The organism is Hominilimicola sp., from assembly GCF_046972485.1.
Taxonomy (GTDB): Bacteria; Bacillota; Clostridia; order UBA1381; family UBA1381; genus Hominilimicola; species Hominilimicola fabiformis.
This window is the reverse complement of sequence record NZ_JBKVWU010000007.1, coordinates 1-49,406: the sequence shown is the minus strand read 5'-3', so window position 1 is coordinate 49,406 and position 49,406 is coordinate 1. Positions and strand designations below refer to the sequence as shown.

The 49,406-nt window shown below is 34.9% G+C and carries 42 protein-coding genes; 25 read left to right on the top strand and 17 right to left on the bottom strand.

The window, feature by feature from the left end:
- Window positions 1–262 (bottom strand): hypothetical protein (locus tag ACLTU0_RS01945; RefSeq protein WP_412321171.1); only part of this gene is annotated, 262 nt, incomplete at its 3' end.
- 193 nt (window positions 263–455) lie between these two features.
- Window positions 456–2,009 carry a lysine--tRNA ligase gene (lysS, locus tag ACLTU0_RS01940; RefSeq protein WP_412321169.1) on the bottom strand — a complete coding sequence of 518 codons (1,554 nt, stop codon included), beginning with the start codon at window positions 2,007–2,009 and terminating at the stop codon, window positions 456–458.
- Window positions 2,010–2,208: 199 nt separating this feature from the next.
- Here lysS and ACLTU0_RS01935 point away from each other — a divergent pair, with 199 nt between their 5' ends.
- Window positions 2,209–3,618 (top strand): N-acetylglucosaminidase, encoded by a 1,410-nt coding sequence (locus ACLTU0_RS01935; protein WP_147513968.1) that lies wholly within the window; start codon window positions 2,209–2,211, stop codon window positions 3,616–3,618.
- Between the two features lie 48 nt (window positions 3,619–3,666).
- Here the strand turns inward: ACLTU0_RS01935 and ACLTU0_RS01930 are convergent, their stop codons facing one another.
- Window positions 3,667–6,663: an S-layer homology domain-containing protein gene (locus ACLTU0_RS01930; RefSeq protein ID WP_412321167.1), complete on the bottom strand. Its 2,997-nt coding sequence runs from the start codon at window positions 6,661–6,663 to the stop codon at window positions 3,667–3,669.
- Window positions 6,664–6,903: 240 nt separating this feature from the next.
- Here ACLTU0_RS01930 and ftsH point away from each other — a divergent pair, with 240 nt between their 5' ends.
- The 17 genes from ftsH (at window position 6,904) to ACLTU0_RS01845 (ending at window position 22,494) form a co-directional block, all read left to right on the top strand.
- Window positions 6,904–8,898, top strand: coding sequence for an ATP-dependent zinc metalloprotease FtsH (gene ftsH, locus ACLTU0_RS01925; protein ID WP_117968313.1), 1,995 nt, complete (start codon window positions 6,904–6,906; stop codon window positions 8,896–8,898).
- A complete protein-coding gene (locus ACLTU0_RS01920; RefSeq protein ID WP_337599193.1) occupies window positions 8,873–9,238 on the top strand; it encodes a helix-turn-helix transcriptional regulator in 366 nt (121 codons plus the stop codon). Before ftsH ends, ACLTU0_RS01920 begins: the two co-directional genes overlap by 26 nt.
- 120 nt (window positions 9,239–9,358) lie before the next feature.
- Entirely contained in the window at window positions 9,359–9,661 is a 303-nt protein-coding gene (gene rpsF / locus ACLTU0_RS01915) for a 30S ribosomal protein S6 (protein WP_022229696.1), read from the top strand.
- A 26-nt stretch (window positions 9,662–9,687) separates the two neighbouring features.
- On the top strand, window positions 9,688–10,176 hold the full coding sequence (locus tag ACLTU0_RS01910; RefSeq protein ID WP_022229697.1) for a single-stranded DNA-binding protein: 489 nt from the start codon (window positions 9,688–9,690) through the stop codon (window positions 10,174–10,176).
- A gap of 36 nt (window positions 10,177–10,212) precedes the next feature.
- Entirely contained in the window at window positions 10,213–10,458 is a 246-nt protein-coding gene (rpsR, locus tag ACLTU0_RS01905; protein ID WP_022229698.1) for a 30S ribosomal protein S18, read from the top strand.
- 66 nt (window positions 10,459–10,524) lie between these two features.
- Window positions 10,525–11,016 (top strand): N-acetyltransferase family protein, encoded by a 492-nt coding sequence (locus ACLTU0_RS01900; protein ID WP_412321166.1) that lies wholly within the window; start codon window positions 10,525–10,527, stop codon window positions 11,014–11,016.
- A 69-nt stretch (window positions 11,017–11,085) separates the two neighbouring features.
- Window positions 11,086–11,577 (top strand): sigma-70 family RNA polymerase sigma factor, encoded by a 492-nt coding sequence (locus ACLTU0_RS01895; protein ID WP_412295076.1) that lies wholly within the window; start codon window positions 11,086–11,088, stop codon window positions 11,575–11,577.
- Entirely contained in the window at window positions 11,570–12,580 is a 1,011-nt protein-coding gene (locus ACLTU0_RS01890; RefSeq protein WP_147513963.1) for a hypothetical protein, read from the top strand. The genes ACLTU0_RS01895 and ACLTU0_RS01890 overlap by 8 nt, the downstream gene beginning before the upstream one ends.
- Before the next feature lie 66 nt (window positions 12,581–12,646).
- Complete coding sequence (locus tag ACLTU0_RS01885; RefSeq protein ID WP_412275454.1) at window positions 12,647–13,567, top strand: copper amine oxidase N-terminal domain-containing protein; 921 nt, start codon at window positions 12,647–12,649, stop codon at window positions 13,565–13,567.
- Between the two features lie 352 nt (window positions 13,568–13,919).
- Window positions 13,920–14,816: a DNA adenine methylase gene (locus ACLTU0_RS01880; RefSeq protein ID WP_412275509.1), complete on the top strand. Its 897-nt coding sequence runs from the start codon at window positions 13,920–13,922 to the stop codon at window positions 14,814–14,816.
- A 12-nt stretch (window positions 14,817–14,828) separates the two neighbouring features.
- A complete protein-coding gene (locus tag ACLTU0_RS01875) occupies window positions 14,829–15,773 on the top strand; it encodes a DpnII family type II restriction endonuclease (protein WP_147513960.1) in 945 nt (314 codons plus the stop codon).
- Window positions 15,774–15,777: 4 nt separating this feature from the next.
- A complete protein-coding gene (locus ACLTU0_RS01870) occupies window positions 15,778–16,524 on the top strand; it encodes a TRM11 family SAM-dependent methyltransferase (RefSeq protein ID WP_147513959.1) in 747 nt (248 codons plus the stop codon).
- A 253-nt stretch (window positions 16,525–16,777) separates the two neighbouring features.
- Complete coding sequence (locus tag ACLTU0_RS01865) at window positions 16,778–17,380, top strand: TIGR04100 family radical SAM protein (protein ID WP_412321164.1); 603 nt, start codon at window positions 16,778–16,780, stop codon at window positions 17,378–17,380.
- Window positions 17,381–17,385: 5 nt separating this feature from the next.
- A complete protein-coding gene (locus ACLTU0_RS01860) occupies window positions 17,386–17,880 on the top strand; it encodes an HD domain-containing protein (RefSeq protein ID WP_412321162.1) in 495 nt (164 codons plus the stop codon).
- Window positions 17,880–18,722 (top strand): DMT family transporter, encoded by an 843-nt coding sequence (locus ACLTU0_RS01855; protein WP_412321160.1) that lies wholly within the window; start codon window positions 17,880–17,882, stop codon window positions 18,720–18,722. The genes ACLTU0_RS01860 and ACLTU0_RS01855 overlap by 1 nt, the downstream gene beginning before the upstream one ends.
- A gap of 96 nt (window positions 18,723–18,818) precedes the next feature.
- Entirely contained in the window at window positions 18,819–20,912 is a 2,094-nt protein-coding gene (locus ACLTU0_RS01850; protein WP_412321158.1) for an EAL domain-containing protein, read from the top strand.
- Window positions 20,913–21,039: 127 nt separating this feature from the next.
- Window positions 21,040–22,494: a leucine-rich repeat domain-containing protein gene (locus tag ACLTU0_RS01845; protein WP_412295071.1), complete on the top strand. Its 1,455-nt coding sequence runs from the start codon at window positions 21,040–21,042 to the stop codon at window positions 22,492–22,494.
- Between the two features lie 233 nt (window positions 22,495–22,727).
- Here ACLTU0_RS01845 and ACLTU0_RS01840 read toward each other — a convergent pair whose 3' ends face one another.
- Window positions 22,728–22,967 carry a helix-turn-helix domain-containing protein gene (locus ACLTU0_RS01840; RefSeq protein WP_412275440.1) on the bottom strand — a complete coding sequence of 80 codons (240 nt, stop codon included), beginning with the start codon at window positions 22,965–22,967 and terminating at the stop codon, window positions 22,728–22,730.
- A gap of 596 nt (window positions 22,968–23,563) precedes the next feature.
- Entirely contained in the window at window positions 23,564–23,920 is a 357-nt protein-coding gene (locus ACLTU0_RS01835; protein WP_412321157.1) for an RNA polymerase sigma factor, read from the bottom strand.
- Between the two features lie 533 nt (window positions 23,921–24,453).
- Between ACLTU0_RS01835 and ACLTU0_RS01830 the strand changes: the two genes are divergently transcribed.
- A complete protein-coding gene (locus tag ACLTU0_RS01830; protein WP_412321155.1) occupies window positions 24,454–24,786 on the top strand; it encodes a helix-turn-helix domain-containing protein in 333 nt (110 codons plus the stop codon).
- Between the two features lie 24 nt (window positions 24,787–24,810).
- Here ACLTU0_RS01830 and ACLTU0_RS01825 read toward each other — a convergent pair whose 3' ends face one another.
- The 5 genes from ACLTU0_RS01825 to ACLTU0_RS01805 all read right to left on the bottom strand — a co-directional run bounded on the left by ACLTU0_RS01825 (window position 24,811) and on the right by ACLTU0_RS01805 (window position 27,966).
- Complete coding sequence (locus ACLTU0_RS01825; RefSeq protein WP_412275437.1) at window positions 24,811–24,963, bottom strand: cyclic lactone autoinducer peptide; 153 nt, start codon at window positions 24,961–24,963, stop codon at window positions 24,811–24,813.
- Window positions 24,960–25,538, bottom strand: coding sequence for an accessory gene regulator ArgB-like protein (locus ACLTU0_RS01820; protein ID WP_412275436.1), 579 nt, complete (start codon window positions 25,536–25,538; stop codon window positions 24,960–24,962). Before ACLTU0_RS01820 ends, ACLTU0_RS01825 begins: the two co-directional genes overlap by 4 nt.
- A 74-nt stretch (window positions 25,539–25,612) precedes the next feature.
- Window positions 25,613–26,386 (bottom strand): sensor histidine kinase, encoded by a 774-nt coding sequence (locus ACLTU0_RS01815; RefSeq protein WP_412321153.1) that lies wholly within the window; start codon window positions 26,384–26,386, stop codon window positions 25,613–25,615.
- Between the two features lie 532 nt (window positions 26,387–26,918).
- Complete coding sequence (locus ACLTU0_RS01810) at window positions 26,919–27,614, bottom strand: LytR/AlgR family response regulator transcription factor (protein WP_412275434.1); 696 nt, start codon at window positions 27,612–27,614, stop codon at window positions 26,919–26,921.
- Window positions 27,615–27,630: 16 nt separating this feature from the next.
- Window positions 27,631–27,966, bottom strand: a complete 336-nt coding sequence (locus ACLTU0_RS01805) for a helix-turn-helix domain-containing protein (RefSeq protein ID WP_412275433.1) — start codon at window positions 27,964–27,966, stop codon at window positions 27,631–27,633.
- 351 nt (window positions 27,967–28,317) lie between these two features.
- On the opposite strand from ACLTU0_RS01805, the gene ACLTU0_RS01800 reads away from it, so the two are divergent.
- The 6 genes from ACLTU0_RS01800 to ACLTU0_RS01775 all read left to right on the top strand — a co-directional run bounded on the left by ACLTU0_RS01800 (window position 28,318) and on the right by ACLTU0_RS01775 (window position 42,212).
- Window positions 28,318–31,215 (top strand): S8 family serine peptidase, encoded by a 2,898-nt coding sequence (locus ACLTU0_RS01800; protein WP_412321151.1) that lies wholly within the window; start codon window positions 28,318–28,320, stop codon window positions 31,213–31,215.
- 21 nt (window positions 31,216–31,236) lie between these two features.
- Window positions 31,237–37,674, top strand: coding sequence for an RHS repeat domain-containing protein (locus ACLTU0_RS01795; RefSeq protein WP_412321150.1), 6,438 nt, complete (start codon window positions 31,237–31,239; stop codon window positions 37,672–37,674).
- A 27-nt stretch (window positions 37,675–37,701) separates the two neighbouring features.
- On the top strand, window positions 37,702–38,952 hold the full coding sequence (locus tag ACLTU0_RS01790; RefSeq protein ID WP_412321148.1) for a WG repeat-containing protein: 1,251 nt from the start codon (window positions 37,702–37,704) through the stop codon (window positions 38,950–38,952).
- A 157-nt stretch (window positions 38,953–39,109) separates the two neighbouring features.
- On the top strand, window positions 39,110–40,600 hold the full coding sequence (locus ACLTU0_RS01785; protein WP_412321146.1) for an RHS repeat-associated core domain-containing protein: 1,491 nt from the start codon (window positions 39,110–39,112) through the stop codon (window positions 40,598–40,600).
- Between the two features lie 15 nt (window positions 40,601–40,615).
- Window positions 40,616–41,077, top strand: a complete 462-nt coding sequence (locus ACLTU0_RS01780; RefSeq protein ID WP_412275428.1) for a hypothetical protein — start codon at window positions 40,616–40,618, stop codon at window positions 41,075–41,077.
- Between the two features lie 424 nt (window positions 41,078–41,501).
- On the top strand, window positions 41,502–42,212 hold the full coding sequence (locus ACLTU0_RS01775; protein WP_412321145.1) for a hypothetical protein: 711 nt from the start codon (window positions 41,502–41,504) through the stop codon (window positions 42,210–42,212).
- Window positions 42,213–42,241: 29 nt separating this feature from the next.
- Here ACLTU0_RS01775 and ACLTU0_RS01770 read toward each other — a convergent pair whose 3' ends face one another.
- From ACLTU0_RS01770 to ACLTU0_RS01740, 7 genes are all read right to left on the bottom strand, one after another.
- The gene (locus ACLTU0_RS01770) at window positions 42,242–42,811 is read right to left on the bottom strand and encodes a hypothetical protein (protein WP_412321144.1); all 570 of its coding nucleotides are present in this window, start codon (window positions 42,809–42,811) and stop codon (window positions 42,242–42,244) included.
- 79 nt (window positions 42,812–42,890) lie between these two features.
- Window positions 42,891–45,257, bottom strand: coding sequence for an NlpC/P60 family protein (locus ACLTU0_RS01765; RefSeq protein WP_412321142.1), 2,367 nt, complete (start codon window positions 45,255–45,257; stop codon window positions 42,891–42,893).
- A 64-nt stretch (window positions 45,258–45,321) separates the two neighbouring features.
- Window positions 45,322–47,676, bottom strand: coding sequence for a VirB4-like conjugal transfer ATPase, CD1110 family (locus ACLTU0_RS01760; RefSeq protein ID WP_412321141.1), 2,355 nt, complete (start codon window positions 47,674–47,676; stop codon window positions 45,322–45,324).
- On the bottom strand, window positions 47,609–48,007 hold the full coding sequence (locus ACLTU0_RS01755; protein ID WP_117966055.1) for a PrgI family protein: 399 nt from the start codon (window positions 48,005–48,007) through the stop codon (window positions 47,609–47,611). The genes ACLTU0_RS01760 and ACLTU0_RS01755 overlap by 68 nt, the downstream gene beginning before the upstream one ends.
- 88 nt (window positions 48,008–48,095) lie before the next feature.
- Window positions 48,096–48,671: a hypothetical protein gene (locus tag ACLTU0_RS01750; protein ID WP_412321140.1), complete on the bottom strand. Its 576-nt coding sequence runs from the start codon at window positions 48,669–48,671 to the stop codon at window positions 48,096–48,098.
- 113 nt (window positions 48,672–48,784) lie between these two features.
- The gene (locus ACLTU0_RS01745) at window positions 48,785–49,120 is read right to left on the bottom strand and encodes a type II toxin-antitoxin system RelE/ParE family toxin (RefSeq protein WP_412275423.1); all 336 of its coding nucleotides are present in this window, start codon (window positions 49,118–49,120) and stop codon (window positions 48,785–48,787) included.
- Window positions 49,120–49,368 carry a type II toxin-antitoxin system Phd/YefM family antitoxin gene (locus ACLTU0_RS01740; protein WP_412321138.1) on the bottom strand — a complete coding sequence of 83 codons (249 nt, stop codon included), beginning with the start codon at window positions 49,366–49,368 and terminating at the stop codon, window positions 49,120–49,122. Before ACLTU0_RS01740 ends, ACLTU0_RS01745 begins: the two co-directional genes overlap by 1 nt.
- Between the last annotated feature and the right edge of the window lie 38 nt (window positions 49,369–49,406).

Below are 49,406 nucleotides of genomic sequence, written 5' to 3'. Positions count from 1 at the left end.
CCCAATGAGTAGGCGGTACATCGGAAAAGATTTGATCTGTGCCAACGTGGTCTATGTCGTAATTTCCCGTGGCGACAGAAACCATTTTTACTACTTCTGCTCTTGTTATGTGATCGTTAAGCCGTAAATCGTCGCTCTTTTCAACAATATGAAATTTTTCTAAATCTTCAATAACATTGTCGTCAAGCGTGCTTGCAAAAGCATTTAAGGAATTTGTTAATGTCAAAATTGACAGTGCAATAAGAAACGTTTTTTTCATCATAATCACAACCTTTTTATTATTTATTAATATACCGTACTATAAGCAAATTTTATATAGGAATATTTGTAATGTCAACATTTCCCGACTAAGTGGTAGCTTATTCCGGAAACTTGGTAGCAAATATTGGAAATGGCATATTTTAAATAAAAAAACATCATTGCCTATATTTCTATAAACAATGATGTTTTAATTTTTACTTATCCAACGGTTTCATTGTTGGGAACAGAAGAACGTCGCGGATGGCTGGGGAATCGGTAAGGAGCATACACATACGGTCGATACCGAAACCGATACCGCCTGTCGGTGGCATACCGATTTCAAGTGCGCGCATAAAGTCTTCGTCTGTTGTATTAGCCTCTTCATCGCCCTGTGCAAGAAGTTCTTCCTGTGCTTTAAAACGTTCTCTTTGGTCGATTGGGTCATTAAGCTCAGAATAAGCGTTTGCCATTTCCCAACCGTTCATAAAGAACTCAAAACGTTCAACGTAATCAGGGTTTTCAGGCTTTTTCTTTGTAAGCGGTGAAATTTCAACCGGATGATCCATAACGAAAGTCGGTTGAATAAGGTGTTCCTCTGCATATTCTTCAAAGAACAAGTTAAGAATATCGCCCTTCTTATGTCTGTCCTCATATTCAACGTGGTGCTCATCGGCAACCTTACGAGCCTCTTCAAGTGTATTAATTTCGTTAAAGTCAACGCCTGCGTACTTTTTAACCGCGTCAACCATTGTTATACGTTCAAACGGCTTACCCAAATCCATTTCTATACCGTTATACACGATTGTAGTTGTACCAAGCACTTCCTTAGCAACGTGGCGGTAAAGATTTTCTGTAAGATCCATCATACCGTGATAATCTGTGTATGCCTGATACAATTCCATAAGAGTAAATTCAGGGTTATGGCGAGTGTCAAGACCTTCGTTTCTGAAAACTCGTCCTATTTCATAAACCTTATCAAAGCCGCCCACGATAAGGCGCTTTAAGTAAAGCTCAAGTGAGATACGAAGTTTGAAATCTTCGTCCAATGCGTTAAAGTGTGTTTCAAACGGTCTTGCGGCAGCACCGCCTGCATTTGCGACAAGCATAGGTGTTTCAACTTCAAGGAAGTTTTGACCGTTAAGGTAGCTGCGGATTGACGCAATAATCTTTGAACGGTTGATGAATGTCTTTTTAACATCGGCATTCATAATAAGGTCGATATATCTTTGACGGTATCTAAGGTCTGTATCTGTCATACCGTGGAACTTTTCCGGAAGCGGAAGAAGTGATTTTGAAAGTAGAGTGATTTTTTCGGCTCTTACCGAAATTTCACCTGTCTGAGTTGTGAAAACTTCACCCTCTGCACCGATAATATCGCCTATATCAAGCTTTTTGAAACGAGCATATTCGTCCTCGCCCAAAATATCCTTTTTAACAAAAAGCTGAATTTGTCCGTCTATATCAGAAACGTGAACAAAACCGACTTTACCCATACCTCTCTTTGACATAATACGTCCTGCGATTGAAACAGTCTGACCGTCAAATTGAGATACTTGTGCCTTTATGATTTGTACTTCGTCACTGCCGCGTTTCTTTAATTCGCGTTCTTCCTCTGTATAGTTTTCTTTAAGTTGAGCAGATGTGTGTGTTCTCTCAAATTTTGTGATTTTAAATGGGTCACGTCCGTCATTTTGAAGTTCTGTAAGCTTATCTCTGCGGACTTGCAAAAGTGCCGATAATTGCTCTTGTGTTTGCTCTGTGTTTTCCATCTATTGAAAACCCTCCTTAAATCTAATTCTGAATATACTATATAATTATATACTATTTTTATTGAATTTACAATGACTTTTTGAGAAAAAAGTCATATTTTAAGCAGAAAACTGCGTATAAAATTATATTTTCCATTGACATAAGGGTGAGAATTATATAAAATACAGTTTAGAATATTACGGAACGGAGATTTTTAAAGTGAAAAATCCTACAGTAAAAAAGATATTTGCTTGCGTGGCTGTGCTTACCGTGTTGACAGGTTCGGCACAAGGTGCGTACAAAGTTGAAATAGATGACGATACATATGTGTCGGACGAAGTATATTTTGCACCTGTGTCAACTTGGGACGAAGTCAAGGCACAACGCATAAATTTAAAGCAAGGCAAGGTTTTGTTTTACGCGGGCAAAGAAAATGAGCCGTATAAAATTGCGGCGGAGGTTATGCCGCTGAACACGACAAACAAGAAAATTACATATAAATCCGAAGATATAACGATTGCGGCAGTTGACGAAAACGGTGTTGTTACACCGACTGACAAAATAGGTGATACATTCATTGATATAAGGTGCGGAAACGCATTGTCAAAGTTGAAAGTAAGCGTTGTTAAGGGAGTAGAGGGCGTTGCAATGTCGCAAAGTGAAATGACATTGTATGCGGATAAGCCTATTACCGCAAAACTTACGGCTATGGTTTCGCCGACAGACGCGACTATACAAAAAGTCAGATGGTACAGTGACGATGAGTCGATTGCAACTGTGGACAGTGAGGGACTTGTATCGCCTTGCGGTGTCGGAACAACCGACATTTACGCAAAAACGGAGGACGGCGATTATACGGCAAAATGCACAGTTACCGTTACAACGTGGGAAAAACGTAAAGAGGATATACCTGTTGTGTACACCGACTGTGATATGACGGTTGATGAAATGGTTGAAGAACAAATGACCGCAGAACCGACTGTATTTACAAACGGTGTGTTCCCGGCGAGTGAGGAAAATGTTGAACAGTATGTAAATCCGGAAAATCTTGTGTCGGGATATGAAAAGTATCAGTTTATGGATTTGAGTGTGTCAAACAATGTTGATTCCGCTACACTTGATACTTATTTAAAGGGTAAAGGCGTTTTGGATGGTCACGGCAGTGAATTCAAGAAAGCGGCTGATGATAACAACGTAAGTGAAGTATATCTTGTAATTCATTCATGCCTTGAAACAGGTAACGGTTCGTCTGAGCTTGCAAACGGTGTTGAATATAACGGTACAACGGTGTATAACTTGTTCGGTATCGGTGCGGTGGACGAATCACCGATTGACGCCGGTGCGGAATATGCGTATAAGCAAGGCTGGACGAGTGTAGAAAAGGCAATCGAGGGCGGTGCAAAGTGGATAAGCGAAAATTATATCAATAATTCTAAATACGGGCAGAATACTTTGTATAAAATGAGATGGAACCCTGAAAAACCTGCCGAACACCAATACGCAACCGATATTGCATGGGCGTCAAAACAGGCAAAGAGTATGAGCAGTATGTTCGAGGCATTCCCAACGGCAAAGTATAAATTTGAAATTCCGAGATACAGCGGACAGGAAAAATTAGAAGTTAAGTAAATAAAAAAACAAGTCACTTCAAAGTGACTTGTTTTTTGTTGTTTGTGATTAATTATAGATTACGATAAGTTTTGCAGTACCCTTTGATGAGCATACAAGAACTTTTGAACAATCTTCACCGTAGTTTTTAGCGTCTTTCAAATCGTTGATTGAAAGGTCTGTTGTTGTGTTATCGACATATCTGCTGATTTCATCTCTGTCTTCGTCCATACGAACAATCTTTGTTGACGCGTTGATTGTGATTTCTTCGTAATCGCTGTCGTCAAGAGTATATGTACCGTCAACGTTTTCAAAACCTGTCTTTGTTACATAAATCTTCTTTTCGTCAGCAAGAACTTGGCTGATGTTGTACATACAAGCTCTTGAGTAAGGAACTGTACCTGTTGATGTGCTGTTGTAAACTTCGTCTTCGCCAGTACCGTTCTTTTTAAATCTGTAATCGAATTTGTATTTTTGATAATTATTATCTTCTGTAGGGTCTTGTTCTTCTTCCCAGTTGAACTTTTTGCCGTCATATGTCTTACCATCAAGAACTTCTGCAATGTCTGCGAACTTAATGTTGTTTATACGTCCTTGTACAAGCTGATCGCTGTCATAAGCGAATTGGATAACGTCACCGACTTGCACGTCTGCAAATTCTGTACGGTCATAAGTTGTCCAGGCTTTTTCTGTGTTTGAACCTGCGAATACCTTGAATTGAAGAACTGAATCATCTTTTACTTCATTATATACGCTTTCAGGTAAAGTAGAAACGATTGAGAAGTTTGTATCTTTCTTAACTGATGTAAGTGTACCGTCATTTCCGTAAAGTACCAAAAGTCCGGCAACCTTTGATGAACTGATGTCGTATGCTTCTACATAGTATGTATCACCTGTTGTAAAAGCTGATGACGCGGTCTTTTTAGCATATTTTTCTCTTTGTGTTCTGTCTGCCGGAACATAAAGAACAACTGTTGAAGAGTTTATTGAAAATGCTGTTTTGCCGTTAAGCGAGAAACTGTTTGATGAATAAGTATACTTATCGGCAGCTTTGCACTTTGCGATTTGTTCTTTGTCGTCATTTTGAGTTTGAAGTTCATCAGATGTAAGAGCAACGATTTGTGTAACTTCACCGTTTGTTATTGTAACTCTTGCCGGTTGTGAAAAGCCTGTAAGTGTAGGAGTTTTTCCTGCGCCGTAAATCTGATCTGCCAATTCTGTATCATCGTTTGTATAATCGGCTGATGCTTTTAGTTTGTCGATTATAAGTTCACTCTTGATTGATGCACCGTTGAACTTAACTTTATCCTTTACAGGATATGACGATGCACTGCTTGCCGAAACAGTCGGTGCATATGCAGTAATGTAAATCTTACCGCCTTCGTCACGGTCGATAAATGCGTTTGTGATGTAAGCGTAAGGAATTACGGCAGTCTGTTCAAGTGTTCCGAAAACGGCTGTGTTAAATGCGTCAAGATAGAATGTACCCGAAACGCCTGTTTTAAGAGTTTTGCCGTCTTTGTCATTTATGTATGCCTCACACTTGCTGCCGATTTTATATGATTTACCGCCGATTGTCATTTTATCGCCGTTTGAACCGATTGAAGTGATTGAACCCTTAACAGGATTGTTTGTAACAAGAAGTGTGTAGTACGAACCGTCAAGGCTCTTTGTATAAAGAATTACATCGTTTGCGGAAATTGATGTAACAGGAATTTCCGAACCGTTCTTTGTGATTGTGTATGTATAATCAGACGCTTGAGGGTCAAGGATTAAGTAGTTACCTGTTACGAGCTTGTCTGTTATACGGTAATCTGTTGTTGTAGGAGTGGCATAAGCAACTATTGTGTCATAGTTGTTTATTTGGATCATATCTATTGTGCCGTCGTCACCGTTGTCTGTAAGTTTAACGTCACCGTAGATTGTGTAGTCTGTGTCAGGAGTAAGCCATTGTTCAAGTGCCTCTTCGCGTGAGAATGTTTCTTCCTGCTTTGTTGTCGGATTTGTAAGAGTTACGGTTTCGTTCTTTGCAACAAGTTTGCCGTTGTATCTTACTGTAAGTTCATCTTCTTTTAGTTTTACAGTCTTTAGCTTTGATGATGAATCATAGTATTTAAGTGAGTTGCCGGAAAAACTGTTTAAATCTTCATAATCTAATTTGATTTCAGAATTTTTTGTTGTTTCGTCGTCAATGATGATAAGCTTTCTGTCGTCCTTGTCTGTCAACTGTTCATAGTAAACTGTGATAGTATTGCCAAGATATTTGCTTATATCTGTAACGTTTGAAGTGAATTCCGAGAAGTCGATTTTTACAAGATCACTGCTGTCGTTCGGCAAGATAGCCATTTCACTTTCGTTAAGATCTTGCTTGCAGTCCTCTGTCAGGTAATCTTCAACACCTACAAGAGTACCTTTTAGCTTTTTAACTTTTAGGTAGTCCTGCATAAGAGTTTTCTCTGTTGCAACCCAGTTGTAACCGTTGTTTTCGTATATAGGTATTTCAAGTGCGTTGTAAAGTACCTGTGCAATCATACCTCTTGTTGCACCTTCACTGTAACCTGTTGAATTAACTTTCTTTGTAAGGTCAAGAGTGTTTGCCTGCTTAATGAAACCTTCCGGCCATTCGCCGAGATTTTCGGCAAACTGAACATAACCTAATGTACAAACTACCATTTTAAGAGCTTGTTCATAAGTTACAGGAGCGTCCGGAGCAAAAGTACCGTCGCCCATACCTGCGATTATGCCAAGATTGTAGGCAGTTTGAATATAGTTCTTTGCCCAGTGTGAAGCGTCAACATCAGTAAAGTCTGATGAGTCGTATGCAAGGTCTTTGTAACCAAGTATAAATACGATAAGCTTTGTGAATTCAGCTCTTGTGATTTGACCGTCAGGCTTGAAAGTACCGTCTTCGTATCCGTCAATAACTTTAAGCTTTGTTAAAGTTGTAATAGCGTCTTTGTAAGTATTATCGTCACCTACGTCGCTGAATGCAGCAAAAACCGATGTTTGACATATGACGGAAAGTGTCATAATAAGTGATGTCAGAATTGCTGTTAGTTTTTTCATGAGTTATTCATCCTTTCGTTTTGAATTTAGTGTAGTAATATTCAGATACTGATATTTTATCATTCTTTTATATATAAGTCAATTAAAATAATATATTTCCGAATTGTGAATTTTAATAAAATTGTGTAAAAAAATTTATTTAACATTGCAATAATAAGAGGAAAGTGCTACAATATCTATTGACTGACATTTTTAATATTAGTTATATATAAATATGAAGAAAAACGTGGAGGAACATTTATGGATAATAAAAAGAAAAACCGTTCGCCGCTGAAAAATCCGTTGTTGATATTTTTGGTGATTTCGGTTATTGCGACAGTTATTTTAAATATGGTAATGCTGTCGTTGCAGACACCGAAGAAACAGGAAATATCGTACAGTGAATTTTTGACTATGCTTGATGAAAATAAAGTTGACGAGGTTATTTTGCAGTCGGAGCAGATAGTCATATATGAAAAGTATGACGAATCACAGCCGATAACAACGCCTAAAACAACCGAGTTTATGAAGATGATGGGCATAGATACAGACGCGGTTATAGAACAGGCAAAGGAAAACAGCAGAAATGTGTATTATACGGGATATATTCCTGACGACAGACTTCTTGCGGATTTGGACAGTCACGGTGTGAAATATTCTACGCCGATACAACATAACAGTCCCGTGCTTGATTTCTTCCTTACATGGATATTGCCGTTGGTAGTTATTTATTTACTGTTCTTTATTTTGACACGTTCAATGTCGAAGAAAATCGGCGGTGGCGGCGGAATTATGGGAATAGGTCAGTCCAACGCAAAGATGTATAACGTAGAAAATGCGACAGGCGTAACGTTTGCGGACGTTGCCGGTCAGGAAGAGGCTAAAGAATCGCTTGATGAAATAGTCGATTATCTTCATAATCCGTCAAAATATCTTGCAATCGGTGCAAAACAGCCTAAGGGTGCACTTTTGGTCGGACCGCCGGGAACAGGTAAAACACTTCTTGCAAAGGCGGTTGCCGGTGAGGCGAAAGTGCCGTTTTTCTCGCTTTCCGGTTCGGAATTTGTGGAAATGTTTGTCGGCGTCGGTGCGTCAAGAGTTCGTGACTTGTTTAAGCAAGCGTCGGCAAAAGCACCTTGTATTATATTTATAGACGAAATTGATGCAATCGGTAAATCAAGAGATAATCAGATTAGTTCAAATGATGAACGTGAACAAACTTTAAATCAGCTGTTAAGCGAGATGGACGGATTTGATTCGTCAAAAGGACTTGTTATTTTGGCGGCAACCAACCGTCCGGAAGTGCTTGATAAGGCACTTTTAAGACCGGGTAGATTTGACAGAAGAATTATTGTTGAAAAGCCTGATTTAAAGGGCAGAGAAGATATTTTGCGTGTGCATATCAAGCACGTTAAAACAGAGCCTGACATTAATCTTCACGAAATGGCACTTGCAACAAGCGGTGCGGCAGGTGCAGACCTTGCGAATATGGTAAATGAGGCGGCTTTAAGGGCGGTAAGATGTAACAGAAAGACCGTAAGTCAAGAGGATCTTATGGAGGCTGTTGAAGTCATAATCGCGGGTAAAGAAAAGAAAGACAGAATTTTGTCCGAAAAGGAAAAGAGAATTGTTTCGTTCCACGAAGTCGGTCATGCACTTGCAACGGCGGTACAGAAACATACTCAGCCTGTTCACAAAATCACAATCGTTCCGAGAACTATGGGTTCGCTTGGTTATACAATGCAAATGCCCGAAGAGGAAGAACGTTATTTGATGTCGAAAGACGAAATAGTTGACCAGATTACAGTGTTCCTTGCAGGCCGTGCGGCGGAAGAACTTGTATTCAACGTGCAGACAACAGGTGCGTCAAACGATATTGAACGTGCAACGTCACTTGCGAGAAATATGATTACGCAGTACGGTATGTCGGAAAAATTCGGTATGGCCGGACTTGAAAGCATACAGAATAAATATCTTGACGGCAGAAATGTTTCAAACTGTTCGGAGGAAACAAAGACAGATATTGATAAGGAAGTTGTACGCGTATTGAAAGAGTGTCACGAAAAGGCATTTAATATATTGAAAGAAAATCGTGACGCACTTGATGAAATCGCAGAATTTCTTATCAATAAGGAAACTATTACGGGCGATCAGTTTATGGAGATATTCAACCGTGTAAAAAGCGGCAGAGAAAATTCTGACAGTGATGCAGAAGAAAGTGCCGCAGTTAATGAAGAAAATGATAAAGAAGAATAACGGTACGTTCAAAAAGTGCTTTGCTCAAAGGCTTAGGGAACTGAGAAAAGAAAACGGCATAACGCAGGCGGGACTTGCGGAGAGAATGAATGTTTCGAGAACGTGTATCGCAAATTGGGAAAGCGGCGAGCGTATTCCCGAAGTGGCGGCGATAACATATCTTGCCAAACTTTTTAAAGTTCCCGTTGACTACCTTTGCGGCAGAACGGACGAACGGTACAGAGTGAAATTGCTTGATAATATCGACTTCGACTTAACAAAACTAAACGGCAAAGGCATTGAAATGCTTTGCGAATATTACGATTATCTTGTCAGCAGTGAAAAATATAGAGCAAAATAGTAAAAAATGCTTGACATTTGCTGAAAAAAGATATATAATTACAAGGCTTGCGGTAAACGTAAGCAATCCTTGCCCACACGGGGTATGTGTGGGACAAAAGTCCATAAGGAGGTGCAGAAAATGGCTGAAAAAATACTAAACAGCTATGAAACAATTTTTATCATTGACGCAACACTTGATGAGGAAACGGTTACTGCTCTAAAGGATAAGTTTACAACACTTATCGAACAGAACGGTGAACTTGAATCTGTTGACGAATGGGGCAAGAGAAGACTTGCTTACGAAATTAATGATAGAACAGAAGGTTTCTACTATCTTGTAAACTTCAAGGCTGACAGCGAGTTCCCTAAAGAACTTGAAAGACAGTACAAGATTACAGAAGGTATCCTAAGAACTATTGTTATCAGAAAAGACGAAGAATAGTCTTTTGTGAAGAAAGCGGTGTAAGTATGAACAAAGTTATATTAATGGGACGTCTTACACGCGACGTCGAAATGCGTCAGACTCCGAACGGTGTTTCACTTGCGAGATTTTCAATCGCGGTAAACAGACGTTTCGCCGGTAAAGATGCTCAGCAGCAGGCTGATTTCATCAACTGCGTTGCATGGCGTCAGACAGGTGAATTTATCGCAAGATATTTCCAAAAGGGCAGTATGATTGCGGTAGTCGGAAGTATTCAATCGAGAAGTTGGGACGGTAATGACGGTAAAAAGCAGTATGCGACGGAAGTTGTTGTAGACGAGGCTTACTTTACCGGTTCAAGAGCCGAATCAGGTACTCAAGGCGGAGGAAATTATCAGAACCAAGGCTTTAATCAGGGCGGATTTAACGCTCCTCAATCGCAGCCTGCACAAGGTAGTGAACCAAACTTTGGTGATGATTTTGATATGGGCGATTTTTCGGATCTTGACGGTTCGGAAGACGATTTGCCATTCTAACATCCGCGTGATAAAAATTGATAGGAGGAAAATAACATGGCTGAAAGAAATGACAGACCACAGAGAGCAAGAAGACCTAAGAAAAAGGTTTGTATGTTCTGCGTAGATAAGGTTGAGCATATCGATTATAAGGATACAGCAAAGCTTAGAAGATACGTTACTGAAAGAGGCAAGATCGTGCCAAGACGTATCAGCGGTAACTGTGCAAAGCACCAAAGACAGCTTACAACAGCTATCAAGCGTGCAAGAATTATAGCACTATTGCCATTCGTTGCTGAATAATTGATTTTTTAAACGGAATGCACTGCATTCCGTTTTTTTATATATAATTTAACGGAAGGTGTTATAATGAACATAAAAGTAAGAGAATTTAATGAAAGCGATATACAAGCCGCAAATGAAATTTGGAACGAAGTCGTAGAGGACGGAGTGGCTTTTCCACAGGAAGAATGTCTTACAGAAAAGAGCGGATTGGAATTTTTTAAGAGTCAGTCATATACAGGCATTGCGTATGATGAAGAAACGGATGATATTGTCGGACTCTACATACTTCATCCGAACAATATCGGCAGATGCGGTCATATCTGCAATGCAAGCTATGCGGTGAAATCAACACAAAGAGGTAAGCAGATAGGTGAAATTCTTGTGACGGATTGCTTGAAAAAAGCAAAGGAAATCGGTTACGGTGTACTTCAATTTAATGCCGTTGTCGCAACTAATCAATATGCACTAAAATTGTATAAAAAACTCGACTTTGTACAACTCGGCGTAATACCTAACGGTTTTCGCATGAAAGACGGAACATACGAAGATATAATTCCGCATTATCACACTTTATAAAAATTTTTTTGAAAAAAGTGCAACCTTTTGGTGTGCTGAATTGTATTATAAGTGAAGGGAGGGGGATTAATGACAGACGAAAGGTCAAAAACAGACGTTTCATCTGACGAAGTTATACGCAAGTATTTTGATATGGTGTATAAACTTGCTTTGTCACAAACGAAAAATCAAACTTTTGCCGAAGATGTGACGCAAGACGTGTTTGTTCGATTTATACAGAATAAAGATAAATTTGAGTCGGAGGAACATATAAAGGCTTGGCTCATTCGTGTGACGATAAATTGCTCAAAAAGTGTTTTTATGTCATCGTGGTTCAAGAAAACCGTTCCGCTTGAAGAAGATTTAACCTTTGACAGTCCCGAAAAAAGTGACGTGTATTTCGCTGTACAAGACCTTCCCTTAAAATATCGTACGGTGATACATCTTTTCTATTATGAGGATATGAACGTGAGGGAAATCGCCGAAAGTATTGACGTAAAAGAATCAACTGTTAAATCGCATTTACATAGAGGCAGAATGTTGCTTAAAAATAAACTGAAAGGAGATTATGACTTTGTTTAGAAAAATTTATAAACAGGCTAATGACGATATAAAACCGAGCGAAGATATGATAAACAGAGTTATCTTGAATGCACATAAGGGTGCAGAGAAAAGACAATCTCCCCCACCGTATAGGCGATACGCAAAATATGCGGTATCGGCTGCGGCGGCAGTTGCTGTTGTGTCTGCGGCGGTTATATCTATGCCGTATTGGCAGAAAACAAGAGATGACGGCGTGATTATTGAGGAGCAAGTTTCAACACCGACACCGTCCGATATGTCGGAAAGTGTAGTTTCAAATACTGCGGATACTTCATATCCGTATCCTACCGATAGTCCCCAAACTATTCAAAATCCCTATACTCCCCCTCCCAATAACTATTCGGATAGTCAAACTAAAACGGAGAAAAAGAGCGGTGACTATAACAGTAGTGACAATGAAAAAGTTGCGGTACATAATCGGATAGCAAACGAGAACAAATCGCTTAAAATCGAGGATAAAACCAAAATCCCCAATATCGAGAGTGAACAAAACAGTGAAAATCAAGAAATAACGGAATATGTCACTGTCGAAGAAAGTGCAATCGAGGAAAACGCAATCGAATTGCCAACAATATTTTCTGCTTTTATGGCAAGTGACAGAACAGCAGAAATCAGTACAAAAAAAGAAGTGCCGACCGAAATTACAAGCGATGAAGGCAATGCCGATACGGTTATCGGCAGCGGAATGGCAATGAGTTCAGCTGTGGCTACATCAGTGCCGACACCTCAAATAGAAATAAACGCTCCGAGCGGTTTTGAAACGACCGATACATATAACGGCGGTGCGGCTTTTGAATCAGAAAACGGCGGAAGAATAGACGTAAATTATTATTACAGCGGAAATGACGATACAGAGCCGGTGTATAACGAATATGAAAATGATGTATCGGCATATTTTACCGAAGATGAAATCGATTATAATATTTACGGAACCGATACGGGCAGAGAGCCTGTGGAGGAAGTAGTCAATTCAATCAAATAAAGTATTGAATTGATTTGCAATCTGTGATATAATATAAACAATATAATAATTTCGGAGGTAATGATTGTGAATAAGAAGATAATAGCATCTGTATTGGCTGTCGCATCTGTTTTGACTGTATCGGCAGGCGCTTTGGCTGATGATAACATTACGGTTACGGTAAACGGAAATAATGTTTCTTTTGTGGAAATAACACCTTTTATTGAAAATGACCATACACTTGTTCCTATGCGTGAAATATTCGAGGCACTTGGTGCAGACGTACAGTGGGACGACGAAACAAGAACTGTTATATCATATGATTCGGTAAGTGACGTAAGCATTACAATGCAGATTGATTCTGATGTAATGTATGTAAACGGTGACGCGGTTACACTTGAAACACCCGCAAAAATCGTGGGTTCATCAACGGTTGTGCCTGTAAGAGCAATCGCTGAGGGTATGCACAGCGTTGTCGGTTGGGACGAGGCAACAAAGACAGTTACTGTTGAAAAGGAAATCAAAACAGAGCCGTCATCACAAATTCCAAACCCATGGACAGATTATAACAGTCTTGACGAACTTAATGCGGCATTGAATAATGCAGAGAGCGTAAAATATCAAGTGGCTGATTTGAATGCAAGCAGTTTTGATGAGGGTAGCAAGTGCGAGGCACAAAGCTACAGATACCTTGCCGACAGTAATTTGGCAGAAATCAACTACACTTACAATACAAATGTATTAGACATTACAGTTCGTACACAACCGGGTGACGCAGACATTTCGGGTATATCGGGCGGTACTAAGGTTGAGGACTACAAAGTAGCCGATTCGGCAGTTGAAATTTACACATACGATAAAACAACATACGCAATATGGTCATGCGAGGACGCGGGTACAGTAATGAGTCATAGCGTTGCCGTAACGGAAAATGAAACTGTTACAGACGTGAATGCTCTTGTAAAAGCACTTGTAGACGACGTTGAAACAAATCACCCAAGAGGTTAATTTGACTGAAATAAAATATAAAAAACCGCTTTAATGAGGCGTGTTGTTAAGGGTGGTAAAATGACAGATTTATCCTTGTGGTAAATCTGTCATTTTTATTACATTTCATATTTTAGTATTGCTTTTGTTCGAGTTTTAGAATATAATATTATTTATAATAAATAAGGAGCGTATTTCTATGGAAGTTATGTCTGCAAGAGAAGCTGCTGACAAATGGGGTATATCTCAAAGACGAGTGGCAGTGCTTTGTTCTGAAAATAGAATAGCAAATGTTCAGATGTTGGGTAATATGTGGCTTATACCGACAGATGCTGAAAAACCTATTGATGCGCGAAGCACAAGATATAATACTATTGATGAAAAGTGCGTAAAACCGTTTCTAAAATGGGCGGGTGGCAAAGGACAGTTATTAAAGGAGATTGAAAAATATTATCCTTTTGATAGCGGCGTTATTACAAAGTATGTTGAGCCTTTTATTGGTGGTGGTGCTGTACTTTTTGATGTTTTAAGCAAGTACAATTTAGAGGAAATATATATAAGTGATATAAATGCAGAACTTATAAACACCTATTTAATAGTCCGTGATTATATTGAGGAATTGATTAAGTTATTGAAAACTTATCAATTTGAATATGTACCGAATGAAACAGAAGATAGAAAATCGTATTATATATCAAAAAGAGAACGATTTAATGATTTGAAAATCAATGGTAATAAAACCGAAAATATTGAAAAGGCAGCATTGATGATATTTCTTAATAAAACTTGTTTTAATGGACTTTACAGAGTTAATAAAAAAGGTCTTTTTAATGTGCCAATGGGATCATATAAAAATCCTCTTATCTGTGATGAAAAAACTCTTCGTGCAGTATCAGATAAACTGCAAAATGTTAAGATTGTATGCGGAGACTATCGAAACTCTGCTGACTTTATAGACGAGCACACGTTTGTGTATTTTGATCCACCATACAGACCTTTAACAGAAACAGCAAGTTTTACAGCTTATACAGAAAATCTATTTAATGATGAAGAACAAATTGAACTTGCTGAATTTGTAGAGAATATGCACAAAAAAGGTGCAAAAGTAGTTGTGAGTAATTCAGATCCTAAAAATTCTAATATGGAAGATGATTTTTTTGATAAAATTTATTCTGCTTACAAAATTAAAAGAGTTGAAGCTACACGTATGATAAATTGCAATAGCGAAGCAAGAGGAAAAATCAAAGAGTTGCTTATTAGCAATTTTTGAGGAGGAAAGAATATGCAAATAGAAAAAGATATTAATAAACTTGCAGATTTATTTGAAAGTAATTTGCTTGATACTAATAGGGGATATAATTATTATATTGATTGGTCAAACATAGACGGATATAAAAAATATGAAATAGAAATCCATGCAATGGATGTGTTAATAAAAAAAGAAGATGATACATTCTTTGATGCTTTCAAGGAGCTTATAATCAAGCTTCCAACCATTATAGAAATTTTTCCGTATTTGTTCGCATTAGCAAAATCTGAGGCCGATAAAGTAAGAAAGAAGCATTTACTTAAAGTGATTGGTAGCAATATTGATAGCGATGATTTTCAAACTTATTCTTTTAATGCAAGAAACCTAACTACTCCATTGACGAAAGAAACTATAGAAAAGTATTATAAATTTTTTGAACAAATGGGACTGAAATATTTATTTCAAACTCTTATCGAAAAAAGCACACAAGATTACATTGTTGGTGTTTTGGTAGGAATGGATTCCAACGGAAGAAAAAACAGAGGTGGTACAGCATTTGAATTGGCTTGTCAACCTATAATTGAAAAAGCATGTGATAAACACAATATAAAATTACTCATGCAGAAAAAATTTAGTGTGCTACAAAAATTCGGATTTGATATTGATGAAGATATTGCAAACAGAAAAGCTGATTTTATATTATACAACGAGAAAAATCATAAATGTATTAATATTGAGGTGAATTTCTTTAATGGCGGTGGTTCAAAACCTGAAGAAATAATAGACTCATATATAAATCGTCAATCAGATCTTCAAAGGAACGGAATAGGCTTTGCGTTAATTACTGATGGAAACTGTTGGAAAGGAACAACAAACCAACTTGCTAAAGGTTTCAGACATTTGAATTACCTAATGAATTTTACCATTGCAAAGAATGAAATGATTGAAAAAATGATTATAGAAGAATTTGGTGAATAATTAAATGTTAAAGAAAATAAGAAAGTGGGAGCCTGATGACTTTGAGTTAGAAATGACTACGCATTGGTCATTTCCGAAGCGTGGCGATTGGGCAACTCACGATGCAAAATGGCGTGGTAATTGGTCTCCATACATACCAAGAAATATTATATTAAGGTACTCTCAAGAGGAGGATTTAATTCTTGATCAATTTGCTGGAGGTGGCACTACTCTTGTTGAGGCGAAACTTTTAAATCGAGATATAATCGGTGTAGATATAAATGATGTTGCACTTGAGCGATGCAAAGAAAAAACAGCTTTTGATATAGAAAGCGCAAAAGGGAAAGTATATATCAAAAAAGGTGATGCAAGAAATCTTGACTTTATACCTGATGATAGTATTGATTTGATATGTACACATCCCCCCTATGCTAATATTATCAAGTATAGTGATGGCATAGAAAATGACTTATCACAATTAAAAGTAAAAGATTTTCTTAAAGAAATGAAAAAGGTTGCATCAGAAAGTTATCGTGTTCTTAAAAAGGACAAATTCTGTGCTGTGCTTATGGGAGATACAAGACAAAAAGGGTATATGATACCAATGTCTTTTGAAGTAATGCGTATATTTGAAGATGCAGGCTTCAAACTCAAAGAGCTTATTATAAAAGAACAGCATAATTGTAAAGCAACGGGATATTGGAAAACAAATAGTGTGAAATATAATTTTTTGTTAATCGCGCACGAATATTTATTTGTGTTTAAAAAATGATGTCCGATACTGCAACAAACAGGTAAAATGTATCACATCTCCCTATTGCTTAGGGTATACTAAGGCTTTAGACGGGACGATATAGGCATCATCCACTACGATAAAAGGCAGAAACGAAATCAATCGTTACTGCCTTTTATATTACTGTCCTTAAGAACCTCATATAAGCGGTTTTTTTGGTGTGAAAATACAGTTGAGAAAAATGCAGTGATATGGTATAATTTAAGATATGAAAAACGAAAGAGGTATTAAAATGGTTATTTTATATGAAGTACACGATAATTTATACGTAAATATGACGAACAAATGTCCGTGCGCGTGCACATTCTGTCTAAGACAAACGAGGGATGAAATGAATCATTCGGGCAGTCTTTGGCTTGAAAGAGAACCGAGCGTTGAAGAAGTTAAAAACGAATTTTCAAAATTTGATATGAATAAGTATAAAGAGGTTGTTTTCTGCGGTTTCGGTGAGCCGACCGAAAGACTTGACGATGTGCTTGAAGTCTGTCGGTTTATAAAGGATAAGTATAACAAAACTATCCGTATAAACACAAACGGTCTTGCCGACCTTATTCACAAAAAGAACACTGCACCTATGTTTGACGGACTTATCGATATTGTTTCGATCAGCCTTAATACGCCGAACAAAGAACGTTATCTTGAACTTACACGCAGTAAATTCGGTATCGAATCGTTTGACGCAATGATTACGTTTGCCGAAAATGTAAAGCACTATGTAAAGGAAGTTGTGCTTTCGACTGTTTCGACAACGCTTACAGAGGAAGAAGAAAAGGAATGTGCCGATATTTGTAAAAAAATCGGCGTGACATACAGAATAAGACCGTTCGAGGATTGATAATTATGAATACTGTTGCAACAGAAATGATAAAGTATTATGCAGGTGACAAGAAACGCATAAACCATTTTATAAAAGTACACGGCTATGCCAAAGCGATAGGCGAAGCGGAGGGGCTTGATGAAAGGACTATGCTTATTCTTGAAACTGCCGCATATGTGCATGATATAGGAATAAAGATAAGCGAAGAAAAATATAATTCTTCTGCGGGCAAATATCAGGAAATCGAAGGTCCGCCGATTGCGGAGGAAATGCTCACGAAATTGGGATATGACAAAGACGTTATCGAACGTGTGTCATACCTTGTCGCTCATCATCACACATATTCAAATATCGACGGTATCGACTATCAAATACTTGTTGAGGCGGACTTCCTTGTCAATATAGATGAGGACGAAATGACAAAAGAAACGGCTAAAAACGTTCGTGAGAAGATATTTAAGACAAAATCCGGTACACAAATGCTGGATAATTTATTTTTAACGGAGCTGATAAAATAATGTGGATAGGACTCGTATGCCTTTACGGAGTTTTAAAGGGTGTAAGAGATATAATAAAGAAAAAGGCAATGGAGAAAAACAGTGCTATGGAGGTGCTGTTTTTCTACACGTTTATAAGCTTTTTATTTGTGACGCCGAGCATGAAAAACGCATTGTCGATAGATTTTCATTATATCGGATTTGTAATGATAAAATCAGCTATAATTTTTATAGCTTGGATATGCAGTTTTAAGGCGATAAAGAAACTGCCGATTGGATTTTACGGAATTATGGATATGTCGCGCGTAATATTTGCGACAGTACTGGGAATAACGGTGCTGGGAGAAGTTATGACGGGACATAAGATTGCAGGTATGGCACTTGTGCTTGTCGGATTGCTTTTCGTAAATGCCAAAGGCAAGGGATTGGGCGAAGAAAAAACAAAGCCGATATACATTGTACTTGTGCTTATATCGTGTCTTTGCAACGCTGTTTCGGAACTGCTTGATAAAATGCTTATGCAGAGTATGAACAGCGGTCAACTTCAATTTTGGTATATGTTTTTTATGGTAATATTGTATTTGGGCTATATGATTGTAACCAAAACAAAAATAGATTTCAGAACGATATACAAAAATTATTGGATACTTATTTTGAGCGTGTTGTTTGTAATCGGCGATAAGGCACTGTTTATCGCGTGCAGTAAGCAGGAAAGCACGGTTGTCGCAATGACTCTTATAAAACAATGTTCGGTTATGATTACGATTATAGGCGGGCGAATTGTGTTCAAAGAAAAACGCACGCTTTATAAAATGGTGTGCGCGGCGGTTATAATCGCCGGAATAGTTTTTGCCGTTATGTAAAAATTAAATTTGTTATTGCAAAAAAATGGTTGATATGATAGAATGATTTATATATAATTTATAATGGCATTAAGGGTATATGAAGGGAGTCAGATTATGCTGGATATATATAATGTATTAGATGCAATATCGGAAATTGTATATGTATCTGACGCAGAAACTCATGAGATTTTGTACATAAATGAGGCGGGAAAGAAAATTCTCGGCGATTGTTTGGGTGAAACGTGTTATAAACTTTTTCACGGCAAAAGTGCGGAATGTACGAATTGTCCTTGCTTGAACGGTGAGGGACTTTCTGAGTATATTCGTGAAAATGTAATGACGGAAAAAGCATATATTATTAAGCATAAGGATACTGTGTGGGACGGTAAAAAGGCATATTTGGATATTGCATTTGACATTACCAACACTGAAGAAATTCAGAAAAGACTTGAACAACGTCTTGATATGGAGCATATTTTGGTAAGCTGTATGGTTGAAATGCACAAGAATAAACCGTTTGAAGAAAGCTTTACAAATTTACTTGGAATAATAGGCAAGTATTTTGAAGCGGATAAAATTTTTGTGTTCAGTTATGATGAAAATAAACTGAGCAATGTATTTGAATGGAATAACAATGGTGTCAATTCGAGAGCGGAAGAACTTAAAAGCTTGGATTCAAATGTTGTTGATAAGTGGCTGCCGACCTATGACAGCAATGAAAATGTTATTTTAAATAGTGTCGAAGATTTGAAAGAAATTTCTGTTGAGGCATATCAACAGGCGGTAAAAAGCGGTGTGCAAAGGCTTGTTGCGTCACCGATTGCCGATAACGGTAAAATAATCGGTTTTATCGGCGCAAGTAATTTGCCGGAAGAAAAATTTTCTCAAATTGTGACATTCTTTGACGCACTTGATTATTTTGTTGCGTCAATGATTATTCGCGAAAAGAGTGCGCGAAAACTCAGAGAGCTGAGCTACGTCGATTCGCTTACGGGCCTATATAACAGAAATAAGTTTACAGAAGATACCGAAAGAATTATGAGAGGTCGTAATTGCGGCTTGGGCGTGCTTTATATGGACCTTAACGGTTTGAAAGAGATTAACGATAAAAGCGGTCATTGCGGCGGCGATTGTGCGCTGAAAGATATAGCGAGCGTGATTGTTGAGTCGTTCGGCAAGGAATGTTCGTACAGGGTTGGCGGTGACGAATTTGTCGTGTTGTGCTATGATACGAATGATAAGGAGTTTACAGCTAAGGTTACTGCGTTCAGAAATTTGATTTCTGAAATGAAGTATAAAGTGTCGATTGGTTTTCATTATTCTAAAGATTCGTCGGATATTGATGAAGTAATAAAGATTGCCGATGAAAAAATGTATCAGGATAAGAAATATTATTACAGAAATAACGGTCAGTCGGCAAGATACAGATTTTATAATGATACATTTGTGTCATTCTCAACACAGGAAAAGTTGAAAAAACTTATACAGGAAGAAAGATTTGTTATATGGTTCCAACCGAGATTTTCCGCAATCGACGGAGAATTTTGCGGCAGTGAGGCGCTTATCAGATATTTTGATGAGGACGATACGATTGTTTCACCTATGGATTTCATTCCCGCAATGGAATATAACGAAACGGTGCATATGATAGACCTTTATGTGTTCAGACACGTCTGTGAATATATTTCCGGCTGGATTGAGGCAGGTAAGAATATTAAGCCTGTGTCGGTTAATATATCGCATTGCACGATTGTCAGACCTAATTTCATGGAAAATCTTATGGATATTTGGTTTGATTATAATATCCCGAAAGATTCGATTGTGATTGAAGTGTCGGAAGATAAGGTTAAGGGCGGTCTTAGCGATGTGCTTGACAAAATTGTGGAACTTAAAAATAACGGTTTCCATATTGCGATTGATAATTACGGTGCGAAATATGCGGACTTGTTCTTGTTCTCGGAAGTTAAATTCGATACATTGAAACTTGACCGTGAACTTGTTCATAAGCTTGAAACAGATGAAAAGACTTGTATGATTTCAAAGTCGGTTATAGATATTTGTAAAAATTATAATATTTCCGTTGTCGCCGAGGGCGTCGAAAATGAAAAGGAATATGATATTTTGAAAGAAATGGGTTGCGATGAGGCACAGGGATATTTGTTCGATAAACCGATGTCGTGGAATAGATTTGAAGAAAAATATTTGTAATTTAAAAGGCGGTACATATGTACCGCCTTTTTACGTGGTTGGAAAATGTTGACTTTATAATTTTTTCGTACTATAATATTATTTAGAAAATTTTATGTTTTAATAAAACAAAAAGGGGAACAAGCAAATGAAAAAGAAAATTTTAAGTTTTGTACTCGTATTGTCAATGCTGTGCGCATTTATGCCGGTTATTGCCGTAGCAGAAACAAGCGGTACTTGCGGTGACAATGTGACTTGGACGCTTGACCAAAATGGTACGCTAACAATTAGCGGTGCAGGTGATATGGAGAATTCTGCATTTTATAATAATAACAATATAAAATCAGTTATAATAGAAAATGGTGTAACGAGTTTAGGTGATTCTGACTTTATGGGTTGTCAGGAGTTGACAAGTATAATAATGCCTGATAGCATAATAAGAATACCAGATAATATATTTTATGGATGCGTTAAACTGGTGAATGTGATAATTCCTAATAGTGTATCAGAGATTGGTGATTGCGCATTTTACTATTGTAGTAGTTTAACAAATATAATTATTCCTAACAATGTAACAAGTATTGGCTATTGCGCATTTTGCTATTGCGGCAAACTAACAGATATAACAATAGGAAGTAAAGTGAAACAGGTGGGAAATTCTGCATTTGGTAATTGCAAGAAGTTATCAAGCGTATATATAACAGACCTTTCGGCATATTTAAATATAAATTTTGATAATAATTATTCGAATCCGATATATTATGCTAATAAATTGTATTTGAATAAGAAAAGAGTTGTTGGCGAGGTAACAATACCAGTTGGTGTAAAACAAATACCTATATATGCTTTTGCCGGTTTGGACAGTATAACAAGCATTATAATACCAGATTGCGTAACAAGTATAGGCTATGCTGCATTTAATGGCTGTGATAGACTAGCAAACGTAACAATAGGGAGCGGAATAACAAGAATAGAAGATAATGTTTTTAAAGACTGTAATAACTTAGAAATTATAAATTATAATGCCAGTAAAGTGTTTCCTGATTTATTTAGTGGCTGTACTGTATCGTCAGTATTTTTGGGAAACTATGTAGCAAGTATAGAAGAAAATGCGTTTAATAATTGTAGCAATTTAAACAAGATATATATACCGAAAAATGTAACAGAAATAGAAAAAGGTGCATTTGCTGGTTGTGCAAATTTAACTACTGTTGAATATAGCGGTAATCAATCTGATTGGAACGAAATATATATTGGTACGGATAATGAAAATTTAACAAACGCAACTATAAATTATAATAATGCACTGACCCCGAAACCAACCCCGATACCTATTACAAAAGCAACGATTACAAAAACAGAAACAGATATTACATATGATTTTGATGTTGCGACGGAAAATACATATGAAGATTGTTATGTTTATGTGGCGGTGTATGATGAAAACGGAATATTGTGTGCGATAAATCGTGTACCACTTGAAACAACGGGTAATACAAGTGTTTCGGTTGATAAAAATGATAATGCAAAAAAAGCAAAAGTCTTTGTTTTTTCGAGTACATTGCAACCGATTATCACATCTGAGGAATTTCCTTTGATATGACGAAAAAAGAGCTTGCATATGCAAGCTCTTTTAAAATTCTCTGTTTTTGATTAACCAAAATATCTCTTTAACATACCTTCAAAGCCTTTGCCGTGTCTTGCCTCGTCTTGAACCTCTAATTTAGGAATGCCTTAGCTATGCCGTTTTTCGGCATTTTTAAACTGCTTTAATGAGGGTTTTCCCACCGATTGCCCACAAGAAAATGTTGCCCACAAAAGAGTTTGTACTTGGCTTTATTTTGTAGTTTTTACGCATAGTGCTTTATCAAAATCAAGACCGTCATACTTGTCTAAAAATTCTAACAAAGCTTTGCGTGTAACTTTTCTACAACCAAGTTTAATGGACTTTAAGTGTCCGTCATTTATTAAGGCGTACACATAATTTTTATTTACTTTGAGAATCTTGGAAACCTCACTTATAGTGTATAGTAATTCATTAGGATTGTCAATATTTTTATCAATTTTCCTGCCCATCTTTAACCTCCTAAATTTTTTTATGTTTAATATCACATATTATGAGATTGATATAACTCTAATAATATCTAACATTAAAAATACAAGCAAAAACAGACGACGGTGTGCAAAACCGCACCATAGGGATTCCACCTTCCCAGCAATACGCTCGGACTGCCATCTGACGTGCGACGCTTTTAACGCTCAAGTTCGAATTGACAGAAGTATCATTATGCCAATATTGAGTTATCGCCATTCAAACTGCAATTTGATTTAGACAATAGATATTTGTCGCTCGACAGTATGTCATATACTGATTATTGGTAGAAGTACTATACTGCGTCTTGGCGTATCTTGTCAAAAGCTCGTCAATATCGGAATGTATCCGTTTGCTATTTTATGCTGCAACAGTGTTATCTCCTGTGCTTTCTTTGTAGTAAAGTTTATATGTCAGGCATTATCCGCCTGTTAAAGTACATTTGAAAAATGTACTTTAACAGAAAGACAATATTATGCGTAGAGTGCGAAAACGGCAACACACTCTACGCAGACTGAAAATAAACAGGGGGTGTATATCAAAAATGCCGTTTTAACTTATAGGCTTGATTATGTAAAAATCAGTTTATTTTCTCCAATTCTGCTTTTAACTGTTTCAGTGCAGTGTTTTTTTGTGTATATACACTGTCCACGCTTGTATTAAGCAGATATGCAATTTCTTTTAGTTCCATTCCTTGAATAATATGGAGTGCAATTATAATGCGTTCTACTCTTGCAAGTTTTAAGATTGCATTTACATATTCCTCTTGTTCAAACATATCAATAATTATTCTTATTGATACTTTATCCAAGAATTTGCGGTATTCCTCTGTTATAGCCTTTGGGGTGATTTGTGCAATATCTGCAAAATCATCATTTGTTTGAGGATATTTCTCGAAAAGTAATTGCTTTAATAAATAGTCAAAATAGCTGAACATCTGTTTCACCTCCTGACTTTCCTTTTTGGAAAAGTCAGGAGTGAAGTATCTGTTAATATTATTAAATCATATTTTACAGTGAAATCTAAAGTTGAAATCAAAATTTTTTTATTCACATTTATTAGTCCTCCGCTCATAACTTTTAGAACAAGTTTGTTGTTTGGAGATAATTTATGGAGAACGTATATAAGGAATTTTTATAAAGAGTAATAAAAAAACATACCAACAATAATACTTTATTGTTGGTATGTTTTGCAAAATCTGTTTATTTAGATATGACGGTTCTATAATAATGCATAGTTCCGTTTTACTGAGGACTTTGTATTTTTTATTGATTTATAAAAACATAGTTTTGACATAAAAAAATACTCCTTTAATATTTGTTTGGGAGTATCATATTAATAAACACTTACCAAACAAGATATATTTGATTTGTGTTATTTATAGATTTAATAATTCTATAATATTAGATATATTAAATCCTTTAAATTTTCTTAAAAGCACTGTAAACTGTATAAGGAGGTGAACTGTCAGTGCTATATACAGCCGATAAATTAGGCGAGATCATAAAGACATCTCGCCTAAAAATGGGACTTACACGCGATCAATTATCAGAAAAAATAGGAATTAGTCCTCGATATTTAATGTCTATAGAACATGAGGGTAAAAAACCTAGTTATGATGTATTATTTCAACTTATACGCTATCTTACAATCAATGCAAATGATATATTTTTCCCAGAAAGTATTGCAGATACTAATGAGGAAAGAAAACTTTTAGATCAAATGATTAAATTATGTGACAAGTATGAAATAAATGTTATTTTAGCTACCGCTAAAGCCCTGCTATCAAAAGATAGAAAATAGAAATTGCCACAAAAAAGGCAGTTTCTATTTGCTGTTTCTATATTTTTCAAGAGTATTCGGAACCTTAGGTTGATAGAATGAACCGCCACACATCTGATCCAATGACTGAATAGCTATCATAAATGCAAAAGAACATACTACGGAACCTATCTTGAAAAATAGATTTTTGATATTCACTGTACTACACCTCCTTTTATTTTTTCAAATAATAAAGATATACTCACTTGAAAAAAACCTAAAGATAAGACCAGGGAGAGAGTATATTGCTTTATTAAAACAAAAATAATAACAGTACACATAATAAATATTGATATAATGATGCTATACTGTCTGTGACGATATAAATCGCTTTCTCTAACGGGATTGTTTTCATGTACTATAGGTGATAGTTTCCAAATTACAATAAATGATGGTATTAATAATCCCAATATGATTATTGATGGCTTAATTGTAACAATGTTTACAATAATAAGTATTAATATATATATACTTGTTGTCAGTATAAAACATCGTTCAGGTGTCTTGGCATGGTATCCTCCAGTATGATGTCTTAGAACAAATGTAGAAGTAATATATAATATTGTTTCTTTAATCTTACCGCTATATATCATTATTAAAGAAATAGTACTCAAATTCAATAGTATACTCAACAGGAGCTGAAACCCATATATGTATGAATCAATATCATCATTTGATATTATACTATTTTTAGCAAAAAATAAAGCTATACTTTTAGACAAGCGATTAATCATAAAAATCATCCCTTCGCCAAAAGTATAGCAAATAAAACAAGAAAAGACAATAAAAAAGAGTGAATATATTATATTTAAGAGTGAATTTGCTTTTGAGGATTATCCATTAAAATAATTAAAGTTGTAATTCCATTTTTATATGAAATACTCAGATGACCGTTATATTTCTTTATAGCCAGTTTAATACTTTTTAAACCTAAACCATGAAATGTAGCATTCTTTTTTGTTGTTAAAATTATATTATTTTTAGTTTTTATTGGTAAAGAAGAGTTTTCAATTTGTATCTTGATATGCTGTTTATCTGAAGCTATATCAATTATAATGAATTTTTCTCTCACTTTGCAGCATGCTTCTATAGCATTATCAATTGCGTTGCATAAAATTGTACTTTTATCTGCGGCTAGAATATTTAATGGTTCAACAATACGATTTACTTTAACAGTATATTTTATATTGGCAGCTACAGCTTTTTTACACTTAATATTTAGAATAGAATCGAAAGTTATATCATTTGTATAAGTAATTCCAAGAGGAAGTGCAGATAAACTTTTCAGACTTTGTATAAATTCTTGAGGTTCGGATATATAGTGATTATCAATCATATTCTGCATTATAGTCATATGCTTATTTATATTATGATTTAATGTGCGTAACATTGTTTCGTTATTTGCTAATAATTTATAGTTTTCTTCCTGTTTTGCAATAAGTTCCTCTGCCGCTTTTAATTGCAATTTTGAAGAATAACTATCTATAAATTCAAATACTACAGTGTTAAAATACAATAATCCGAAAATTATAATGACAAGTAAAGATATGTATTTAATATCATGTATATTTGCTAATACCATAAGGATATCTGTACTAATAATAATAAAAAGACTGAATATTGGAAATAGTAATAGCATTATCCAATATTTAGGCGGCATTGATGCTTGTTTGCGACTGATAAATAACGAGACAGAATACATCATAACAAAATTTAATAATAAATTTATAGCCATGCCTAAATATCGTTGTAATCCTATTGTACTTAAAGTATTATATTGAACATTCAAAACGGATGCAGTAATGAATCTTGTCAATATGTCACATATAATAAAAATTACAAAATATATTGATATCATGATAATTTTGCGTATATGTGACCCGTCAAATAATAATATTAGAAAAATACTCCAGAGCACAAATGTTATACCAAGATTTATGTAAGTAGGAATGTACGCAAATGAACGCACTATATGTATTATAGAAACTATTATGATAGCAGAATACTTTACCAGTGGTTTCTGTGTCTTGAGTGATAAAGTTTGCTTAAAAAAGAATAATACAATAAAAATTTCGAATATAGAATTTATAATTTCTATACAAATACTCATAGATTCACTCTCCTAATGAAGTCTCTTTTAAATAACAGTCTTCCGCTATATATTTATAGCGAATGCCGATGGGAATAGTTGTATGTTTTTGATCATCTAATACAAAAAAACCATCACTTCGCATAACATGTACATGTTGAAAATTAACCATATAGCTTCGATGACAACGTAGAAATCCGCAATCACTCAGTTCATCACATAAATCTTTCATTTGTTTATAAAGTTCAAAATCGCCTTTTGTTGTATGTAAAGTAACAACATGATTGGAGATGCTTATATAATAAATATCACTTAAAGAGGTTCGAAATGAATATCCATTATATGTGCCAGATATTATTTTTTGATTTCTGTGATACTCGGTAAACACTTCATCTATGCGTTGCCTAATCAGTTTCTCTGGCTCTGTTTTTAAAATATATCTAAATGGTTGATATTCATAACCTTTGATAGCATATTTGTTGTAGTTAGTAAAAAAAGAAATAATACATTTTTTGTTATTATTTCTTAAAGCTTTGACGATTTGAAAACCGCTTATATTATTATCAAGTTCAATGTCTAAAAAAGCGATATCAAAACATATTGAAGAAGATAGTAATTTTTCTGCTGAACTAAAAGAAAATATGCTACAATTATATTGCGATAATTTGTTCTTTAAATTTTCCAAGAAAATAATATCATCATCACATAATGCTACATTCATAATTCAATTTACCTTTCTATAAATTCCTTTGTATGGAAATTATCATGTCCAAAACAAGCTTTTTATGGTTTTCAGGAAAAAGCTTTAAATTGTTAATAATCTGATATTCAACAGAGTCAAAATCTTTTATTAAAGATTTATCGGTTTTAATATCAAAAATATAATCTAAAGAAATTCCTAAAATTTTAGAAATACTCACAAACGTTTTAATTCCAGCCTTTCTAGTACCAGACTCAATTTGTGAGAAAAAACTTGGAGTTATACCAATCTTTTCAGATACCACTTCCTGTGTCAATCCCAGGATTTTTCTTTGAGTTTGTATTCTGTATCCTGCTTCTTTATAATTAATCATTATATTCCCCTTGTTTCAAAGATGGCTTTGCTTTTCGTATATATTTTATATCAAAATTTGTCGAATTATAATAAAATATTAGCCATATAATATTTGCTATAAGTCTATATGTGTTTATTAAATTCAACAGTATACGTTCAGATATGACATATATACTCTAAAACCTTTACATTTTAGGGTAATTAATGATAAAAATAATTATGATATGATGTGATATTATACAAAATATATTGGGGGGATTAATTATGACTTAGAATTTAAAGTTATTGTTTTATTTGTAAATAAGTTTGTTATGTGTAATATTGCATCAATAAAATATACCACTTAGAAAGGAAAAGGATAGGTGTTTAAATGAGTAAATTACTAAAAATTAATGTACTATGTATTGTTATTTCTATGTTGATAAATATTTTCCCTGATATAGTTGGAGCAGAGGATTATTTATGGGGAAATAGGAACAGTTCAGAAATGTTTAATGTCGATGATTATATTACATCAGCAGAAGAAATAGACAATGATAATGAAAATGACTATGTTGAGCCATATAAGCAGTTTCTCATTAAATATATTGATAGTAATGGTGAAAAGTTGGAAATTGAAAAAACTTACATAAATCCGTATTTTGACATGATACAACTTTCTTCTGAAATTGATACAGAGCAATATATTAAAAATCTTAAAGAAAATAACGAAAATATTGCTTATATTCAACAAGACTACAAACTGATTTTATCCACTTCGGATACTGAAACAGAAACTGTACCAGAAACAAATATAGAGGAGAATAATCCTTTCGGATTGAAAACGATATATCCTAAAGAACTATTTCCTACAAATCAATCACAAGAAACAAATATTGTGGATTCAGTCATTGACACAAATAATGTTATTGTTGCCGTTATTGATTCTGGTATTGATATTGAACACGATGCTCTTAAAGACAATATATTTGTAAATAGCGCTGAGATAGCAAACAATAGTGATTCTGATAATAATGGATATATTGATGATATTTCAGGATGGGATTTTGTTAATAATACTTCTTTATCTTATGAGCATAATCAAATAGTAGAATATAGCCATGGAACTCATGTTGCAGGTATTATTGCTGGCAATTCTGATGAAATTCAAGGTGTACATTCTAAAGCTCAAATATTACCACTAAAAGCTTTTGAAAGTGGTAGTGGATATACAAGCGATATTATTAAATCTATAGATTATGCTGAAAAAATGGGTGCCAGTATTGTCAATTGTAGTTTTGGTTCAGATGATAAAAATAGAGCTTTGCAAGATGTGATAGCAGCTTCCCATATGTTATTTGTATGTGCAGCAGGTAATTCCGCAAGGGATTTGAATGATTATCCTGTATATCCTGCGTCTTATGATTTGGAAAATGTTATTTCAGTAGCAGCTATTGACAATGGCGGCAGTATAGCATATTTTTCGAATTATGGTGATGCTATTGACATTGCAGCAAATGGTGTAAGTATAAAATCATCGATTCCCGAAAACGAATACGGCAATAGTTCGGGAACTTCTTCTGCAGCTGCATATATAACTGGCATTGCTGCCGATATAATATCTGAAACAGACATATCCTCATTTAATCAAATAAAAGAAAAACTTTGGAATACTGCCAATTATGCTGATACATTAGATAATGCAAAATATAATATAAAGGCAATAAATATTGCATCTGAAACATGCACATTAAATGAAAAATCAAACGATATTGGGAATTCTTCCATAAAAAGTTTTGATGAGCAAAATGATTCTTCTAGCACCGGATTAAAAGTTACTCAAATTTCTGCTGGAGGTTATCATTCTGCTGTAATGGTTGATGAGGATGCCTATCTTTTTGGTAACTTAGGTGCGATCGATGGAAATTATTATTGGGGTGAAGATGACGTAAGTGCTCCTGGATATAAAATGTTTGGGGTATCTCCGCCGTATGGTTCTTCTGAATCATTTGTGGTTAGAAAAATAAGTACGCGAGGTGATCACAATCTAATATTATTAAGTGATGGTACTGTACGTTCTATCGGTAAAAATAACTATGGTCAATTAGGTGTTGGATATGTTGATGGTTATATTGGTGATGGGTATGAATCCACATGGCAGGTGTTAGGATTAACAAATATTGTAGATATTGCAGCAGGACACCAATTTTCAATGGCATTAGATTCTAGTGGAAGAGTTTATGCTTGGGGTAATAATAAAGATGGTCAGATAGGAAACGGTAATAGTTATCCTTTCTTTACAACACCACAACTCGTTACTGATATAAATAATATTAGTAGCATAAGTGCTGGTCATTATCATGCTTTGGCTCAAAAAGAAGATGGGACAGTATATGGATGGGGTCGTGCAATTAATAATGCGTTAGGAAATCAAAAAAATGAAAAATGCTACTCTCCTGTAGTTTTGGATATTACAAATGTAGATAAAATAGTTGCTGGATTAGATAATAGTTTTTTTATCAAATCCGATAATACAGTATATGCCTGTGGCAATAATGCTTATGGTCAATTGGGCAACGGAACTTTAAACAGTAGTCCGGATATTGCTCAGTTAAGCATTGATAATGTTGTTGATATTTCCTCAAATCTATCTACAATATTTTTAAAAAGGGACGGTACAGCATATGGCTGTGGTTCAAATGCGTATGGGCAACTAGGTATAGGTAGCATTGCAACTGTAGTGAGAAATATCGTTCAGATACCCGGAACATATGTTGCGATTTCAACAGGTGGAAACCATACTCTTTTCCTAAAAAGCGATGGATTATATTCAGCAGGTCGTAATCAAAAAAAGCAATGTGGTTTTGAGAATATTACTAACAATTATCTTATACCTACATTAATTCCGGAATTTGCACAAAATCAAGATTCTTCAGATAGCAATACTGAATTAATCGAGGAAAAAGAAATCAATATAACCACTGAAGAACCTTATACTATTGCTATATCTGTGACAAACATAGAGAACATAAAAAATAAAATATTTGTTGTAGATTATGATAATTTAAAACTTAGTTTAAATGATGTGTGTGCACAAACATGGAAAAAGGATTTGTCAACAGGTACAATAGCTGATACTGACATAACTTTAATTTCCGCAAGTGATTCGCAAATCAGATTCAAAGTAGATAAGCCTCAAGAATTTTTGTCTGGAACTATTAATTTAATTAAATTTGATGCTTTATCAAACTGTACAACAAAAATAAAAGTTACTGCACTAACACAATAATTTATAGAGAGGAATGTGATTATGAAAAAGCAAAAAAGATTAACAGCTGCAATATTAACAATATCAATGTTGCTATCGAATGTTGCATATGCTGAAGAATTAATAGATACAAAAGCAGTATTGGATAAAATCCATTCTACGATATCATATAGCTCAGATAAAATAAAGAATATAGCAAGTAATATATTTAATATTAATTCTGAATCAGGGTTTAGTTTTGAAAATGTAGAAAAAGATTTTATAGATCCTGGCGTGGAGCTTGATATAAGAGATATGCAGGCATTGTATGATATGGGATATGAACCGTCAGATATTGAAATGGCAGTAGAATTAGCTCCAATATATAATAAAACCCCTTATGAATTACTTAAATTAAAAGGTCAAAAAAAATATATACCCAATGAAGTAATTCGCCCACAATCAGCTGATAATATAGTTGATTCAGATATTATTGAAAATGATTCAATAGAAAGTAAAGATTATAATTTTACGGTTGAAGAATCTTCTTGGGATAATATATTAATGGGTCTAAACAAAGATAATACAACGATCAACGAAAATCAGTGGGAATTTATTAAACTATCTGGTATAGATCAATTAATTGATGAAGAGATGTTATCCGAAGAAGATAAATTGGAATTAGAAGACACAACAATAAACACTTTATCCACATATACCCAATCTTCCTCAATAAGTACGATTGATATGTATAATAATTATATATTTCCCAAAAGTGTTTTTGAACAGATTAATCAAGGCGGATATAACAATTCCGATGATATTTCTGTGAACGAATTAACAGGTAATAATTTTATTAAAGCCACCGATATAAATTTACCAGGAAGGAATGGGTTGGATTTAAATTTAACCAGATACTATTCAGTTGCAAATGCCAACAATTATGATGCAACTGTATCTAAAGATGCCAGTGGATCTAATATAGAAACAAAAAATTATTATGCTGTGTGCGGAAATCCAAAAGTAACAATCTACTATAATGAACCGCTTTCTGATGGAAGTACTCAAACTACTTCTATAATAAATGGTGTATATATTGCACCAGGACGTACAAACTATAACAAAAAACCTAATTACACATATGGAATGTTTGTAAGTGCTGATGCATATGATGAGGATTTTGAAAAATTAAAATCTGGTATTGAGCCGTCTTATATGTTCAGTAATGAATCAACAGCAAAGCAGTGCATATCATATGCAGAAAATGGATATTTTAATTATACTATAAATTTTAATACGGGTGGTAAAAGTAAAATTAGGAAAATAGAATATGATGCAACCGATTCTGGATCATTTAATGTTATTAATGTTGGTAGATATACAGTGACTTCGGATACTTCTACCTATAGCAACGATATAGATGACTCATCTTTTTCAAAATATTTTGATATTGGAACGGGTTGGGCTTTTGATTTCCCATATATAGAAAAACGATATGATGCTAATGCCAAAGAAATATATGAATATCTCCATATGGGCTCAAATGGTGTTTGGCAAATAGAAGATAATAGTTTAGTGGATTATTATTTAAAAGACATTCAATTATCAAGCGGTAATGGAAAATTCAACGAAGAATATATTGACTATATATTAACAGAGAAAAGTGGGAAAAAATACTACTTTGGTTCTGTTGGTCAATTGTTGGGAATAGAAGATAGATATAAAAACAAAATTTTATTTAGTTATGATAAAATACGCGATGGAAAACTGTATTACCCTAAATTAAAACAAATAACTGATAGTGTTGGACGAATAATAGATATTAAATATCAAAGTTCACAAGTAATAATAACTGTAACAGATAAAAATGACCCTTCTCAGAATCGTACAATTGAATATAATAAGACGGGTATAGGTCAAAATAATATGGTATTATCATCAGTAAAAAATGCTGAAGGTTATATCACGAAATATGATTATACTGATCAACAATGCAAGGTATCTATGGTAAGTAAGGATATTGATAAAACACCTTCTAATATTAATTACAAGTTACTTACCACTATATCATATCCTACGGGTATGAAAACTGATTTGAAATATAATACCATGAAAAAAAATTGTGGTCTTGGCGGTGTAATGGAAGTACCTGTATTCACTAGCAAGCAAATTTACAGTGGTGAAGAAAATGTAGCATCTACTAGGAAAAGCACAGAAGCATATGGTCGCGATCAAGGAAATAATAATTATTCTTCTGTTTATGATGGTTATCCAACATTCCGAAATATTAAGGAAGTTCCTGATGAATATAGGGTATACTCTTATACTAGAAAAAAATTATATAAACATGCACACGAAGAAAGAACACATTCGATATACAAAAAATCTTATAACGGAAACTGGTTAAAAGAATCTGTTTATGATGAATATGATGATACACCTTCTGAATCCGAACCAGGGCATACCTATGATACATTCACTGATTATGAATATAATAATCAAGAACTTCTTACGAAGGAAACAACAAAAATATATAATGATTTTAAGAATGATAATAAGAAATATGTTGAAACGTCAAAAGAATACACATATGATAATGGTAAATATGGAGATGTTCTAAGTGAACGAATCAATAACGACTCAAATTATACTACATATTACACATATGATTCTACATTCCATATTCCAATAAAAATATCAAAGAAAAAAGATAGCAGTACGACGATTATTACAAATTATACGTTAACATCTGATAAATCATCAATAGAAACCATGACAGTCACCGAAAATAATAGCACAAAAAAGAAACGTGCATATGTTTATGATGATTATGGAAATATTATTACTGAGAAAAGATATATAGGAAATAATAATTGGAGTGATTTTGTTGAAGTATCATATGATTATAACGATTTGCGTTCAGTAACAAATAAACTTGATGGAGTATATTTAAATAAAATATCAGTATCAGGAATTAAAGATATTGATGGTAACCTTGTTTCAGGCTCTACGGCAGGTACTGTATCAAAATCATACCAATATGATTGGTACGGTAATATAATATCAGAAACTGATGCTAACGGTCAGACATATCAATATACATATGACAGTCTGAATCGTGTTACTAAAGTAACTAACCCTAATTCTTCTACCACAGAATATACCTTCACTGTTGATGATAACACAAATGATGTTATGGTTAAAGATGCTAACGGAAATGTAATTAAGTATTCATACGATAATTTTGGAGAAGAAAAATCAATAACAGATGTGACAAATAACATACTACTATCTGACGTCAAAGAAAATTACGAAGCTGGAAACTATTATCAAGTATATGAAAGTACTCAATATAGTACTCAAAATGGCTGTATAAAAACACAAGTAGGCTATAATGGACTTGGTGAAATTATTGACAAAAAGATATTAGATGCCGATAATAAGATTTTACGTCATGAAAGTATATGGACGGAACATGCAGTTGATGACATGCTTACAAAAACCACAACACTTGTATATGGTGATACAGATGCTGAAAATGTCAAAAATATAAAGTATACTGATATTTATGGCAATATAGTCAAAGAAGAAACAGTATATAATGAAAATGATACCGAAAAAGCTGCTACAACCACATACACATATGATTATCTCGGAAACATAAAAACGATTCGTGAGCCGCGTGCAGCAGATGAGAATTGGTCATCAAATCAATATACAACACAATATGATTATGATGTTGATGGAAATGTAATAAAAGAAACAGATATTAATGGTAAGAGTATAACAAATACATATGACGGATTAGGTAATCTTATTTCTGTAAAAGATAAAAACGGTAATATAACAACGAATACATATGACAATCTTGGTAGATTACTTCAAGAACAAATTCCATTCCAAAAGAACGGTACAAGCACAGTATATTCAACTAACAAATATTATTACGATTCAAATGGTAACTTAACAAAATCGCAAACAGCGAATAATGCTGTAGGTGAATCGGTATCATATACTACAACTGAATATCAGTATAACTGGCAGAATCAGCCTACAAAAGTAAGAGGTTTTGATGGGAATAATGTAGAAAGCTGCGTACAGTATTATTATGACAGTGTCGGAAATATATTAAGAATGTACACGGGAGATGTGGACAATCTTGTTATTAGTGGACTTGATAAGGTCAGTGGTTCAAATGATTATGCCGTTACAAAGTATGAATATGACAATATGAATAGATGTACAACGCAAACTGATGCATTAGGTCAAAAAGTAAATAACACTTATGATATTAATGGAAATCTAATAGAAACGGTTGACAGAAACGGCAATATTTTAAGTTATACTTATGATGAATTAAATCAGCTTACACGAAAAAGTTCAAGTAAAACGACTAATGACACGTATACTTATGCTTATAATAAAAAAGGGCTTCGTACCTCTATGATAGGTAGTGACGTAAATACTACATACGTTTACAATAACCTTGGACAATTAGCAAAGGAAGACTTGACAGATGGCACAGTCAAGGAGTATAATTATGATATGAATGGAAACCGCAAGAGTTTCACACTCACAAAAGATGATATTGTTCAATATACACTTACCTATGACTATGATAAGCTTAATCAACTTACAACCGTATATGAAAATGGTGATGTGAAGGCAGAGTATACATACAATCCTGATGGAACATTAAAAAAATCATCATATGGAAATCAAACAACTGATTATTCTTATAATCTTGCAAATATGCTTACTGAGGTAAACAACGCAAACGGAAGTACACAGATTTCCAAATACACTTATACATACTATGTAGACGGAAACCAAAAGAGTAAGACAGAAAGCGTTGCGGGAACTAACAAGGGTACAACAAACTACACTTATGATGGATTAAACAGACTTGTCAGCGAGCAAGCACCCGATAAGACCTACAGCTATCAGTATGACAGCTACGGAAACAGAAGCCAGTTAAGCGTTACGGGCGATGAAACATACACCACAAGCTACACATACGATAAGAATAACCGTATGCGCAATCAGACCAAGACAGCAGGAACGGCAAAAGAAATAACAGACTTCTGGTATGACCCCAACGGTAATCAGATTTCAAGCATGACGGTATCAACAGGCGGTACAGGCACGGCAGGAGTAGGCATTGCACTTGTTGGGGCTGATAATACCAACAGTTACAGCGAGTACAACAGTTGGAATCAGCTTACAAGGACTATGCAGAACGGCAAAACCTCAAGCTATACCTACAATGGTGACGGACTGCGAATGAGCAAGACCATAAACGGTGTTAAGACGAGCCATATCTGGGACGGAACAAACATTGCAGCTGATGTATCCGGCTCAACGGTGACAAAGTACATAAGAGGTTTACAGCTTATCTCCTCAAAGAAGGGCAGCAACGAGAACTTCTACACCTATAACGGACATGGTGATGTTGTTCAGCTTACAAACGGCACAGGAGCAATAACAAAGCAGTACAGCTATGATGCGTTTGGCGTGGAAACAGATAAAGCTGATAATGATACTAACCCATTCAGATATTGCGGAGAGTATTATGATACCGAAACAGACAGCATATACCTAAGAGCAAGATATTACAGACCAACAGCAGGACGGTTTATCACCGAAGACCCGATAAGAGATGGATTGAATTGGTATAGCTATTGTAGAAACAACCCTATTATATTTATTGATCCGTTGGGGTTGGTTTCTGTAGGATTACGAGATTATGCCGGAACTTATTCGGGTTCAAGTGTTGAGTGGGATGAATCTACACGAACCGCAACAGTTAGTTGGAATGATAAGTCGTTTAGTGTCTTATCTGATTCGAAAAATAATGTAGACGGTAGAATACAAGTTGATGATTCTCTATTCATTCAAGAGTTTGGAATAGGAGATGAACAAATGGTAGTCTATACGGATTCTGTTACGGGCAATTCATCTATACGCGTTAATTTTAATATTACTGATAATACCAATACAACCATTAACAATATGACATATGCAGATGCATTTCTTAATGGTGTAAGTAATGATTGGAGCAGTACTACTGTTGCATGTCATACTGGACAACATGCAAATGGCATTGTTGTTAACATCAACAATGTAACTACAGCGAATGATTACTCTCGGTCATATCTTGGAGGACCGATAAACATGTTTGTAGGAGATGGAAGAACAGGATATACATATTCATTGGCAGATTTTATGTCTACCTCTGCTCATGAATTTGGTCATGCAGGTTTTCATGTATATGATATTTACCACTATACAGATCCTAATACGGGATCGACAAAAAGAACAGATCCTAATATTAGCGTACCATTTAAAAGTATTATGAATTATCAATTTGGGCTTGGTGGAGCGCAACCAGTTGACTATGACATAATTTTTACGAATAAAACATGGACTCTTAATAGTTGGTTCTATTATAGTAGTGATAGTAATACATTAGATAAACATATTGGTGCTGGGAATTGGTAATAAATATTTAGAAAGAGGGTTATTTCTATGAAAAAAGTATTAATTTTAATATGTATTTTACTTATAATACCATCGGTTTATGTATTTGCACAAAATTTTAACCAATGTATTGCAGAAATTGTTACACATAAAATTATATTTAACAATAAAGAAGTAAGTTTGTCCAATCCAATTGTAAGTATTAACAATAGAGTATATGTATCAATCAGAGACCTATCTGAAACTTTAGGATATAATGTTGAATGGCAAGACAGTAATCATTCAATAAATATTAACTTGGTCGAGAAAGATGATAACGAAAATTTAATTATTTTTAAGCAAAATCAAAAAATGGGATTCATGGATAGAACAGGTAAAATTCAAATTGCTGCACAGTTTGATGTCGTGCATGAATTTCATGAAGGCATTGCTGTAGTTGGCAATCACATAAGTACTTGGGAAAAACTTCCATCTGACGTCAACAATATGATTTGGGGATTCATTGATGAATATGGTGAACTGATCACACCAATTAAATATTCATATGCAGGTGATTTTAACGAGGGGTTGGCATTAGTAGAATATAATAACGAAAGTTATTATATAAACAAATTAGGTGAAAAATCTTCTCAGACAGTTATTGCTTCTAAATATTTTACTCATGGCATTGCACCTAAATTGATTAAAGGTACTTCATTCCCTACACCTAATTCGCCATCTGAAATCTGGACATATATTGATAGCGCAGGAGAACTTGTTACGGATAAAACATATGAATATGCAGGAGAATTTGAAGATGGTATGGCAATTGTTAAGCAAAACGGCAAATATGGTGTTATTAATAATAATTTCAATATAGTCATTGATTGTCAGTATAACAATTTAAAAAAGATTAGTAATAATCTATATGCCGCCTGTAATGGTAATGGTTCTAATTGGGGTATAATTGATTTATCAAACAATGTTATAGCGGACTTTATATATTTTGATATAGGATGTTTTTCTAATGGTCTTGCACCTGTACGAATGGATTTATATAATGGTGCGTATATAAACGAAAGCGGAAAAATTGTATTTTGTTCACAATTTAGTATGGTTTATGATTTTTCAGATGGAGTTGCATGTGTCGTGGATAAAGTGAACGGAAAAGCAGGTGTCATTGATATGCAAGGGAAATATATTATAGAACCTAAATATAATTCTTTAAGACCTTGTAAAGGTGGATTATTCGAAACAAAAGATGATAATCAGAATTTCTTCTATATTAATAAAAATGGCGAAAAAATTTTACCACATTAAGAATGCTTATGACAATTCTATCGAAGTGTCATAAACCTATATAATCATAAACGAAATGGTTCTGTAGGATACAAAGAGAATGCTGTGATAAAATTTATACCGGGTATTGAAAAATAATAAATAATCATCTTATGACTAGGGGACGGTTCTCCTGACAATGTCTCACCCCGACGGAACGCTGAAAAAGTCATCATATGGCAGTCAGACAACCAACTACACCTATGACGGGTTGAACAGACTTGTCAGCGAACAAGCTCCCAATAAGACATACACCTATCAGTATGACAGCTACGGAAACAGAAGCCAGTTAAGCGTTACGGGCGATGAAACATACACCACAAGCTACACATACGATAAGAATAACCGTATGCGCAATCAGACCAAGACAGCAGGAACGGCAAAAGAAATAACAGACTTCTGGTATGACCCCAACGGTAATCAGATTTCAAGCATGACGGTATCAACAGGCGGTACAGGCACGGCAGGAGTAGGCATTGCACTTGTTGGGGCTGATAATACCAACAGTTACAGCGAGTACAACAGTTGGAATCAGCTTACAAAGACAATGCAGAATGGCAAAACAGCAAGTTATACTTATAACGGTGATGGACTGCGCATGAGTAAGACCGTTGACGGAAAGACAACAAAACATATATGGGATGGTACAGATATAGTAGGAGATGTGACAGACGGAACTGTAACGAAGTATATTCGTGGTCTACAGCTTATTTCATCAAAGAATGGCAGCAATGAAAACTTCTATACATATAACGGACACGGTGATGTTGTTCAACTTACAAACAGTACAGGTGCTATAACAAAGCAGTATAATTATGATGCGTTTGGTGTGGAAACAAACAAAATGAATAATGATACGAACCCATTCAGATATTGTGGTGAGTATTATGATATAGAAACCGACAGTGTATATCTAAGGGCAAGATATTACCGACCAACCACAGGACGATTTATAACAGAAGATTCGTATTGGAATGTAGATAATATGATTTATGGAAATAGTAATGATAAAAAACCCAATATTAATGCAATTATACAAAGTGGCTCATTGTATATTTATTGTAACAGCAATCCTGTGCGGATGATTGATCCAGATGGTAAATATATTGTAGATAGTGCGGCTAGAAATATATGGCGACTTGGAGCGGAATATTATTTAAGAAATAGAAAAGGATGGTATTTAACAGCGACATTATTAGAATTATCAACATATGGCTCTGGACAACACTTTGAAGCTCACAATGGAGAGTATGCTGCTGATTTAATAAAATATAATAGTGGTTTTAGAAAACAAGTAAATGACTATTTATGGTCAAATGGCACACAGTATGATTCCTCATATGCATTCTTTACATTTACATATGCGTTTGATGTTTCAGGAGGAGATTTAGGGGCAGCATTACATAATGTTTCTGTAGTAGTTACAGCAGAAAGAAATAGTGATGCCTCATGGAATACTTTTATACAAGTATATGATACATTTGACTTTACTGAATTCAGAAATCCATTTTTAGAAGATGATTTGAAAAGTATGTTTTTATGGACGATGAATGACTTAGCATATCTGGATCAAGCCATGAATGTAATTGAACCAGTAGAGGTGTATATAGATTTTTATGATACATATTAAGAAAGGTAATATATAATGAAGAAAATAATTAAAACACTAATTTTTTGTGTGATAATATCTATCGTTGTATTTGTTGTTATATGTAGACTTATATCTCAAAACTATGAATATAGTATTGGTCGCGATACTCATAAAACTTTTGGAAATAGAGAATATCAAATTCTAACTTATACATCTATGAATAGAGAAAAAAAATACTGTTTATACAATTTTAAATATAATGAAACAGTTATTAATGACTTAAATTCATATAAATCTTATGGTAAATATATGTATTTTTGTGGCGATGATGGCTTAGTATATATAAGGTTGGACACACATAACAATAAAATTTTATACTATCGAGCAATAGGATGTAATTTAATAAATGTAGAGGAAATGAAAAAAAAGGGTGACATTGAAGTTATTACTTCTCTTGAAGAAGTTTCGGAAAAAGATAGGTCGCGATTTGACAAATTACTAACCAAAATTCGCTAACAAAAGTGGAGATATCTTCTGGCACAAATGTTACGGATACGATTAATGGAACATGAACGTCAAGGGGCGGTTCTCTTTCCACTTCTCGCTGACGGAATTCTGAAAAATCGTTGTACAGAAATCAGACAATTAATTATGCATATAGTATGGATAACTGCATAATTAAAATATTTGTTCATGAAAATAGAGGGGACTGCATAATAAGATGTAGTCCTCTTGTTTTTGTCGAAAAATCTGTTTTTACGTTGATATTTGCATAATTCACTCTATTTTATTGTAAGCTGTTTTATACTGTGATATATATTATATAATTGCAATAGATAGTGAAAAATTTTTGAGTAACTAATCTTGAAATTGCAATTTAATAAAATAGAAGTGAGCTTGAGTATAAACTCAACAATGGTCTGTGTAAGGAGGTTTTATTATGACAGCATCATGGGTATTATTAATTAGTATTTTTGTATTAATTGTTATTTGTATAGTATTATTGTTTATTAAGAAAATACGAGATAATAGAATAGTTTTATATATAGTAATCCCATTATTAATAGGAATTGTATTATTGTTGGGGCAATGGTGTTTTAGATATAACTTTGAAAATCCAATAAATGTTATAGATAATACATTGATTGATTGGGGATTAGCAGAGCCTGAACCTACATCTACACCGACTCCCATTCCAACTCCAACTGTGTATGTGGAACCAACATTTGAGAAACGTACATCTGAAACGTTTAACTATACGATAGATTGCCCTTCTAATTTTGAATTAGAAGGCAGTTTGCAACAAGATACTGAAAATGATTTTAATTTAACGTCAGAAGATCGAAGGGCGACGCTTAATTTTATAGCAAGATATGTTGATGATGAACTACCGGATTTGTTTGTTATTGATACATTCAGAAGGACTTACGGCGGAACAGAATTATATCGTGATGACCAACTTGAAAATGATGGTTGGTATGTGATTTCAAGCAAAACAGCTGATGGATATTTTCATTATAGAAAATGTATATTCACTAATGGTATTGCAAGAATGTACACATTTTCATTTCCTACAGACCAAGAGGATATTTATTTGAAAAATTATGATTATGTTACACATATAGAAAATTCGTTTAGAAAACTTAAATAAAATAAGGGAGTTGCGATTCAGTAGCTCCCTTATTTTATTTTTGCAGAATTAAGCAATTTTCTTGCCACTGTAAACATTTCCATTCCAACAGCAGGAATGTCGCGATAACAGGTGTCAAGTGAAAATTGTTCATCATAGTTAAATGATATATTTACGGATTGATAGATTTTTTCATAAGCCGCTTTGATGGCGGTATCCATATCCATTCCGTTCTCAACCTCGGTGATGATGTCAGCAAGTGATACTTTTAACTGTTGTTCCGCTTGGGTGTAGGCGTCAGGTCGTAACTGTCTATCACACATAACACGGATTGCGTTCTGTGCTATCGGTGATAATATCCCATATCCGTATCCATTTGTTTCGCCTGTAATTACCGCATTGCGTATTTTAGTGTTTGCATAGCCTGCGGCTAATGTGTAACCGAGATTTCCCGTCTGTACATCATCAAGAATATCACCGATTAAATTCTCAACAATTTGTGTCTGTTCCTCTGTTGCATTTAATGGTGTACTTTCTCGCGGGATTTCAGCCGCAAAAGTTGTGGTGCTCATCGTGGTCAATGCCACCGTGATTATTAGTGTGAATATTTTCTTTTTCATAATGAAATACCTCCTGTTTATTTGATATATTTATCATAACAGAAAATATCTCTATCGGCAAAAAAATTCGATTAAATATTTAATAGCAATTTGGTCTGCGGAAAACTGTAAATCCAACACTTGACGCGGTGGATATTACTACATTATTTGCACTGGAAGAACAGTGAATAACAAGAATATTACCATTTGTATCTTTACCGACAACTATTCCAACGTGGCTATAACTCAGCAAGAAACATAAATCACCTGCTTGCACTGTTGACGCTGTTACTTGAATACTGGCGTCACGCTGTCCGTATGTTCCGTGTCCGACAGCATATCCCATACCACTGTTATTAAATACCCAAGTGACAAATCCCGAACAGTCCAATCCATATGCTCTTAGTGTTCCTGATGATGGACTTCCTGCGGCAGTTACTCTCTGCATAGTACCCCAAGCACTGTCCCAACCGATTGCACTTGATTTACCACCCCAAAAATAATTTACTTTACCAACAAGTGAGCCTGCATTTTTGACGACATCCTTGCGTTTCTGCGGAAGCGATGACGGCAATCCATTTATAATGCTTTGAACATCTGCATTTGTAATTGCCAAACTATGGCTTGATGAGGTCAAAACATCGCCGTGTTCAAGTAAGGTTTCCACTGCCTCACGTTGCTTTGCGGTTAATTCATATAAATCCATCAACTCATCTTTTGTTTTGCCATTTATCGTGACGGTGAGTTTATTTTTTGTTTCTGTATCTGATACCGCAATTTCTTCGACCGTATGATTTACGGTGTTAGCGGCTCGGAAATATGTTTTTAGTTTTTCGGCTTTAATATCATCAAATATGACAACATCTTCAGCAGTGTTGTCATCAGTTCCTGCTGTTTTTGCTGCAAATACCGCAATCACGACATTTCTGTCAGTCTGATTATCTATAACATCAACCTCTGTATGGTCTATGGATAATTCAATATCTTCGACTTCTTGTGTCAATTCAACATTGTATTCCGCTATAATCTGCGATAATGGAATTGTTCCTGTATCCGTTACTTCCTCAGAAATAAAAATACCAAACGGACTTGCCGCAATAGCTGCTATAATAATGACAACAATCAATATAACCACTACAACTGCCACGGCACCGCCGGACGCAATTGCCGTTGAAATAGCCTTGACTGCCTTGGCAACTGCTTGTGCAACTTTGACTGCAACTTTAGTTGCTACACGCACCGCAGATTTTGCAATCTTCGCACTTCTTTGTGCAGCCTCTTTTGACAATTTTGCGGTCTGTTTTGCAGTTTGCTTTGCGACCTGTTTTTGTGTTTTAACAGTGGCTTTGTGAGTTTTTGATACTTTTTTCTTTGCAATTCGGCTCGCCTTAAACATATTCTTGCCGTTTTTTACAGTCTTAGATGTTATTTGTTCTTTACTATGTACCGCTTTTGATGTTGTAGTTTGCATTTGACGGGGAACAATACTTGTTTTCTGCTTAGGTGTATTGTATGCCGTTTTTATAGGCTCTACTTTTCCGTTCCGTAAAGACTGCATATAGTTTTCTTTTGTTTTTATATTCGGTTTATCAACTGAGGGAGCATTGGAGATAATATCCGCATTTGGAGTATTCGGCATATTAGCGTCTTTATTTTGTGATTGCATTTGTTCCGTCAATTTTGATTTCAACTTATTCTTGACATATTCGTGTCTTGCATTGTCAGGGCTTTTTATATCTGTATCCGTAATATGAGATTTGATATAATTTTCTTTTGTCTTAATATCTGATTTTTGTTTCGCAGTTGATTTCTGTACTGATTTTTGTATTGATTTTTGTTTCACTTCGGGAACGGCAAAAGAAGTTTCGGACTGTGCGGCGGTATATTCTTCTTTTGTTTTAGGCGTAAACATTTTTGTTTCGGGATTATTTTTTTGCTCTGATTTAATTATGTTCGATTTGGACATAATTTTTTTATCTTCTGCAATTTTTGGAGTTCTGCTTACGGTTTTAGGTATATTCCTGATTTCACTCGAATTAGTTGGAATTTTTCCGTCTGTTAATTGCAAGTTTTTCGGCTGATTATTTGCTAACTTAGGTATATTATTTGTAGTAGGTTTAACGGAAACATTAGGAATTGTATAATTTTCTTTAGTCTTGATTTTGTGTGTTTTGTGTGATTTTATTCTATTATCCGCAATAATACGCATAGTTCGATAGACTTTTGACGTTGTACTGTATGCTGCAAATTCTATTGTATCTGTTGCATAATTTTCGGGAGTCTGTTCGTCATTGTCATTCAACTGTTTTTCTGAGTTCCGCTTTATAAGTTGCTCTTTCATAACAGATGGAGCGTTGCTGAGAACATTATACGGAATAGATTTCACATCTTTTGGTGCGTTTTTAACAATGTGTTTTGCCGCATGTGGTTTTTCTTTGGTTTTAGGTTTTGTCTTTAACTCGCTCAATTACTATCACCTCAATTCTTATATAAAAAAATAAGGCGGCGATTTTCACCGCCGCCTGTGTAATTTATTTTTCACCCGGTTTTGTACTCATCAATTTATAGAGTTCTGTATCAGTAGGGAAGTCATTTGTAAACGGTACTATCGAGCCGCCGACTTTAATCAGTCCGCGTCCTGCCGACGAATTTGTTATATATCCCATTTGTGCGGGAGATATATTAAGCATTGAAGCAAGTTCGGCTCTGTCCGAAGGTGATTGATTAAATATAAGCAAAAACTCACAATTCGAAATCATCCACCTTGCAGTATCATTTTTCAGACATTCCTCAACATTTTGGGTTATTCCAGTTAAAAGTCCTCCGTATTTTCTGAAACGTCGCCACGCCTTCAATAGAAATTCAGCACTGTATGGGTTTTTGAAAAACAAATGTGATTCGTCTATGTATACTCGTGTATATATACCGCGTTTCCTGTTTTCCATAACTCTGTTCATAATGTTATCCAACATTATAAGCAATCCGACCGATTTCATTTGTTCGCCTAATTCCAAGATGTCATAGCAAATAATTCTCCTGTCAACATCTACATTACCTTGATGTGCAAAGGAATCCAAACTGCCCGTAGCGAACAATTCCAATGACAGTGCGAGGTCTTTTGCTTCTTGTTCGGGTTGATGTAATAATTCCTCTCTGAAATCTGCAAGCGTGGGCATAGTCTGATTAGTATTGCTGAAATACTGTTCATATACATTTATAGTACAGCGGTCAATAATAGACCGTTCTTTTGCTCCAACACCGCCACTATTTCTTGCATCACCAGTTTTCAATAATTGGTCAAATAGCGATATTAAAAATTCAGATTTAATTGATATAGGATTATCTTCGTTGTTGAAATCGTTATTTATATCCATAGCATTTATATGATTATTTGATGACGCTGATAGTGTAATTGATTCACCGCCAAGATTTGAAATTAACGGAGCATACTCTCTTTCAGGGTCTACAATAATAATGTCATCGTTTGTAAACAATGCCGACATAGCAATTTCCATCTTTGACGCAAATGATTTACCGCTACCAGAAACACCGAGAACAAATCCGTTTCCGTTAAGTAACAATTTGCGGTTGCACATTAAGAGATTATGTGATATTGCATTGATACCGTAATAGATACCGTCATTGTCGATTATTTCTTGAGTTTTATACGGCATTAGTACCGCAGTGCTTTCCGTCGTCAGTGTACGTATAGCTCTAATATTCATCAATCCGTATGGCAGTACGGTTTTCATTCCGTCCTCTTGTTGATATTTGAGAACAGCGAAATTACAAAGGTGTTTGCGACCTATTGACAGAATAGTTTCGGTATCATTGTTAAGTGCGTCAAGACTATCCGCAATATGTAAAATTGTTACGGTAACAAACATCATTCTTTGGTCACGAGTGGTAAGGTCATCAAGAAATTCCTTAATTTCTTTTCGCATTTGCTCTAATTCGTATGGTACGGTTGCAGAAAAGTTATTGTTCATATTCTGCTTTTGCTGCCATTTTGTAATATCAGTTTCAACCGCTAATAATTTTTTTTGCACTTCTTTTACCGCGTCGTCGGTAGGGATAGGCTTAATATCCACCGACAACATCATACTGCGAGAAAAGTCTGTCAGTTCAGATATCATACTGTCCTTTAAAAATGACGGGTATTCTTTCAAAAAGATAACTCTTGCGAATCTATCACCGACTTTTATGTAATCGCTTTTAAATTCCATACTGTCAGGGCATATATAATCTTTAAAGTCCGCACCTACTGCCATAGCTTTTTTGAGGTCAAAATTGAATATTCCACCATCGTTGCCACGAAAAAAGTCATAAAAAATACGGAGCCTTTCTTTGTAGTTAAGCTCCGTAATATGTGATGATATTTTACCGAAATCGACGGTTAAGTCGTTACCGACACGAGCGAAGAATGTGCGTGCCTCCTCAATGTTTTTCTTTTCACTTGATATAGTAATATATTTTTCGTGGACGATATTATTACTGTCTGCCATCTTATCACTCAACAATGCTTTAAGTTCTTTCGCATATGTTATACTGTTTTTGTCGGCTTTATCAGTTGGTGTTATAAACTGTTCAAATACGTTTCTGTTCAGTTGCTTATTGTATATAGTAATCTTTGCAAATGCGTCAGTCGGCAGTCCATTTAGGATTGCCGAGTGTGCAAGAAACATCTCTAATTGGTCATCATCTGACGCAACCGCATAATTTATATCTGAAAAACGCCACGTTTTAGAAAAATATTGACCGCACTGCATAATACCATCTCTATAAATACGCTTTATAGGGATAGACTGTTGAACACTTTTAGGAATTATTCTTTTTTCCTTTTTTCCAAAAAGCTGTGTGGGTGTTCTTTTTTGATTTTTTAACATCTGCCAAAACCTCCTTATATATATTGTACAAAATGTTTTCAGATTTGAATGTACGCACACCTGCATATATAAATTCGCTCCGAATAAATGCAATTATAAATTCCTCTAATTGCATACCGTTATATTTAAAAAAGCCTGCGGCTGCTAAAGGCAACGCACACACTATACATAACCACGAAACTATTTCTTTTCCTACAATATCTTTGAGTCCGAAATATACGCCAACAGCCGCACCAACCGCGGCAACCGAGCATATAAACTGACGTGCGGACAATCCGAAAAACAGGCTTTCGTGGTAGTTCTTAATTTCCTTATTGATTCGTATTTCCATAAATACCTCCAAACTTAACGCTCATCTTCGTCCTTATGCTTTTTATGATATTTTTTAGCTATTATTATTCTCCATATCTTGAGTAACCTTATCTTTCGGGTGCGTTGCGATGTGTCATTTTTGGTTGCAAGTCCATAGGTGTTTTACCGTCAAGCGGTTTTATAAAATCAATACGGTTTGCCGTAGCCATAATTTTATAATCTAACGGACGTTGCCACGCGGTTGCTTTTGGGGCAAATTTAAAACCGTTTTGCTTTAATATTGCTCTCTGCTCCGATGTTGGTTTTTCCTCAAATATAAGCTGCAAGCGGTTATTTGCAAGATTTATAATAGCTTCGCCACCTACAAACTGCCAACCATTAAACATTGTTTTAGGTCTGTTTTCCAAACGGTCAATGTTCGATTTTATTCTGCCGATTTTCTCATAATTTTCTTTAAAAAATCTTCCTGGATATGGGGCTGATTGATAACCGTTTACTCGCTCGTCGAGTCTTACTGCCTCTGCATAGTCAATGCCCTCAAAGTTTACCATTGTACCGTTTGCTTTGTAATAGTCATTAACTGCCTGCATATATGCAATATTGTTTTCAAAATGTGCTAAATTCTCCTTTAACATATTTATTGCCATAGGGTCGTTTGCACGGATTAGATTGTTATATGCCATTATATTTCCCTCCTTAATTTGTTTGCAATAACCGGCAAACAAGTTGTCTACATTGAAAATTTTTGCATAAAAAAATTGCCACTATTTAAAATAGTGGCAACTTCATAATTTGATTAAAGTTCGCTATTGTCTGTTATTTCGTCATTAAAGAGAATACGGATATAATCTCTTGCACCATAAAGTATGCGTGATATATATACATATTCTGTGTCCGTTTTGTAAAACACTATGTATTTTCCGCTGACTAAATAACGATAATCGGTCGTTATATTTATTTTAGCGGAAAGAGATATACCCATTTCGGGTGAAGTTTCAAGTAATGTGTAATCATCTATTATCTGATTTATTACTCGGTTGGCGGCGATAGGATTGCTTAAATCATCACTGATATATGACTTTATTTCTTGTAAATCGCTTATTGCCAATGGGGATAATTTTATTTTTGCCATTATTCAACCCCCAATATTTTCTTTACATCATCAGCGTCAATCCAGCCGTCTTTTTTTGCGGCTTGTTCTGCGTCTGCTAATTTCGACATAATTTTAATTTTTGCTTGTGTTCTTTCGTACTCGTCTATATCAATAATTGCGTATCTTCCTCTGCCGTTCTTTGTTAAAAAAACAGGCGAATCAATACTAATATCTTTTAAAACATCGGTATAATTCCTTAAATCTGAAACAGGTCTGATATTTGGCATAATAACTCCTCCTCACATTAATTTGCTGTAATTATTAT

Excerpts from the sequence above, each read along its gene's own strand:
- lysS (WP_412321169.1), bottom strand. The coding sequence starts at position 2,009 with ATGGAAAACACAGAGCAAACACAAGAGCAATTATCGGCACTTTTGCAA.
- ACLTU0_RS01930 (WP_412321167.1), bottom strand. The coding sequence starts at position 6,663 with ATGAAAAAACTAACAGCAATTCTGACATCACTTATTATGACACTTTCC.
- ftsH (WP_117968313.1), top strand. The coding sequence starts at position 6,904 with ATGGATAATAAAAAGAAAAACCGTTCGCCGCTGAAAAATCCGTTGTTG.
- ACLTU0_RS01920 (WP_337599193.1), top strand. The coding sequence starts at position 8,873 with ATGAAGAAAATGATAAAGAAGAATAACGGTACGTTCAAAAAGTGCTTT.
- rpsF (WP_022229696.1), top strand. The coding sequence starts at position 9,359 with ATGGCTGAAAAAATACTAAACAGCTATGAAACAATTTTTATCATTGAC.
- ACLTU0_RS01910 (WP_022229697.1), top strand. The coding sequence starts at position 9,688 with ATGAACAAAGTTATATTAATGGGACGTCTTACACGCGACGTCGAAATG.
- rpsR (WP_022229698.1), top strand. The coding sequence starts at position 10,213 with ATGGCTGAAAGAAATGACAGACCACAGAGAGCAAGAAGACCTAAGAAA.
- ACLTU0_RS01900 (WP_412321166.1), top strand. The coding sequence starts at position 10,525 with ATGAACATAAAAGTAAGAGAATTTAATGAAAGCGATATACAAGCCGCA.
- ACLTU0_RS01895 (WP_412295076.1), top strand. The coding sequence starts at position 11,086 with ATGACAGACGAAAGGTCAAAAACAGACGTTTCATCTGACGAAGTTATA.
- ACLTU0_RS01875 (WP_147513960.1), top strand. The coding sequence starts at position 14,829 with ATGCAAATAGAAAAAGATATTAATAAACTTGCAGATTTATTTGAAAGT.
- ACLTU0_RS01870 (WP_147513959.1), top strand. The coding sequence starts at position 15,778 with ATGTTAAAGAAAATAAGAAAGTGGGAGCCTGATGACTTTGAGTTAGAA.
- ACLTU0_RS01865 (WP_412321164.1), top strand. The coding sequence starts at position 16,778 with ATGGTTATTTTATATGAAGTACACGATAATTTATACGTAAATATGACG.
- ACLTU0_RS01860 (WP_412321162.1), top strand. The coding sequence starts at position 17,386 with ATGAATACTGTTGCAACAGAAATGATAAAGTATTATGCAGGTGACAAG.
- ACLTU0_RS01855 (WP_412321160.1), top strand. The coding sequence starts at position 17,880 with ATGTGGATAGGACTCGTATGCCTTTACGGAGTTTTAAAGGGTGTAAGA.
- ACLTU0_RS01850 (WP_412321158.1), top strand. The coding sequence starts at position 18,819 with ATGCTGGATATATATAATGTATTAGATGCAATATCGGAAATTGTATAT.
- ACLTU0_RS01845 (WP_412295071.1), top strand. The coding sequence starts at position 21,040 with ATGAAAAAGAAAATTTTAAGTTTTGTACTCGTATTGTCAATGCTGTGC.
- ACLTU0_RS01840 (WP_412275440.1), bottom strand. The coding sequence starts at position 22,967 with ATGGGCAGGAAAATTGATAAAAATATTGACAATCCTAATGAATTACTA.
- ACLTU0_RS01835 (WP_412321157.1), bottom strand. The coding sequence starts at position 23,920 with ATGTTCAGCTATTTTGACTATTTATTAAAGCAATTACTTTTCGAGAAA.
- ACLTU0_RS01820 (WP_412275436.1), bottom strand. The coding sequence starts at position 25,538 with ATGATTAATCGCTTGTCTAAAAGTATAGCTTTATTTTTTGCTAAAAAT.
- ACLTU0_RS01815 (WP_412321153.1), bottom strand. The coding sequence starts at position 26,386 with ATGGTATTAGCAAATATACATGATATTAAATACATATCTTTACTTGTC.
- ACLTU0_RS01810 (WP_412275434.1), bottom strand. The coding sequence starts at position 27,614 with ATGAATGTAGCATTATGTGATGATGATATTATTTTCTTGGAAAATTTA.
- ACLTU0_RS01805 (WP_412275433.1), bottom strand. The coding sequence starts at position 27,966 with ATGATTAATTATAAAGAAGCAGGATACAGAATACAAACTCAAAGAAAA.
- ACLTU0_RS01800 (WP_412321151.1), top strand. The coding sequence starts at position 28,318 with ATGAGTAAATTACTAAAAATTAATGTACTATGTATTGTTATTTCTATG.
- ACLTU0_RS01795 (WP_412321150.1), top strand. The coding sequence starts at position 31,237 with ATGAAAAAGCAAAAAAGATTAACAGCTGCAATATTAACAATATCAATG.
- ACLTU0_RS01790 (WP_412321148.1), top strand. The coding sequence starts at position 37,702 with ATGAAAAAAGTATTAATTTTAATATGTATTTTACTTATAATACCATCG.
- ACLTU0_RS01785 (WP_412321146.1), top strand. The coding sequence starts at position 39,110 with ATGTCTCACCCCGACGGAACGCTGAAAAAGTCATCATATGGCAGTCAG.
- ACLTU0_RS01780 (WP_412275428.1), top strand. The coding sequence starts at position 40,616 with ATGAAGAAAATAATTAAAACACTAATTTTTTGTGTGATAATATCTATC.
- ACLTU0_RS01775 (WP_412321145.1), top strand. The coding sequence starts at position 41,502 with ATGACAGCATCATGGGTATTATTAATTAGTATTTTTGTATTAATTGTT.
- ACLTU0_RS01770 (WP_412321144.1), bottom strand. The coding sequence starts at position 42,811 with ATGAAAAAGAAAATATTCACACTAATAATCACGGTGGCATTGACCACG.
- ACLTU0_RS01760 (WP_412321141.1), bottom strand. The coding sequence starts at position 47,676 with ATGTTAAAAAATCAAAAAAGAACACCCACACAGCTTTTTGGAAAAAAG.
- ACLTU0_RS01755 (WP_117966055.1), bottom strand. The coding sequence starts at position 48,007 with ATGGAAATACGAATCAATAAGGAAATTAAGAACTACCACGAAAGCCTG.
- ACLTU0_RS01750 (WP_412321140.1), bottom strand. The coding sequence starts at position 48,671 with ATGGCATATAACAATCTAATCCGTGCAAACGACCCTATGGCAATAAAT.
- ACLTU0_RS01745 (WP_412275423.1), bottom strand. The coding sequence starts at position 49,120 with ATGGCAAAAATAAAATTATCCCCATTGGCAATAAGCGATTTACAAGAA.
- ACLTU0_RS01740 (WP_412321138.1), bottom strand. The coding sequence starts at position 49,368 with ATGCCAAATATCAGACCTGTTTCAGATTTAAGGAATTATACCGATGTT.